At 40.8% G+C, this 57,671-nt stretch carries 43 protein-coding genes; 17 read left to right on the forward strand and 26 right to left on the reverse strand.

Annotation, left to right across the window (positions count from 1 at the left end; all coding sequences use genetic code 11):
- The first annotated feature begins 263 nt into the window (after positions 1–263).
- Positions 264–1,304, forward strand: a complete 1,041-nt coding sequence (locus EAG18_RS14070; RefSeq protein WP_125253014.1) for an IS481 family transposase — start codon at positions 264–266, stop codon at positions 1,302–1,304.
- Between the two features lie 80 nt (positions 1,305–1,384).
- Here the strand turns inward: EAG18_RS14070 and EAG18_RS14075 are convergent, their stop codons facing one another.
- Positions 1,385–1,777, reverse strand: a complete 393-nt coding sequence (locus EAG18_RS14075; protein ID WP_125253015.1) for a hypothetical protein — start codon at positions 1,775–1,777, stop codon at positions 1,385–1,387.
- A gap of 319 nt (positions 1,778–2,096) precedes the next feature.
- Between EAG18_RS14075 and EAG18_RS14080 the strand changes: the two genes are divergently transcribed.
- Both EAG18_RS14080 and EAG18_RS14085 read left to right on the forward strand, forming a co-directional pair.
- Entirely contained in the window at positions 2,097–2,504 is a 408-nt protein-coding gene (locus EAG18_RS14080; protein WP_125253016.1) for a hypothetical protein, read from the forward strand.
- Between the two features lie 86 nt (positions 2,505–2,590).
- On the forward strand, positions 2,591–3,517 hold the full coding sequence (locus tag EAG18_RS14085) for a M14 family metallocarboxypeptidase (protein WP_125253017.1): 927 nt from the start codon (positions 2,591–2,593) through the stop codon (positions 3,515–3,517).
- A gap of 120 nt (positions 3,518–3,637) precedes the next feature.
- Here EAG18_RS14085 and EAG18_RS14090 read toward each other — a convergent pair whose 3' ends face one another.
- Positions 3,638–4,225, reverse strand: coding sequence for a CBS domain-containing protein (locus EAG18_RS14090; RefSeq protein WP_125253018.1), 588 nt, complete (start codon positions 4,223–4,225; stop codon positions 3,638–3,640).
- A 591-nt stretch (positions 4,226–4,816) separates the two neighbouring features.
- Between EAG18_RS14090 and EAG18_RS14095 the strand changes: the two genes are divergently transcribed.
- Positions 4,817–5,773, forward strand: a complete 957-nt coding sequence (locus tag EAG18_RS14095) for an FHA domain-containing protein (protein ID WP_125253019.1) — start codon at positions 4,817–4,819, stop codon at positions 5,771–5,773.
- A gap of 217 nt (positions 5,774–5,990) precedes the next feature.
- Here the strand turns inward: EAG18_RS14095 and EAG18_RS14105 are convergent, their stop codons facing one another.
- The 8 genes from EAG18_RS14105 to norR form a co-directional block, all read right to left on the reverse strand.
- Positions 5,991–6,500, reverse strand: coding sequence for an Mpo1-like protein (locus EAG18_RS14105; protein WP_125253021.1), 510 nt, complete (start codon positions 6,498–6,500; stop codon positions 5,991–5,993).
- 87 nt (positions 6,501–6,587) lie between these two features.
- Entirely contained in the window at positions 6,588–6,962 is a 375-nt protein-coding gene (locus tag EAG18_RS14110) for a DUF1294 domain-containing protein (protein WP_125253022.1), read from the reverse strand.
- The gene (locus tag EAG18_RS14115; RefSeq protein WP_343327579.1) at positions 6,962–9,172 is read right to left on the reverse strand and encodes an exonuclease domain-containing protein; all 2,211 of its coding nucleotides are present in this window, start codon (positions 9,170–9,172) and stop codon (positions 6,962–6,964) included. Before EAG18_RS14115 ends, EAG18_RS14110 begins: the two co-directional genes overlap by 1 nt.
- Before the next feature lie 232 nt (positions 9,173–9,404).
- Positions 9,405–12,719, reverse strand: a complete 3,315-nt coding sequence (locus EAG18_RS14125; protein ID WP_125253023.1) for a hybrid sensor histidine kinase/response regulator — start codon at positions 12,717–12,719, stop codon at positions 9,405–9,407.
- Positions 12,716–13,945 (reverse strand): ABC transporter substrate-binding protein, encoded by a 1,230-nt coding sequence (locus EAG18_RS14130; protein WP_125253024.1) that lies wholly within the window; start codon positions 13,943–13,945, stop codon positions 12,716–12,718. The genes EAG18_RS14125 and EAG18_RS14130 overlap by 4 nt, the downstream gene beginning before the upstream one ends.
- Positions 13,946–14,263: 318 nt before the next feature.
- Complete coding sequence (gene bfr, locus EAG18_RS14135; protein WP_125253025.1) at positions 14,264–14,746, reverse strand: bacterioferritin; 483 nt, start codon at positions 14,744–14,746, stop codon at positions 14,264–14,266.
- 3 nt (positions 14,747–14,749) lie between these two features.
- Complete coding sequence (gene bfr / locus EAG18_RS14140) at positions 14,750–15,220, reverse strand: bacterioferritin (protein WP_125253026.1); 471 nt, start codon at positions 15,218–15,220, stop codon at positions 14,750–14,752.
- 186 nt (positions 15,221–15,406) lie between these two features.
- Positions 15,407–16,969 (reverse strand): nitric oxide reductase transcriptional regulator NorR, encoded by a 1,563-nt coding sequence (gene norR, locus EAG18_RS14145; protein ID WP_125253027.1) that lies wholly within the window; start codon positions 16,967–16,969, stop codon positions 15,407–15,409.
- A gap of 164 nt (positions 16,970–17,133) precedes the next feature.
- On the opposite strand from norR, the gene EAG18_RS14150 reads away from it, so the two are divergent.
- From EAG18_RS14150 to EAG18_RS14170, 5 genes are all read left to right on the forward strand, one after another.
- A complete protein-coding gene (locus EAG18_RS14150) occupies positions 17,134–17,349 on the forward strand; it encodes a hypothetical protein (protein WP_125253028.1) in 216 nt (71 codons plus the stop codon).
- Positions 17,350–18,567 carry an NnrS family protein gene (locus EAG18_RS14155; protein WP_125253029.1) on the forward strand — a complete coding sequence of 406 codons (1,218 nt, stop codon included), beginning with the start codon at positions 17,350–17,352 and terminating at the stop codon, positions 18,565–18,567.
- A 78-nt stretch (positions 18,568–18,645) separates the two neighbouring features.
- The gene (gene hmpA, locus EAG18_RS14160) at positions 18,646–19,818 is read left to right on the forward strand and encodes an NO-inducible flavohemoprotein (protein ID WP_125253030.1); all 1,173 of its coding nucleotides are present in this window, start codon (positions 18,646–18,648) and stop codon (positions 19,816–19,818) included.
- Between the two features lie 151 nt (positions 19,819–19,969).
- The gene (locus EAG18_RS14165) at positions 19,970–20,443 is read left to right on the forward strand and encodes a low molecular weight protein-tyrosine-phosphatase (protein WP_125253031.1); all 474 of its coding nucleotides are present in this window, start codon (positions 19,970–19,972) and stop codon (positions 20,441–20,443) included.
- Between the two features lie 70 nt (positions 20,444–20,513).
- Entirely contained in the window at positions 20,514–21,158 is a 645-nt protein-coding gene (locus EAG18_RS14170; RefSeq protein WP_125253032.1) for a 2OG-Fe(II) oxygenase, read from the forward strand.
- A 24-nt stretch (positions 21,159–21,182) separates the two neighbouring features.
- Here EAG18_RS14170 and EAG18_RS14175 read toward each other — a convergent pair whose 3' ends face one another.
- The 10 genes from EAG18_RS14175 to EAG18_RS14220 form a co-directional block, all read right to left on the reverse strand.
- The gene (locus EAG18_RS14175) at positions 21,183–22,616 is read right to left on the reverse strand and encodes an ATP-binding protein (RefSeq protein WP_275557300.1); all 1,434 of its coding nucleotides are present in this window, start codon (positions 22,614–22,616) and stop codon (positions 21,183–21,185) included.
- Positions 22,617–22,786: 170 nt separating this feature from the next.
- Positions 22,787–23,368: a thymidine kinase gene (locus tag EAG18_RS14180; protein ID WP_125253033.1), complete on the reverse strand. Its 582-nt coding sequence runs from the start codon at positions 23,366–23,368 to the stop codon at positions 22,787–22,789.
- 56 nt (positions 23,369–23,424) lie between these two features.
- Positions 23,425–24,198, reverse strand: a complete 774-nt coding sequence (locus EAG18_RS14185; protein WP_275557301.1) for a transporter substrate-binding domain-containing protein — start codon at positions 24,196–24,198, stop codon at positions 23,425–23,427.
- A 56-nt stretch (positions 24,199–24,254) separates the two neighbouring features.
- Entirely contained in the window at positions 24,255–24,716 is a 462-nt protein-coding gene (locus tag EAG18_RS14190; RefSeq protein ID WP_125253034.1) for a methylated-DNA--[protein]-cysteine S-methyltransferase, read from the reverse strand.
- On the reverse strand, positions 24,713–26,071 hold the full coding sequence (locus EAG18_RS14195) for an AlkA N-terminal domain-containing protein (protein ID WP_125253035.1): 1,359 nt from the start codon (positions 26,069–26,071) through the stop codon (positions 24,713–24,715). Before EAG18_RS14195 ends, EAG18_RS14190 begins: the two co-directional genes overlap by 4 nt.
- A 176-nt stretch (positions 26,072–26,247) precedes the next feature.
- On the reverse strand, positions 26,248–26,868 hold the full coding sequence (locus EAG18_RS14200) for a superoxide dismutase (protein WP_125253036.1): 621 nt from the start codon (positions 26,866–26,868) through the stop codon (positions 26,248–26,250).
- A gap of 14 nt (positions 26,869–26,882) precedes the next feature.
- Positions 26,883–27,401, reverse strand: coding sequence for a hypothetical protein (locus EAG18_RS14205; RefSeq protein ID WP_125253037.1), 519 nt, complete (start codon positions 27,399–27,401; stop codon positions 26,883–26,885).
- Positions 27,402–27,664: 263 nt separating this feature from the next.
- Entirely contained in the window at positions 27,665–30,793 is a 3,129-nt protein-coding gene (locus EAG18_RS14210; RefSeq protein WP_125253068.1) for a CusA/CzcA family heavy metal efflux RND transporter, read from the reverse strand.
- A gap of 12 nt (positions 30,794–30,805) precedes the next feature.
- Entirely contained in the window at positions 30,806–31,927 is a 1,122-nt protein-coding gene (locus tag EAG18_RS14215; protein WP_125253038.1) for an efflux RND transporter periplasmic adaptor subunit, read from the reverse strand.
- Between the two features lie 729 nt (positions 31,928–32,656).
- Positions 32,657–32,983 (reverse strand): hypothetical protein, encoded by a 327-nt coding sequence (locus EAG18_RS14220; RefSeq protein WP_125253039.1) that lies wholly within the window; start codon positions 32,981–32,983, stop codon positions 32,657–32,659.
- A 270-nt stretch (positions 32,984–33,253) separates the two neighbouring features.
- Here EAG18_RS14220 and bfr (EAG18_RS14225) point away from each other — a divergent pair, with 270 nt between their 5' ends.
- Together bfr (EAG18_RS14225) and bfr (EAG18_RS14230) are read left to right on the forward strand one after the other, a co-directional pair.
- Entirely contained in the window at positions 33,254–33,721 is a 468-nt protein-coding gene (gene bfr / locus EAG18_RS14225) for a bacterioferritin (RefSeq protein WP_125253040.1), read from the forward strand.
- Between the two features lie 14 nt (positions 33,722–33,735).
- Positions 33,736–34,200 (forward strand): bacterioferritin, encoded by a 465-nt coding sequence (bfr, locus tag EAG18_RS14230; protein WP_125253041.1) that lies wholly within the window; start codon positions 33,736–33,738, stop codon positions 34,198–34,200.
- A 33-nt stretch (positions 34,201–34,233) separates the two neighbouring features.
- Here the strand turns inward: bfr (EAG18_RS14230) and EAG18_RS14235 are convergent, their stop codons facing one another.
- Complete coding sequence (locus EAG18_RS14235; RefSeq protein ID WP_125253042.1) at positions 34,234–34,428, reverse strand: (2Fe-2S)-binding protein; 195 nt, start codon at positions 34,426–34,428, stop codon at positions 34,234–34,236.
- A 734-nt stretch (positions 34,429–35,162) separates the two neighbouring features.
- On the opposite strand from EAG18_RS14235, the gene EAG18_RS14240 reads away from it, so the two are divergent.
- On the forward strand, positions 35,163–39,650 hold the full coding sequence (locus EAG18_RS14240; RefSeq protein ID WP_125253043.1) for an EAL domain-containing protein: 4,488 nt from the start codon (positions 35,163–35,165) through the stop codon (positions 39,648–39,650).
- Positions 39,651–40,032: 382 nt separating this feature from the next.
- Here EAG18_RS14240 and EAG18_RS14245 read toward each other — a convergent pair whose 3' ends face one another.
- The 3 genes from EAG18_RS14245 to EAG18_RS14255 all read right to left on the reverse strand — a co-directional run bounded on the left by EAG18_RS14245 (position 40,033) and on the right by EAG18_RS14255 (position 44,738).
- Complete coding sequence (locus EAG18_RS14245; protein ID WP_125253044.1) at positions 40,033–42,795, reverse strand: response regulator; 2,763 nt, start codon at positions 42,793–42,795, stop codon at positions 40,033–40,035.
- Positions 42,796–42,897: 102 nt separating this feature from the next.
- Positions 42,898–43,788, reverse strand: coding sequence for a cation diffusion facilitator family transporter (locus EAG18_RS14250; RefSeq protein ID WP_125253045.1), 891 nt, complete (start codon positions 43,786–43,788; stop codon positions 42,898–42,900).
- 464 nt (positions 43,789–44,252) lie between these two features.
- The gene (locus EAG18_RS14255) at positions 44,253–44,738 is read right to left on the reverse strand and encodes a GAF domain-containing protein (protein WP_125253046.1); all 486 of its coding nucleotides are present in this window, start codon (positions 44,736–44,738) and stop codon (positions 44,253–44,255) included.
- A gap of 69 nt (positions 44,739–44,807) precedes the next feature.
- On the opposite strand from EAG18_RS14255, the gene EAG18_RS14260 reads away from it, so the two are divergent.
- The 5 genes from EAG18_RS14260 (at position 44,808) to EAG18_RS22385 (ending at position 53,321) form a co-directional block, all read left to right on the forward strand.
- Entirely contained in the window at positions 44,808–49,508 is a 4,701-nt protein-coding gene (locus tag EAG18_RS14260; RefSeq protein ID WP_125253047.1) for an ATP-binding protein, read from the forward strand.
- Positions 49,509–49,538: 30 nt separating this feature from the next.
- Complete coding sequence (locus EAG18_RS14265; protein ID WP_125253048.1) at positions 49,539–50,744, forward strand: EAL domain-containing response regulator; 1,206 nt, start codon at positions 49,539–49,541, stop codon at positions 50,742–50,744.
- A 45-nt stretch (positions 50,745–50,789) separates the two neighbouring features.
- The gene (locus EAG18_RS14270; RefSeq protein ID WP_125253049.1) at positions 50,790–52,001 is read left to right on the forward strand and encodes a response regulator; all 1,212 of its coding nucleotides are present in this window, start codon (positions 50,790–50,792) and stop codon (positions 51,999–52,001) included.
- A gap of 123 nt (positions 52,002–52,124) precedes the next feature.
- Positions 52,125–53,000: an AraC family transcriptional regulator gene (locus EAG18_RS14275; protein WP_125253050.1), complete on the forward strand. Its 876-nt coding sequence runs from the start codon at positions 52,125–52,127 to the stop codon at positions 52,998–53,000.
- A 129-nt stretch (positions 53,001–53,129) separates the two neighbouring features.
- Complete coding sequence (locus EAG18_RS22385) at positions 53,130–53,321, forward strand: hypothetical protein (RefSeq protein WP_275557303.1); 192 nt, start codon at positions 53,130–53,132, stop codon at positions 53,319–53,321.
- On the opposite strand, the gene EAG18_RS14285 is transcribed toward EAG18_RS22385, so the two are convergent.
- Both EAG18_RS14285 and EAG18_RS14290 read right to left on the reverse strand, forming a co-directional pair.
- A complete protein-coding gene (locus tag EAG18_RS14285; RefSeq protein WP_125253052.1) occupies positions 53,305–55,740 on the reverse strand; it encodes a TonB-dependent receptor in 2,436 nt (811 codons plus the stop codon). The two genes, EAG18_RS22385 and EAG18_RS14285, sit on opposite strands and share 17 nt — an antisense overlap.
- 926 nt (positions 55,741–56,666) lie before the next feature.
- Positions 56,667–57,569: a sulfite exporter TauE/SafE family protein gene (locus tag EAG18_RS14290; protein ID WP_125253053.1), complete on the reverse strand. Its 903-nt coding sequence runs from the start codon at positions 57,567–57,569 to the stop codon at positions 56,667–56,669.
- Between the last annotated feature and the right edge of the window lie 102 nt (positions 57,570–57,671).

Raw genomic sequence — 57,671 nt, forward strand, 5'->3', positions numbered from 1 at the left:
CAAAACAATCACCCTTAGCGCTCCTCAAATGCTTATACAAAACATTCAAAGAACACGGTTAAAGATAACCGTCAATTTCCCTTGGTAATTAGCGACTACGACAAAGTCGCGTGGTAATTAAAGTACGACAAAATCGCTTGGTGTTAACAGCTTAAATTGAATTAGTTCAGACAAGATCTGACATTTCGATTTGAAAAATTGAGAGTTACCCGTTTTGATAAAGGTGTCGAATCTTTGTTCAAAACAACTAAGGAGTAACTCTCATGTTACATACTAACAATCCAATCATTAAACACAAAGCTGGCTTACTTAATTTAGCGGAGGAATTAGGTAACGTTTCTAAAGCCTGTAAAGTCATGGGCGTCTCACGAGATACATTTTATCGCTATCAGGAATTAGTTGAAGATGGTGGTTTGGATGCTCTAGTAAATAAAAGCCGTAGAGCACCAAATATAAAAAATCGAGTTGATGATGAGACTGAAAAAGCCGTTGTTCAGTATGCTATCGAATATCCAGCTCATGGTCAGCACAGAACGAGTAATGAGCTTAGAAAACAAGGTGTCTTCGTATCAGGAAGCGGTGTGCGTTCAATATGGCTTCGTCATGATTTAGAAAACTTCAAAAAACGACTCAAGGCGCTAGAAGACAAGGTCTCTAAAGAAGGAATTATTTTAACTGATAGTCAAATAGCAGCCCTTGAGAAGAAGAAAAATGATGATGAAGCATGTGGTGAAATTGAAACGGCTCACCCAGGTTATCTCGGTTCGCAAGACACATTTTATGTTGGCAACCTCAAAGGCGTTGGCCGTATTTATCAGCAAACCTTTATCGATACCTACAGTAAAGTCGCATTTGCTAAGCTCTATACGACTAAAACACCAATCACAGCAGCAGACATACTCAACGATAGGGTTTTGCCCTATTTCGAGCAATATGAACTGCCAATGCTGCGCATTCTAACTGACCGAGGCACCGAATATTGCGGTAAGGTTGAGCAGCATGACTACCAGCTTTATCTAGCAATAAATGATATCGACCACACCAAAACTAAGGCGATGTCGCCTCAAACCAATGGTATCTGTGAGCGATTCCATAAAACGATACTAAACGAATTCTATCAGGTTACGTTCCGTAAAAAGCTTTACAGCTCACTTGACGAGCTTCAAAAAGATCTGGACGAATGGATGGCTTATTACAATAATAAGCGAACTCATCAGGGAAAAATGTGCTGTGGCAGAACGCCATTTGAAACATTGCTTGATGGAAAATCAATTTGGGCTGAGAAAAATTTAGCTCAAATCTAAACTGACAGCCACCGATTGAAAAACGGGTAACTGTCAGATCAAGTCTGAGCTAGTACACTTAAATGATGGCATATAAGCTATCATAGCTCAGCTTCAAGAATGGCTAATGCTTCTTTTTCAGCTTGCTTGACATTACCGTCAGCTTCAATCACGCGTATAGCGAGATCTTTTGCTAATTTTCTCATCGGCTCATCCACAATGTTATTCATACGATGTTGCACATAAGCCTCAATATCATTTTTTTTTATCGCAACGACAGATTTTGATAAGCTGTCCTCTATATAACTATCCAAATCTATCGCGGAATTCCATTGCAAACTTTTTGCCCACTTTCTGACAACATGTTTCTCGCTTTCGCATATCACTCCATCTACTCCAATGAACAATATTGCGATGTCGATAAGCGCCTCTTTTTGCATTTGATCAACACAAATACCAGTGTCAAAGTGATTTAGTAGTTGTTCAAATTTCATAATTCTTCCTTAACCTTTTTAATGCAAAATACCAAAATAGGTATTTCAAGACTAAAAGTAACCCACATAGACTTAAACAATATGCTAACTTTTAGTATTTRTCATATTAAAAAATCACATGTTAAATTACAAACGATGTGGCGACTATTAACCACATTACAACTCCTCGGAATGTTAACCATACTAATTAACCAAAAAGAACCGCACCTATCATAGTAAAGAATGAATTAGATAGAAAAGTTCCTAGCCTCCACAATTGATTCATCTTGTTGCAATAATTTGCACGCTCTTTGATTAATAGAAGTAAATAGGAACAATTGTGAAAGAGTTAAAACTAGGAATGAACCTCTCATTTTTTATTTCCCTGTCTGTTTTTGCCCTCGGCTTAGTTGCATTAGATGCGTTGCTCATATCTGACAGCATCTATATGGCTTCTTTTGCACAAATGGCACTATCAGCAGCCATCATCTTTTATATTATCGTCGGGGTTTGGGCTATTTTCAGTGGTCAAAGCAGAGTGATTGTTTGTAATCAAGGAGTAGCTTATCAAACCCTATTTGGTCAAAAATACTACATACCCGCTGAAGAAGTAGAAAGAATTTCGGTTGAACGCATACTTTGGTTTAGTTATACCAAGCTCCATATGGCTAACAGGACGCTAAGGCTTTGGTCGTTTAAACCGAGCCAAGCGCAACAGCGCAGTTTAAAAGTACTTGGCTACTTCTAATCTAAGACAGTTTCAAACGCTGGCAGTTGGGGTTGCGTTACAAACAAGCTATTGCGTATGATGATGCAAACTTTAAAGAGGTTAGCATGCAAAGACAATATCCGATAGGTACACCGGGTGTACCTTGGAGCAAAACAGAGAAACAGCAATGGCTTGAACGCCAGTCCGTAAAACGTTCCTATAATGATGAAGTAGTTTCTCAAATTGAGCAATTAAAACATGCTTTTGAAACAACAGAGTATGGTCAATTACATTACCAAACCCAAGATTACACTTTATACGCCCTTACCACTTCGCACTGGAACGAAAACAACCCAACTGTTTTGGTCACCGGTGGCGTACACGGATACGAGACAAGTGGAGTACATGGCGCGCTTGACTTTGCTAGCACTCAAGCTAAGAAGTATGAGGAACAATATAACTTTATTATCCTACCATGCCTTAGTCCTTGGGGTTACGAAACAATTAACCGCTGGAATCCTGACGCTATCGATCCCAATCGTTCATTTTATGATAATAGTCCAGCACAAGAGTCTGCATTAGCTACTCAATTTGTACTGCAAAAATCAAATAACATCTTATGCCATATTGATTTACATGAAACAACGGACTCTGATAATTCAGAATTTCGACCAGCTCTAGCAGCAAGAGATGGCAAAGAAAATCACAACTGGAACATTCCTGATGGTTTTTATTTAGTCGGTCACACTCAAAAACCAGCGGCAGAGTTTCAAAAGTGTGTCATCGAAGAGGTCAAAGCAATCACCCAAATAGCCCCTTCAGATATTAACAACCAGTTGATTGGTGTACCAATAGAGCAATTTGGTGTCATAAATTATGATGGGACAGCACTGGGGTTATGTATGGGGATGACAAATGCACCTTACGTCACGACAACCGAAGTGTACCCAGATGGTAAAAATGCGACGCCAGAAAGCTGCATAATCGGTCAAGTAGCCGCAATTTGTGGGGCGCTAAAATTCTTACAAAGCAACTCCCAACCCTCATATTAAGCTTTTGCTGGGGCTTTTTGCAGTACCTAATTACCTAACTCGCTTTTGTAAAACGAAAAGCCTGCAAACCTAGCCTTTGGATGATTAATGAGTTTCCTCACTAATCATCTATATTTTTGCTTAATTAGTAAAATCTTCACGTCCACTGATCACATCGAAAATTTCTTTAAATGAGGTTGGTTTTTGTAAAATACTAACAGGTATATGGAGTGCTCTTGCGATGTCGCTGGCAGAAATCATACCTCTCAACCCATCAGCTCCTGACAACAGCACGTGCTGTAAACCTAACTGTTGTAGCGTCTCTAGCACGTCACCGATTGTACTTTTAGCCACAACATCATAAGAAACAGCATGAAGATCATCCTTTGTTGTCATCACATCCTCGACGCAAACTTCTTCTCTTGGTATTTGCTTCCTTTGTGCTACGCTCAATACTTTACGCCCTGAAAGATCACGGCAATTAACCACACCAAGAAAGTTATCGTCATCATCAACAACCAACTTTGAACGTACGTGGCCGTTTTTCATCATGTATAACGCATGATCTATATCCACATCTTTTGATATTACTTGCGGTTGCCTTCGGGTAAAGTCGGTCACTACTTTTAGAGCAGTGCTGTCTAAACTTAGTGGCTCTGAATCAAAATGATCACAGAGTGGAAACTCTCCTTGTAATTTTATTGTTTTCAGCGCTTTGTATTGGCCCATGATATACTCCTAGCATGTCTGGAGACGCTACGATTAGTACGTATGTCATCATTCAAAAACGTGATAATAAAAAAGGAAGAGCCGACGCTAAAACCGAAGTTAGATCTCATTAGGTTTGGGGGAGGTATTGATACCTATCGCTCTACAAACATTACAAAATTTGTGCAACTGCTTTTATGTTGGTCTCTTCATTAACTATGGTTTATGTCAGAAATTAATTCAAGCTGATATGCCCAACAAGGCAGTAACTTAAGTGTAATGCTGTGTAATGGCTTAATTTTCATAAACCTCTTAGACTGTTAGTGTTGACTAGGATTTATCACCCTACAGACAAACGGCCTGACCTATTGGGTTTCGCATCAAACTAAAACAACTGTTATTCCAAGTTGGGCCAGTCCAGTATTAAAGTACTGGTTAAATCTTCCCTCAACGAGACCCACCTCGTGGGTCTTTATTATTGAGTAGAAGGGAATAAGATTGTATGCTGCTCGGCACTTATACCTCTTATAACCCAAATGCAGTCTCTGCTGAGTTAAATATGGTAAAATGCGACAAGCATGAAATTTTCATCAAAGTTATACGGAACTAACTATGGCTTATTTAATCGACGAACAGAAACTCGAAAGAGTCTATCTTAAAAGCTACCACACTATCGGTCGCTATAAATACAGTGTAGATACTCTGATAGACAAGCCTGGAGTTTCACGACACCATGCCATTATTGAACTCAATGAGAACAAATGGTTTATCAGAGATGTGAGCACCAACGGTATTTGGATCAATGATAAAAAGCTTGATAAAAATTTACCCTATCAACTCTTTGAAAATGACAAAATTGACTTTGCAGCGCCGGGTCAAAACTCTTTTGTGGCAGCAAATTTACAAACCGAATGCCAATACTTAGTCTCTCAGTCTAACAACCAAAAAGTGATAGAAGTCACTAATCAGTTACTTCTTCCAAGTGAAGATGAGCCAAAACATATCATTTACTATGATAAATTACTCAGTTATTGGTTCTTAGAAGATTTAAACACATCAGATCGTCAAGCGCTTATCGATGGTAGTATTATTTCGTTAATGAATGATCAGTGGATGTTTTTTTCCGCTACGACCATTGCAGTGACCAAACATTTGGAGTGCCAAAAAGCAGCTAAGCCCATGGCACTTGAGTTTAATGTTAGTCAAGATGAGGAAGACACACAGTTATCCTTAAACATAGACCACAAACATCTAGATCTGGGTGTAAGAAGTCATCACTACTTGTTGTTATTGCTCGCTAGAGCTAGAATTCAAGACAAAGATGCAGGTCTAGAATCGGATGTTCAAGGCTGGATGTATCGCGATGATTTAGCCAAAGCATTAGGCGTTCAGACTAATCATATGAATATCATGGTGCATCGTGCTCGAAAGCAGTTTGTTGATTCAGGCGGTGATGACTATCCTGAAGCCTCATTTTTACTAGAAACACGCTGTGGTCGCGTTAGGCTAAATTGCCAAGATATCACCATAATAAAAGGCTCTAAGCTAGAAACTCGGATGACGATATAATACCAATTTGACTTAATACTTGCTCAATTTTAAGGAGTAAATCTGACGCTAACAGCGTTAAAAATTTCTTATTTAGAACAACTAAATAGCAAAGTTTTTGCCTTACCCACACAGAGGTGGGTACCTTGGTGATAGCAGGACGCGGTAGCGGGGTTATCAACAAGATTTTCTCGCCTCAAAATAGACCACCTAATTAAGCAAATTGGTATAAGCTCATTTACTTGTACTCGCCCGCATTGTTAATAATGGTATTTTCCAATTCTTTGAATAGACCAAGTAAAAACAAAAATTCAACCAACACAAACAATGGCCCTATCGCTAAGCCAATCAGATCATCAACAAATGCAGGCTTCTTTCCTTCAAAGTAATGACCAATAAACTGTAAAACCCATCCAACAAAGAACATACCGGCCCAAAACAATGTTGTTGCTATCTCAGCTTCGATAAGCATTGGATTGACGATAAATACGGTGTAGTAAAATCCAGCAATAACAATACTCATCATTAGCGCAAATAAAGGGGATAGAAAAAGGTAGTATAGGCACAGCATTACGCCAAGAAGCGCAGAAAGTGTGATGGTGATCCCTGAAACTTGCCATAACGGTACAAAAGTGAGGCCGACAATGGCAAGCACAATTAAGGGTATACCAAAAAAATGGGTTAATATATTCTTTCTACTGCGATGGTACTTACCATACTGACTCAAAAGTATTTCAAGTTTACTCATTATTATTCTCTATTTAACACCTATTCAGTGTATTGATAATTAGCCATATACTAAAAATTTTCAATACAAAATGCTAAAAACCGCTATTTAGCGCAAGATAAATAGATTAACGAATAACACTCCAAAGACCAAAGATTGAAAAAACAGTACCGCTAGCAGTTTAAAATTGAAGCTTGGTTTAATCGTTTTATGTTTGAGAACAAACATGGCTATAGGTGTTGCGATATTTAAACCTAGTAACCCTGCCAACAGTAGATTTTTCTCTGCTACACGAGAATGTGCGAGTGTTGAAGAACGCTTGTCCCACCAGAATAAAATGAAAATACAAAGGTTATTAAACACAAGTATTGCTATCGTGAAAATTACATGCCAAGGAAGCTGACTGACACATAAAGCCCCAAGCCATACCGCTATTCCCCAAAATAATGCCAATTGATGGTGTACCAGCCGAGTTATCGACATTATCGTGCTAACCTAAGCTGATTGATATGTATAAAAATTTCTGCGGCCGCTAAAGCGTCAGCCATCGCTCTATGGTGGTCTTTTAGGCTTACACCTAATGACTTTGATAATGGGGCAAGTGCGTATGAATGTAAACCAGGTATTAGTTGCCTCGCAAGTGTTACAGTGCAAAGCTTAGCGCGGTAGAAATCAACATTCGCGCGCAAAAACTCGTGTTTTACAAAACCATAATCAAAGTTAACATTGTGCGCGACAAAAATAGCACCCAAACAAAATTGATCTACCTTATCAATCACTTCAGCGAACCTCGGAGACTCAGTTACCATCGACTGTGTAATACCTGTTAACTCCGTAATTCTTTGAGGAATACGTCTCATCGGATTGATAAGTGACTGCCATTTGTCAACTATCTCGCCATTAATGACTTTAACTAATGCTATCTCTGTAATTCGATCAAAATCTTTATTTCCGCCAGTCGTCTCAACATCGACAACCACATAGGGTTGATCTGGCGTGATTTGCCATTTCACTGTTTTGATTGCTGTTGGTATGCCACAGTTTAATAACTTGGAGATATTCACCAGCTGGCTACGACTCAAACTGTCACCCGGAGCCTTAATTTCCTCAAACCGCATGCGTGATTGTTGATCGATCACCATTAAATCAGGGAAGCCAGAGCGCATCGAATTAAAGTTTTTACACATCATTTTAAGGACTTTTTTTAAGCTACTAACCGGTATATGTTTTAATAACAATTCAATTGGTTCGAGTAGCTTTTCATGCCAGTGAAACAAACGATTAGGTTCTGCGTAATGCTCACTCATTTGTTTGAGCAGCCACATCCGCCAGACTTGAGCGTCGCTCAGCTTAGCAAGCCGCTCATCGATCTCGGCTTCAAGCACTTCATAAAAACGGTTTTCTTTTAATATCGAGGGCGTTTTTGAAAATTCATTCGCCATTATACTCTTGGGGTGATGGTATAACTCCTGCCAAAACGTTAGTCCAAACAAAGAGAGCCACAACTTATTTTCCACATGATACGCATTTATCCCTTGACGTTTGTAATACGCGATAACTCCTGCTTCAGTTTGCCCTTTATATGCCTCTTCAATCGAAATCGGTGGCGGGCTCGATCTGAGCATGTCGGTTAAAATAGAGGTGCGCTTTTTATTAAACTTTCGCTCGTAGAAGTCCTCAGCAAATATCATCAACGTTTCATCATGTTGACCTTCAATGACCTTTTCCAATCTCTGTCGCGCAAGTTCTTCATTACCAGATTTATACAAAAACCGGATCAGAACTTCTTCTGCTTTGGGGTGTCCACTTACCTCTAATAGCTCAGCATAAATAGGGCTTTCTACACCAAGCTTTTGAGCCAGTAACAAAACATATTTAGAAAATTCAGCTTCTGCGTATGAGCCAATCACTTCTGGTACTTGGTGTGAAGCTATTCTTTGGCTTTGTTGGATTAACTCTTCTGGTGTCTTATCTTCCAATGTACGACGCTCAGCTGCATAATAAAAAGCACTCGTGGCTTCACTGCGATGTTCAAAATGAGCATGATACACCTGAGTATCCGTACGAGTCTGCATTACGCCTAGGTCTCGCATCGAAAAATGTCCCAAGCTATAACCTAACTTACCAAAGTATAAAAATAGAAAATAATCAACATCATGCAAAAATGAAAGAGTTAGGAAGGCTGCTAAACTTGATTGCTGAATAAGCTTCTGAGGTTCCGCAGCACATAGCAAATGGTCAATCCAAGTTGCTTTCTTAGCAGATTTTGCTGGCTGCCCTTCAAGCTGCATTACCTCGGCTAGCAGTATCAACTGCGGTTTTGTTTGGCACGACAGCAGCGTTTTTATTTCTTCTCTATCTGCAGGTCGAAGCAACCCCATCTTTCGTAGATTGATCGAAACAGTCTCAATGTCAGCTATTTCTTTATAGTTCAACTCACGAATATCGATAAAAGGAGTTTTGCGCGACATAAAGCGAACCAACAAGCATAATTCATTTTCTGGTAATCGCTGTAATTGTTGTAATAGCGAGTGCTGTTTATCGCTCAACAAAGATTGGCAAGTTGACTGTAAATAACCTAATAACTCATTAAAATGACTTAGGTAGTATTTGTTGGGAAGTTCTTTTCTCAAAAGGCGGTGAAAACTGTTTATATATACAGTAAAAGTAACATGAAACAGTAAGACTGCCAAGATTGTAATACCAATTTTCTTAATTAAGTGGTCTATTTTGAGGCGAGAAAACCTTGTCGATAACTCCGCTACCGCGTCCTGCTTTCGCTAAGGTACCTACATCCATATAGGCAAGGAAAAATTTTGCTATTTAATTGTTCTAAATAAGAAATTTTTAACACTGTTAGCGTCAGAGTTACTCCTTAAAATTGAGCAAGTATTAAGTCAAATTGGTATAAAGTGTGCCTCTGTTTTATGCTCCCCCCCCACTATCATCATTGGCCACACTCGCGTTACCATACAGCCAATATTGCAGCTTTGCACTGAGTGACTCCTCAGAGATTGGCTTACTAAGGTAGTCATTCATTCCAGAGTTTAGGCACTTTTCTCGGTCTCCCGACATTGCGTTCGCGGTCATCGCTATCACTTTAATGTCCCTGTAAATATCTCCCGCTTCTCCTTCACGGATCAACTCAGTTGCTCTGTAGCCATCCATTTCTGGCATTTGACAATCCATTAAAACTAACTCAAATTGACATTGCTTTTGGTGACTTTTCAAATGTTCAATAGCCAACAAGCCATTTTCCGCCACTGTGATATGCTCTATTCCGAGTTTTTTTAACATACTCAAAGCAACTACTTGATTAACTTTGTTATCTTCAACAAGGAGGAGCCGACATGGCGTTGGCCACTCGACCTTTAATTCTTGTCCTTGCCTCACAAGTTTTAGATAATGACTAGTAACCAGAGGTCTCGCGTTCGCCAAAGCTTCCCCATCTTCGGCGACTATCGTTAACGCATCAAATAAATCTTTTGTTGTGGCGGGTTTCGGAAAATAACCAGAATACCCCTGCCCAGCATAAAACTGACCATCACCTTTCGCACCCATTTGCGTCATCATAATAAGTTTTATGGCTTGGAAGCGCTTATCAGCCTTTAGTGCTGCACCTAACTGTTCACCAGACATTCCTCTTAGCGTCATATCAAGTAACGCTATATCAAAAGCATGCCTATCTTTTTGATATTCAGCTTCGCATAGTGATAATGCTTGTATTCCAGAGCTTGCCTTGTAAACATTCGCGCCCCAATGTTTTAGTTGAGATTCAAGTGCCTCTAGAGTCGACAAGTTATCATCTACTAGCAATATTTTAACGCCTTCTAGATTAACTAAAGGAGCCTCAAAGAGCGTATTATCGCTGGGAGTGAGTCTCACAAAAAAAACAAAACGGCTTCCAGGCTTGTATGTGCTATCAATTTCGATATCCCCGCCCATTAATTCACATAACTGTTTAACAATGGCCAACCCAAGCCCTGTTCCACCATATTTTCTAGTTGTAGATGCGTCCACCTGAGAGAACTTTGTAAAAAGTCTGTCTACTTTATCTGATGGGATCCCTATTCCGGTATCCTCCACCGCACAATGAAAAACAAGTTGTGATTCTATTTCTGAAAACCAAGCTCGAATTACAATTTCGCCTTTTTCAGTAAACTTAATGGCGTTGCTTACCAAATTAGTGATAATTTGTCTCAACCGGCTTGGATCTCCTTTTACCAAGGGCTTCTCTAAGGAGGTTGTGTCTAGAATTAACTCTAGTCCCTTCTTCTGTGCTTGTAAGGCTACGGACTCAACTAACTCTCCAAGCAGTGCTCTGACGTCAAAGTCTAACCACTCAAGATCTAGCTTCCCAGCTTCAATTTTAGAAAAATCTAAAATATCATTGATAAGATTTAACAACGACTTAGCACTACCCATAGCTAAGCCAACTTTGTGTAATTGCGCATCGGTTAAGGCTTCATCCTCCAAAAGGCTGAGCATACCGATCACCCCATTCATTGGCGTTCTGATCTCGTGGCTCATCGACGCTAAGAATTCGCTCTTGGCTTGTGCTGCTTGTTCCGCTTGCAGCTTCGCTTGCTCTAGCTCTTTCTTTGCTGCAACCGCTGCGGAAATATTTTGTTGAATACCTACGAACGCGGTTAATTGCTTTTGGTCATTAAATACCGGTGAAATCTGAAGACTATTCCAAAACTGCTRACCCGATTTAGTGTAGTTAATCAAATCTACTTTTATAAGTTCTCGTTTTTGGATAGCGTTCCTTATCTTTCTAACCGCATCTTGTTGCGTATTTTTACCTTGAAGAAAGCGACAGTTTTCCCCCAACACCTCGTCACCATATCCCGTGATCTGTTTAAATGTTTCGTTGATAAACACGATGGGTAATTCAGACTTGCTGGCATCTGCTATCGTTATCCCAACGTTTGCACACTCAATTGCTTGTGCTAGTAAATCATTCTGCTCTTTTGCTTTTTTTAGTGCCTCTTGATGAAGCTTTTGTTGGGTAATGTCAGAAAGAGATCCAACAATGCGTTTTGCATGCCCATTTTTTAACGCTGCGGCTCCTTTGAGCCAATAGTAACGATAGTTATTTTGTCTCGTTTTGATGCGGCACTCTACGCCAAAAGGCTCCTCTTCTGTCATGTGATATTTAATCGAATTCTCAAGGTTAACTAGGTCTTCTGGATGTACGCGGTCAAACAAGCTTGAGATGTGTGCTCGGAATAACCCTTGCGTATCCACCGAAAACCCCAGCAAAGATTTAAATCTATCTGAGTAAAATACAAGTTCACGTTCTAAGTCCCAATCCCAAAGTCCATCATCACTTCCTATAATCGCGAGCTTAAACCTTTCTTCACTTCGTTGTAGTGTTTGTTTTGATTCTTCGAGTTTTTTAAATGGATTGAGTAGCAACTGCTTACCAAAAATAAATAGCAAAGCGAATGCCAAAAGCAGGCCAAACGCAATAGCGCCTATAAGATCCCAGACAAACCCTTTCACTTCGTTTGTGACAAGTTGCTTGCTTAACCTATAATCAAGCTGAAGCCCCGTACTTCCGATTGCCAGAGTACGAATACTAAAAAAATCATCGAGATTTTTTACATCAGAAAAGTCAACCCAACGACCTTGCAATGAAATGCTATGAAACTCATTATCCATTGACACTGATAACAAGGTTTCAAGACTTGTTGAAAACTCTCCAATCAGCGCCCCTTCAGCAAATCCGTTGTAGTAGATGGGCACAGCAATAGTAAAGTAGTGTTGATTTTGGACGGCGGTCAAATCAATTGCGCTTCCGATATCTGCGTTGATGATTTTTTCGAGCCATTGAGGTTGTTGATCTAGCACCTCATGATAATTAAAATTGGCGTATACAACTTCTCCCAATACATTAATCACCATTAATTTTTCTTCTTTACCAATAATTTGGAAATTACGTAAAAAGTCTTGCAGCTTAGCTCCGGATAATCCAGTGCCCATTGCGCCGTTAACGATAATTGGATTTGACGACAGATCTGTTAATACCTGCTTTCGACTCTCTAGATATTGCGTAAGATTATTTACCGCCAAGTGAGCTTGTGTTTCATTAGTCTCTCGAACAAGGTCYTCGACTATTACGTTTGCCCGTAAGCTCATGAATGACGCACTTAGCAAGAGTGACACCAGTACAGTCAGACTCAAAAAAGCATAGAATGCTCGGTTGCTCGTTAAAGCAAATTTACTACTATTCAATGCAGCTCCAGATCGCTTAGGAGCAATTTGATACTACCATCGCTCTGATATTGGCCCATGCAAAGATCATTTTCCGTCAGCGCTTCGTGTGCCGAATCGTTTTGTTCACTCCAACGAGTAAATGGTTGCCGATAAGATTTAACCAAACCTTGTACAGGTATATCTAGACTTTCAAATGCCCGTTTCAGCTGCTTGCGGTTATCAGCCATAGAATCCGTTAGGGTGACTTGCTTAGCAGCTGCTATCAATAGTTTGCCAAGATCATAGCCATGAGCAAAGCCAGGCGTTGCTTTTACATATCCATCTTGAGCAAAGGCTTTTGGAAAAAGAGCGCTTGCACGATTAAATACCTGCTTAGCATAAGTTGTGAGAGGTTTGTTTTCAAAAGAAAAACAGCTTTGTAATACCGCTAGAGATACATCAGAGGCAAGCAACTCTCCCGCGATATCAAAAAAGCTCCCCGCGGTGATCCCCCAATGACTTACGATAGGCAGCCTTAATGCTTTATCGATACTGGCCATCGCTTTAACAAACTCGCCCCCCTCTATCGCATTACCTACAAAAATTACACATTGCGGATCACTTTCAATAATATTTCTGATGATGATGCGCGCTTCATTTTCTTTGGTTGACCAATTAAACCATGAAACAGGCAACGCATTGTTAGGCTTGCGTCTTTTAAACTCTTCCAGAAGCGTATCGTAATTGGAGCGACCCCAAGCGGTGTCTTCTAGCAACAAATGCGGGGCTGTACAATTGTTATCCTTGGCATAGTTAATCAGAACTTTTCCTGCTTTTGTGTCATCGACTGACAACCTGAAAACCCAATTTTGTTCACTGGGATAGCGTGTAATAGGCCCTCCCGCAGCCCAGGGAACCAATAATAGTACTTCGTTTTGGTTAATGAAGTCTCTGAATTTAATATAAGGAGGAGAATGCACTCCCCCCAGCATAAGCAATGCCTGTTTATCTTTTAAAAACTGCTTAAAATGCAAAAGACTTCTGTTGCTATTTCCTCGATGATCTTTCTCGAACAGCTCGATGCGATAGCCCTGAATTTGATAATCAACGGCATCAAGCGCGGTTAAAAAGCCCATCCTTATCGCTTGTGCTGACTCACTGAGGTTAGAGTAATCAGCATCATGATAAATGCGCAGCACTTTTTCACCATTAGCAGCAATACACATTGAGCTTACAAAGTAAAAAAACAGGATTAATATCTTCATCAAAGCGCTTCTTACCTAATACATATTTAAATCTTAGTTCAAATCATTCTGATTGCTTATTTTTATTATAATCATAGTGATAAAATATACTCTCACATAATGACTATTGACGTGCTGTACAGCAGCGGAGTCGTGATATGGTAATTTTGTGAGTAACCTGAGTTGAACAATAGAGGGGAGCTCACTCTTTGCGTTGAAAGTCATAATTAGATCATCTTCTTATCAAGCCCAATTCAACGCAGTAAACGCTAAAAAACTACGATTAGCCTTAGCTCCAAGGCAGAAAACCGCATCAAATTTTTGATGCGGTGGCTGGGATCATTCAGAACTTTTAGATAACTGGCTCTGAATGTAATTGGGTAAGCCGATAAGTTTTATCAAATTAATGTGCTGTTCAAGCCAATATATATGATCCATTTCGGTGTCATCTAAGAGACTTTCTAGCATTACTCTAGTAACATAATCTTGCTCTTGCTCACATACCGCGATAACTTTTTTGAGATGTTCTTTGACCAAAACCTCAGCGGCGAGGTCATTCTCTAACATCTCTTTGACGTCACTTCCAATATGAATAGGAGCTCGAGATGCAGTATCTGGCGTCCCTTCAAGAAATAAAATTCTTTCAGTAATACGCTTTGCGTGATCCAACTCTTCCTCGTATTCATGAGCTAACTTTTGGTGTAACTTATCCAGTCCCCAATCCTCATACATTTTTGAATGGGCAAGATACTGATCCATCGAAGAAAGCTCTAATGTTAGCTGCTTGTTTAGCAAGTCAATGATAGTTAAATTACCTTGCATAACTTACCCCTCAATCTGCGACTGCAGATAGTTTTCGATGCCAGTATTTTTAATTAAGAAATGTTGTGTCTCGAGCCAATCAACATAGTCCTCTTCATATTCAAGAATTGCCTCAAGTAGCTCCCTACTAACATAATCTTGCTCATTTTCACAAAGCGCGATGGCTTCACGCAGCACTGGCAACTGGTCAAGTTCAAAAGCCAAATCGCAAGCCATCATTTCTTCGCAATGTTCACCGATCCGAAGCTTTTCTAGGTGCTGTAAATTTGGTAACCCTTCAAGGAACAAAATGCGTTCGATCAAATCATCCGCTTGCTTCATATCTTTGATAGACTTTTTATATGCTTTTTCATTGAGCTCTTCTAAGCCCCAGTTTTTGTACATTCTTGCATGTAAAAAAAACTGGTTAATCGACGTTAATTCTAGCGTCAGCACTTGATTTAGCGCTGTTAAAACTTGTTTGTTACCCTGCATAGGGCCCCCTAAAATGTCAGTTGACGCTTTATAACACTAGTTCAATATTTGTTCTTGGCAAGATTAAATAAAAATAACAATTTTCTTAATATACTCTTTTAAAATAAACAACTTATAAGAGTATTAATAACAATTTTCATTAAGCTTAGAGTTCCGTCCGAATAGTTAGAAATAATCAGCAGATGGTCAACCAAACTGCTTTTTCAAATCAACCCCAAGACGTTTTGCAAGTCTCACTAAATTCGCTCTATCAAGCTCCAGTTGACGGGCTGCCGCTGACCAGTTCATCTGATTCTGTTCCATCGCGTCAATAATGAGCTGCTTTTGCAACCCCTCGACAGCAGATTTCATGCTGACTTGGTGTTGTGAACGAGGAGTACCCGATATCAGTGATGCAGGCATTTCGGAGGTTGACTTAATAGGTATATCAATTTGCTGGATCTCTATGATGTCTGCCTGCCACTGTTGATGCTTGGCTTTGAGTGCCGCGCGACTAATACAATGCTCTAGCTCCCTGACATTTCCCGGCCAATCATGTTGCAACAGTTTAGTTAGCGTTAATTTGTCCATGACAACTTGTTTTACATTTAACGTCGTTCGTAACTGTTCAAGGAAAAAGCCTACCAAAAGCGGTATATCGTCTAGCCGCTCTGTCAATGTTGGCACATGTAAAGGATAAACACAGAGTCGATGGTATAAATCAGCCCTAAACTTGCCTTGCTTAATTTCGTGTTGTAAATCTCGATTAGTCGCGGCTACTACCCTTACATTTACCACGCGGATCTCGTCAGCACCAACTGCTTGAACTTCACCACTTTGTAAAGCTCGCAGTAGCTTGCTCTGGAGTAACAGGCTTAACTCACCCACTTCATCTAAAAACAAAGTACCGCCATCTGCCATCAAAAACTTACCTAAACGGTCTTTATCTGCTCCTGTAAATGCGCCTTTGACATGACCAAAAAGTTCACTTTCGGCAATCGTATCAGGTAACGCCGCGCAGTTAATTTGAACAAAGGGCTTATCCGCCCTTGCAGAAAGCTGATGTACGTGTTTTGCGACTAGCTCTTTTCCTGTGCCCGTATCACCTTGTATTAATACATTGAAGTCCGAGCTCGCCACCAGCTCTACTTCTGCTTTCAGTGTCTGCATGCTCACACTTTCACCCACCAACGCGTGTTTTTTTTCCATCTTTGGAGGTTGAATAGCCTTGTGCGCACGGGCTTGATTGTAAAATGTAATCGACTCTTGCACTCGTTGAGTTTGATATAACACTATATTGCTCAGCATATTCAAATAGGTATCTGAATATGATTGGAAGCTCTCTGGTCTGAGACTGTCGAACGTCACTACCAATATATTATTGGGTAACATCAACTTAAACCCCATGCAAGCATGTACGGGTAGCCTATTCTCTTGCGCCAATAGTAAGCCATCATAAGGATCTGGGTGAGTGCTATCATGAGCAAAGCTGACTATGCCGTCTGCCGCAACGATCGCGTTGAGGCGCGGCTGCTGCTTTAGTAAAAAGCGCCTCCCTATAGCATCTTCACTCAAGCCATTACTGGCTAGAATAGTCAGCGCTTGTTTATCGCCGGATAAAACCGCTATGGCGTCTGCGGTGACACATTGATTCAATGAAAAGATCAGCGTTTTTGAATATTGCTTGAGTGCAGCACTATCCTGACCAACTACGTGCTTCGATAAAGCCATACTCAGCTCAAGCAATTTTGAGAGTTCTAAAGCATTCATGTCAAAATGACTCTAATGGTTTTTATTAACACAGAGCAATAGTGGGTCAAAATGACTCAAATGACAACAATAAAAACATAAGACTTTGAATAATAATGGTTTTAAAAGTTGGCCTAATACATGCTGTAGCCACTCATACTTATCTTGTTAAATGAGTGCACCACATGAGCCATCTTTTAAAGTACAGCAATATTGTCATCTTGATATCATTTATTGCGTTTTTGCTATCGCTGCAAATTAGTTACATCAATGCCGAACACTTTAGTCTGAACTCGCAAATTACTGCACATATTAGTACGATTATTTTCGCAGCCATTATTAAAGTTGCCTATGTTGTACGCTGTGCTTGCCTTTATCACTTGGGTATGGAGGTAAGATAAATGCCACTGCTCCAGCCACAAGACCCAACAGCTATACAATTCAGATGGCATAAGTTAACAACTTGGCCATTACTCATGCTTGGCTTCAGACCCTTGTTTATGCTCGCTGGTCTAAGCGCCGTTTTGAGTATTTCAGTCTGGATATTCATATTGAACGGTCAACTAGAGTGGCACCATAAATATCCAGCCATTTACTGGCACGCTCATGAGATGTTGTTTGGCTTTGCAGGCGCTGTCGTTGCGGGTTTTTTATTAACGGCCGCTCAAAACTGGACACAAAAAGCCACACTCAATGGCGCAGCCTTACTGTCTCTCTGTGGCATTTGGCTCGCTGCAAGATTGAGTTTTTTTATTCCACAAAGCTCCGCTACCCTTACGCTATTATTGCAAGCTACATTTTGGCTGCTGTTACTGGTTAACTTAAGCTCAGTTATTATCACAGCAAGGTCAAAAAACAATCGAGTTTTTATATTTTCTGTCGGTGTGATTGGATGCTGCAATATCGCATTTTTAACCGCACTTAATAATGGTGATTTCTTACAAGTAGGCCTACTTAGTCAATCTTCTTTGATAGCATACATGTTGTTAATTGGTGTTGTTAGCGGCCGTGTGATCCCATTTTTTATTGCCAGAGGTCTACAGAAAGATCAAAAACCCGCTATCCGAACGGTAGACCGTGCCATTTTTTATCTGGCGATACTGTGCGTATGTATCTCACCGCTACAATCATCATTTCTTCATGCGCATTATTTGAATAGCTGCCTTTTGATATTAGGTTGTTTACACCTTGTCAGAGCTGTGTACTGGTTTGATATACGACTGGTCAAAGTTCCCTTGCTCTGGTCGCTCTACGTGTCTTACTTTGCAATCGCTGCTGGGCTGTTGCTATGTGCCTATAATCGCATCTACCATTTAGCATTCTGGCGTGACCACTTACATCTTGTCGCTATCAGCGGGATGAGCTTAATGATTTTAAGCATGATGGCTAGAGTTACCCTCGGACATACCGGTAGATCTTTAACTACTCATCTCAGCACAACGATTGCGTTTACCTGCATTGTAGCAGCAGGTATAAGCCGCGCGTTTCTCATTCACTTTACAAGCCCCCACAACGCTTGGCTGATCAGTGCATTAATGTGGGTGTTTGGTTTTTTTCTTTTTCTTATCACCTTTAGCCCAATGCTGTTAAAACAACGCCTCGATGGGCGACAGGGTTAATACTTCACCTGAGGTTTGGGTAAGGCATTCATTATTCAAACCTCAGGCTACTCACATTACATTGGAGACAAAACAATCATGCTTACAAATGAAACGATTAGATTGGTGAAGCAAAGCGCGCCGTTACTCGCAAAAGTTGGCCCAGAAATCACAGCGAAGTTTTACCACAACATGTTCACTGAGCACCCCGAACTGAGAGGCGTATTCAATCAATCTCATCAAACCTCAGGTAGCCAACCATTAGCTTTATTTTCAGCGCTGGCCGCTTACGCTACTTATATTGATCAGCCTGGCGTACTTAATGATGCAATTTTACGGATCAACCATAAGCATGTCAGTCTAGGAATATCGCCAGCGCAATACAACATCGTTGGTCATCATTTAATAAATACGCTTAAAACAGAATTAAAAGAACAATTTACCCATGAGGTAGAACAGGCCTGGATCTCTGCATACCAATTTTTAGCCGATCTATTTATTACCGCTGAACATGGGCTTTACCAACATGCCCTTCAGCAGGTAGGCGGTTGGCAGGGGACACGAGATTTTTATATTGATGAAGTTGTCAATCACACGCCAAACATTAAAAGCTTTTATTTAAGCCCATGTGATGGCAAAGCCATACCTAAATTTAAAGCAGGACAGTTTGTTTCAGTATTTGTGCCAGCAAGCGCTCAAACACCTTCACAAATACGTCAATACTCTCTGTCAGCGGCACCTAACAGCAAACATTTTAGAATTTCGGTAAAATCAGATGGTCTCGTTTCCCAATATTTACATACTTTGAAAGCAGGAGATACGGTAAAACTAACGCCACCAGCCGGAGATTTTACTGCTAAAGAGACAAACCGTCCAAAGATCTATATTAGTGCTGGTGTGGGAATTACACCGATGCTTAGTATGCTAGCAGTCCATAGTCAAACGATGCCCGACATTGAGGCATACTTTTTACATGCCAACAAAACGTTCGAAGATTTAGGATTTCTTGGTGAAATTAACGAGCTAGGTAAAGGAATTAAACAATTTTCTGTAACTAATTGGTTGGAGTCAAAAGAGCATAACGCATTACCTGGGTTTATGGATATCAGTGCAGTCGCAGCATCGTTACCCTGTGCACATGGAGAGTTTTACTTGTGTGGGCCACTTTCCTTTATGGCAGCAATTAAGGCTCAATTGTTAAGAGCAGGCGTAAGCCCTTCACGTATTTATTATGAAGTCTTTGGCCCACATGAAAACTTGCCCAGTTCATAGCACAGACACCCACTTATCTTAACGCTCAATTAATTTAACCTGAGCTTCGGATAATTTAGGCATAAAAAGCACCGTGATTGGTGCTTTTTGTTTTGCTCTTATCAAAAAATCGGTAAACTTTCGCCAAGGTGAAGTTAAAAAGGATAGACGCGTGAGCTCAATTTCAAATATTTTAGTCGTATGTATGGGAAACATCTGCCGCTCTCCAACTATGGAGGCCGTACTAAGACATCAACTAGCACAAACAGACTGTAGCATTGAGATTGGATCCGCAGGCACCATTGGTTATCACCAAGGGAGCTTGCCTGATCCCCGCAGCGTCATTGCTGGCGAGGCTCGAGGATATGACTTCTCAGGGATTTCAGCACAACAAGTAAAGCCCAGTGATTTTGAAGACTACGATTTAATACTATGTGCAGATAAGTCAAATCGTCGAGATTTACTCGCACTTTGCCCAAGTGGCTTAGAAGACAAAATAATGCTTTTTCTTGAATTTGGTGACCTCAATGAGCATGAGATACCCGATCCTTACTATGGAGGTACTCATGGTTTTGAGCTAGTACTTGATTTAATAGAAGCTGCGAGTAAAAACATCATTAACAAAATTTGTTTGTCGACAAGGTAAAATTAACTTGCTGGATTGCAGCACCACAACAAGGTAAAAAGGCGTCTTTGCGAATATAAGGACGCGGCTTTTGTTAGATTTAGACTTAACATTCCCATTCGAGAAAATAGCACAAGACTTACAATCAACTGGGATCAGCATATTACCCAACTTTATCGGCTCAGAGATTTTATCCAAATTAGAAATAAGGATCGCTGAACTGACGAGCTCAGATTTTAAGCAGGCAGGTATTGGCCGCCTTACCGAGCGTGAACAAAACCAGAAAATTCGCAGAGACAAAATACATTGGCTCGATGCTAACAACGAGCTAGAAGCTGCTTGGTTAGACAATATGGCAGAGCTGAAAACATACCTAAATAGACGCCTATTTATGGGGCTTTTTAGCTATGAAAGCCACTTTGCTGTCTACCCTCCGGGTGCTTTTTATAAAAAACATGTGGATGCTTTTAAAGGTAAAGCAAACCGAGTTTTGACGACGGTACTTTATTTAAACCAGTCTTGGTCAGCTAAAGATGGCGGCGAATTAGTGGTGTATAACCCTAACAACCACGAGCAAATTTTGACAACGGTAACGCCCAGTTACGGCACGTTGGTCACATTTCTAAGTGACGAATTTCCTCACGAGGTGCTCGTGGCCAACAAAAAGCGTTACTCAGTCGCGGGGTGGTTTAGAGTGAATACCAGCATTAACCATGCGATTGATCCCCCAAGGTAGCTATGTATGCTAACGAAAGCACAACTATTTACCGTCAGACGTATTTCTGTTCAAAGCTGGCTGAACTAAAGGGATGGTAATTGTAACATCAGTGCCTTTGCCTACCTGAGATTGAATGTGTAGCTGCCCACCATGAGACTTAATAATACTTGAGGCAACCGTGAGTCCTAGACCAACATGCTTGTCAGATAATTTAGTGGTGTAGAAGGGATCAAATACTCTATGGATCAGCTCAGTATCTATTCCTTCTCCAGTGTCAGACACTGTAAATTGGATATGCTCATCAATAAGTTTGACTTTTACTTTGATGGTTTGACTTAGCCTGCTAGAGCTCTCTAAGGCATTTCTAATGATACAGTATAAGCTGTGTTCTAACAGCGCAGGAGCACAAAAGAGCTCAAATCCGTCTCCTTTATCAAACTCAATCAATTGTAAACTTACGCCATCGAGTTCTAAATTAATCACTACAGGGTCTAAAATCTGCGTATAAAAGTCAACTAATTGAAATTGAGTCTGATTGCTCTCGAAAAAAATGCTCAACTCTTTAACAATTAACTGGATCCTATCTAACCCTGAATGCATATCAGCTATTACATCGTCACTTTCACTTAGTGTCCAGTTAAGTTGGTACTCTGTCTCTATATTATTGAGAACTTCATTACAAAGCTGAGATTGAGAAGCGACCGTCTGCCAAGCTTTATAAAGTTTAACTAACGTGCTTTGTACAAACTCTAAATTACTTTTGAGGTAAGCTAATGGATTATTAATTTCGTGGGCAACGCCAGCAGCCAATTGACCAACTGACGCTAGCTTTTCAGATTGAACGAGTGCTTGTTGCTGCTTGGCTATCCGATCATATGCTTGTCGTAATGCTTTATTAGAGGCTTCTATTTCATGTGTTCGCTGTTTTACCTTGTCTTCTAAGCCCTCATTTAATGCCGTTAACTCTTCGGTAAGTAACGCTAAACGTTGAAGATCTTGGTAGGATCGCAGTGAGCTGGTTAATGTCGTAAACAGTCTGGATTTAGTAAGATCAGTTTTATTTTTATAATCATTAATATCATAGCGTAACATTAGCTCATGCTCAGGTATGGCAGCGGGCTGACCAGTTCTGAGTACGATACGTACTTGATGATAACCTAGTACTTCTCGGATATATTGCACACACTCCAAGCCCGCTTCTTCACTTTCCATTATCACGTCAAGTAGAACAAGTGCGACATCTGTTCTTGAGTTAAGTATGTTTATCGCTTCTTTTTTACTGTAGGCGTGAACGAGCTCAAGTGGTTGTTGTTCGAAGCGGTATGAAGACAGTACAAGTTGAGTGACTTGATGCACTTCTGGCTCATCATCCACGATCAAAACAACCCAAGGTTTTACTAGGTTTGCAGATATAGGTTTAGCCGGTTCCGACTGGCTTAAAAATGATAACGCCCGCTGCTTGTCCATCGTGCTCATACTCTTTCGTTTTTTTAAAGCATGGTACAAGCTACGTGTTTTTCCAAATCATACGGATAAAACAGAAATTGTTTTGTGCGGTTTATCTAACCCAAAAAGCCTCTTGAGGATGCTGTTATTATCTCCTCAAGAGGCTCAATCACGAGAAATTTAGCGGTCAGTCTTGATGATTAGTTACTGCTTAATGCCTCTTTATAATGTTTACGACAAAGCGACACATACCTATCATTGCCACCGATAACGACTTGATCGCCATCCGCAATCGCTTTTCCATGTTCATCCGTTCGTAATACACGGTTCGCTTTGCGACCACAATGACAGATAGTTTTGAGTTCAATTAACTTGTCAGCCCAAGCGAGTAAGTATTGAGAGCCCTCAAAAAGCTCCCCGCGAAAGTCGGTCCTAAGTCCATAACACAGCACAGGGATACGCAACTCGTCAACGATATCTGTAAGCTCAGCCACCTGAGATTTAGTCAAAAACTGACATTCATCTACCAAAACACAGTCAATTTTATTATTACCATGGGCATCACTGAGGAGTGCTTTAACATCGGTATGGTTTTCAAAAACATGTGCCTCGGCCTCTAAACCAATACGAGAAGCAACCTTGCCGACTCCTGCGCGGTTATCTATGGCCGCCGTGATAATAAAAGGGCGCATGCCCCGCTCTCTATAATTAAATGCCGATTGTAGTAAAGTCGTTGATTTACCAGCATTCATTGCCGAGTAATAAAAATAAAGCTGAGCCATAATGGTTATTTGTAGATAAAAATTCGTGGTAGTTTACTGACTAAGCGGACAAAGGTCTATTGCTTATCTGAGTCTTCAGACTGGGCATCCAAGTACAGCTGGTACATTTTATCTAGATCAATCCGCTGACTTTCACGCCACAACAGCCAGCTGGCGTCTGGATATAGCTGATAGAATTGTTTAGAAAAAGCCATAAAGCCAAAGGTGGTCTCTAGTGGCGGGAACACTGGCTTAAGACGATTAAATGGAGGTGAAAGCGTAATCGGCATATTACCGATCTGGCACAACCCTATTGTCGCATCTAGTAGATCATTTTCAACTAACGTAATTGCATTTTCTAAGGAATCGGTTTCGAATACTGAAAAATTGGCTGGCATACTCTCTTTAATTGCGTATCCTCTTGGCACAGCAAGTTCAACCGCGTCTTGGAGTGTAATTTTGGTGTCGTTAGCGATACTTTGTAATAAACACACACCAATCTTATTTATAGCGTAGCGGTTGTCAATTTTACCATCTGCTCGCTTGGGATATGCCATGTGTTTATCTCTTGATTGACGATAGCTCGCTACCACTGCATCTACCTTGCCCTGCTCTAACTCGTGTAAGCAACGGCTCCAAGGTTTTCTCACATAATTAATGCGAATGGTCGATAGCTGAGCGTCTAGTTGCTTTACAATCTCTATCGTCACCCCCGGATTTTCAGCAGGTACTACTTGCCCTGCTCCATGTATAAACGGTGGTGCATGTTTATCCTCGTAACAAAAACGTACCTCTGTAGCTGCAATCAGAGGCATACTAGCAAAAAAACAGAGGACTAAAAAAAATCTCAACCGTATCTCCAAGTGTACTTTGCAAACGAATTATACGCCTTGTTTAACAGTATATGCTATTTTTCGCAGATAACCCCTTCATGTTGTAAAAGCCAACGTTTAGCCTCAATTCCACCTGCATACCCTGTCAGTTTGCCATTTGCGCCAATAATGCGATGACAGGGTACAATAATACTTATGGGATTTTTACCATTTGCAGCACCAACCGCCCTTACCGCGTTGGGGTTAGCTAATTGCTTGGCTATCCAACCATAGGAGTAAGTCGTGCCAAAGGGAACTTTCGCCAATACATGCCAAACCTGCTTTTGAAAGTCTGTACCTGCTACATCCAAAGACACATCAAACTGCTTACGCTTGCCTGCAAAGTACTCGCGTAATTGGCACTTCGCCATGGTTGAATGTTGATTCTCCCCGTACTCGTATCGCGTTTTTGGGAAGAAACCGACATAACTTAACCCCTTATCGGATGCTTGAATTATCCACTCGCCAACAGGTGACGCCAATGTAGTTTCTATCATAATAGTTGCCAAAGTTGAAAAGTTAAATAAGAACGAAACGGCGCACATTTGTCGACATTTATTGCTTGCTGCGACTTTTCTAGGGCTTTTTTTACCCCTAAGTCGCCGCCTAAATAAATATCAGGGTGACTCAATCCTCGCATTTTTGCATAATTCACAGTCCACGGACCAATCCCTTTTATATTTTGCCAACTATCAATGTCAACTTGTGGTTGTTCAACATATTGCTGCGCAAACGCGCGAACAGCAGCTTTACGACTTGCTGGCATATTAAAAAATACTAATTCGCTATCAAACACCGCCTGCGCTGATGGAAAATATTGCATGCCATCTTCGGTCTTCTCCCCAAGTTCACTCACCAGTAAGGTCAATAGGTTCTTTGCTGCCTGAACACTGATTTGTTGACCCAAAATGGCTCTGATCCCTGCTTCAAATTCGTCCCAAATTCCAGGCAATCTTAGCCCTTCTTGTAAACGTAAATCAGGCGCTGCTTTGCGAAGATGTGATTCGATAAAGTGTGTATCTGCATCTAAGTCTAGCACTCGCCTGATCTGTGCAATCATCGGCACTAATAATGATAAATCAGACAAGGTAACATCAACTTTAAAACGATGTTTGTGTGGTTCTATGGTTGCGCAAAAACGCCCTGTTATCCCCTGAACAGTGACAGTGCGACCATAACTTTGTTCATTCAACCATTCTAGATTTGAGACAATTCGTTTAGCCAAAAATTGCTGCATGCTTTGCCAATTATATGGAGGGCGGTAAGATAAATAAATTGAGATCAAAGCATCGCGGTTTGTTCCCTTTCTAAACCGGCTTGGTGATAACTGATATAACTTCTGAAACGCATCGTTAAATCGCCTCAATGACTTAAACCCTGCGGCAAAAGCAACTTGCGTTACAGGAAGGTCGGTTTGTTGCAACAGCTGTTTAGCCAAGTCACACTGCTTGTACAACGCATATTGTTTAGGGCTGGTACCGAAATAATGACTAAATATCTTATTGAGGTATCTGACGGATATACCTAGTCGCTCTGCTAAACATGAGGTTGAGCTGCGCAACAAAGCTCCCTCATCTATTAGCTTTTTAGCTCTGACAGCTGTCGTTTCTGTTCCAAGCCACGCATAACTTCCAGGCGCACTATCGGGGCGGCACCGAATACAAGGCCTAAAACCTGCTTGAGCAGCATTATGGGCAAACTGAAAGTATTCCACATTACTTTCTTTGGCAGCAGGTGCTGGACAAATTGGCCGACAATAAATACCGGTGCTTTTAACAGCAACAAAAAATAAGCCATCAAACCTAGCATCGCGGCTATTTCTGGCTTCAGAACAAACCTCTGGTGTATACATGACCGTAGCTCATACATCGTTTTGTATCAGTCTACTGGCTATGGAAGTCGCAAACTAGCCATTTTTGGCACTCAATCACATAAGTTATGATATTAATAAGTACAAAAGCAGGGGTTAGCATTGAGTTACGACCAGTACTAACTCCTGCGCTAAAAATGCAGCTCTATTTTTTAAAGTTAGGCCAGTTTACCGACGGCTTCGTTATATCTTCTTTCTACTTCTGACCAGTTTATAACATGATAAAAAGCGGCGATATATTCTGGGCGGCGGTTTTGATATTTAAGATAATAAGCGTGCTCCCACACGTCTAAGCCAAGGATAGGTGTTTGTTGAGCCATAAACGGACTGTCTTGATTAAGGCTACTTGTTATCAATAACTTGCCATCTTCATCAACCACTAACCATGCCCACCCACTACCAAAGCGGCTCACCGCGGCGTTGGTAAACTCTGTTTTAAATTGCTCATATCCACCGAGTTCCTGCTCTATCGCTTGTTTCAGCGCACCATCACCTAACGGGAGAAAATTAGGCGTCATTATTTGCCAAAATAAGCTGTGATTATCATGACCTCCAACGTGTTCTTGTACTGCTTTTTGCAAATTTTCTGGGAGGGCTTTTATGTTTCGCAGCAGACTTTCAGTGCTGTCATCAGCAAATTTTGTACCCTCGAGTGCCGCATTCGCTTTATTTATATATGTTTGATGATGCAAAGTATGATGGATCTCCATTGTCTTTGCGTCGATATGTGGTTCTAACGCGTCATAAGCATAAGGTAAATTAGGTAATGTAAAAGCCATTCGACCTCCAAGTTTTAGTGTAAAGCGCGCCCTCGTATATGCGTATTCAGCATCGCTTCGTTAATATGATGAATGAGCTCAGGTAGGTGTGGGTAACGTTTGGCAAAATGTATGAGTTCTTGACGCGTTTTATGCAAATGGTGAAGGGCAATAGCCGCGACTTCACTCTCCAACTGACTAAAAACTTCGTGCACTTTAAAATGAACAGAAGTGAGCTGTGCACAGGCACGATTAGGTTGTTCAAGCGCAATGAATGTGTCTGCAAGATTATGCGCCGATACCACTACTGCTGGCAAACTGTGCTCAATGGCACCAATCACGATATTATCTTTTTGGTACAATAAGAACTCGTCCAAAATCCGAGTAGCCAGTACCAATGCGGACTGATATTCATCGCGGGCACGCAAGAATGTTTGTGCTTTATATGCTTGATTACCCGACATTATTTTAGCTTGCCAAGGAGACAGCACAGCAGAAAACTCGCAAGTATCAGAGATTGTGTAGTTCGCATCGCCAACCATAGAACCTTTCATATTTAACCCTTATTTAACCTTAAGCTTTACCAGAAGCTAACCCGAGCTTAGACACACTATATGATCACAATAACACTAATGCAAACCATTTTTATTTACGTTAGCACAACTCAGAAAGTGAGAATAATTCCCGGGTAAGCTCCGCCGTATAGTGGTGTAGTGCTAACTTTTGAGTAAGACCATCGTTAAGATCTGGTGAGGTTTTTTGATAACATGGTCATCAATGACACTCTTTGAATGCGGGTGAGAACCACCCGCTTCATTTATTTATGATTGCTCCGTTTGGAGAATAGAGGATAGAACGCAGGCAATACAAACAGCGTCAGTAAAGTTGACGTGAATAATCCACCAACAATAACACTAGCAAGTGGCCTTTGAATTTCCGCCCCAACACCGGACGAAAACAACATTGGTATAAGCCCTAAAGCTGAGGTAATAGCGGTCATCAGTACGGGTCGTAAGCGAGAAGTAGCACCTTCAAATACACTATGATGTATAGCTTCACCTCTGGCGATACGTGCATTGATACTATCAACCATCACCACTCCATTGAGCACCGCAACACCGAATAAAGTAATAAACCCGACCGAACTTGGCACCGATAGGTACTGACCTGAAAGGTATAACGAAAATACCCCGCCAATCACCGCGAGGGGCACATTGACTAAAATGAGCAGAGCCTGTGCAATTGAGCCAAATGCTAAATAAAGTAGCAATGTGATCAATAATAAAGACATAGGGATAACCAAAGCCAGCCGTTGCTGAGCACGTTGCTGGTTTTCGAACTGGCCACCAATTTCAATCCCATAACCGCTAGGTAAATCAACTTTACTATCAATAGCTTTGCGAATATCGTTTACAACGCTCCCCATATCTCGACCTTGCACATTGGCTTGTATGACCACTCTACGCTGAACATCATCCCGCCTCACTTGGGGTGAACCAGATTGATACTCAACATGCGCCACATCAGACAGCCGGATCCAAGCGCCGGAACTTGATTGTATACGTATCTGTTCAATCGCCTCTTTAGTTTGGCGGTACTCAGGTGCTAAACGCACATATATGTCATAGCGCTCATTGCCATTGATAACTTGCCCAGCCTGCTTCCCCCCGATCCCATCTTGTACCAAGGTCATTACATCACTCACAGCCAGTCCATAGCGGGACAGAACTTGGCGCTTAGGTGTAACAACTAGCTGCGCTTCCCCTGTAACCTGTTCCAATTGTACGCTCTGTGTGCCTTCAACTTGTGACACTACGGCTTCTATTTCTTGGCCCTTTGTTGCTAATACTGCCAACTCTGGGCCAAACAGCTTTATGGCCAGCTGTGCCTTTACTCCTGAGAGTAATTCATCTACACGAGTGGCGATTGGCTGCGAGAAATTGAAAAGTAAGCCGGGATGCGCTTGCAGCTTTTCTTCCATCAGTGTTTGTAGCTCGTCTCGGCTGTGTGCACTTTGCCACAGTGCTACAGGTTGTAGTCCAACATAAATTTCAATATTATTTACAGGTTCAGGGTCGCCGCCAATCTCTGCGCGACCAATCCGGCTTAAGGCATAAGTTACTTCTGGAAATGTTAGTAATATTCTTTCTAGTTTAGGTGCAACATCAAGAGCAGTCTCTAGGCTTGCAGAGGGGGCTAAGGTAACCCTAAGGTTAATCGTTCCCTCCTCTAGCTCAGGCACAAACTCAGTGCCTATTTGAGTAAATGTGAAACCCGCCATCGCCGTGAGTGATAGAACAACCATAAGTAACGACTTTCGCCAGTACATTACTCGGCTTAAGCTCAGGCGATATGCTTTTTCTAATCGCGTCAGTACATAACTTTCTCTCTGTTCGACGCCAAATTTAAAAACATAAACAGCCAAAGCCGGTACAATCACTAATGCAACAAATACCGCAGCCACCACCGCCAAAATGATACTAATTGCCATAGGGTGAAATAACTTTGCCTCAACCCCTTCAAAGCTAAAAAGTGGCGTAAAAACAACTAAAATAATACTGGCAGCAAAAAAAATCGGCCTTGCAACTTCCTTTGAGGCAAGTTTTACGACTTGAATAATAGCGTTATCGCCCTTGGGATCGTTTTGTATGATACGTCTAAAGATGTTTTCTACCATTACAACCGAGCCATCGACTAACATCCCAATTGCCACTGCAATTCCCCCAAGCGACATCAAGTTAGCTGACACTCCATACCAAGCCATTACAAAAAGTGCCATCGCAATAGAGGTTGGGATAGATATAAGTACAAGAAAGGTCGCTCGAAGATTCATAAGAAATAGTGCCAGTACGACGACAATAAAAACAAAAGCCAATATTAGCGCTTTCACAACAGTGTGTACGGCTTTACTGATCAAATCTGATTGATCATAGAATGGCTCAAATATTACCCCTTCCGGTAATGCTTGATTTATCAGTGCAATACGACTTTGGATACTATCTATCGTGGTTTTAGTGTTGGCTCCCATTCTCTTAAGTACAATACCTGTAACAATTTCACCCAATTGTTCCACCTCGCCGGACTCTCGTTTTTTTGACATTGTTACAGCACCTTGGCGGATCTCAGCTCCGACAGAAACCGTCGCGACTTGTGCCACTTTCACAACAGTGCCATCTATGGTTTTGATTGGCGCATTAGCAATCTCTTCAACTCCCCGCTCACCACTTTTAAACCAACCTGTGCCCCTGAMCACTAACTGCGTTTGACCATGTTGCAGATACCAGCCCCCAACATTTTGGTTATTACGCTCTATCGCATTGATAACATCCTGCTGAGATAGCGCATAAGCTAGCAGCTTATTTGGATCGATATGAACTTGGTACTGGCGCACATCACCACCAAATGACAATACCTCTGTCACACCATCAATTGGCATTATTAATAGCTTTACGACCCAATCATTGAGGCTACGTAGCGCCATCGCATCATACTCAGCTCCCTCTTTAGTCCTAAGCATATACTGAAATATTTGCCCAAGTCCTGATGTATTAGGACCCATTTCAGGCGTGCCAACGCCATCGGGAATAAGTGCTTTTGCAGCTTCTAATCGTTCGAATACCAGCTGCCTTGCAAAATAGATATCAGTGCCTTCTTTAAATACAACTGTTACACCAGATAACCCTGTTTTGGAAATAGAACGTACTTGCTCCACATCTGGCAGGGCATACATAGTTGCCTCAATTGGATATGTGATCAATTGTTCAACTTCTTCTGCTGCAAGCCCAGGAGCTTCTGTGTTAACCGCGACCTGTACATTGGTGACATCAGGAAACGCATCCAAATTAAGTTTGGGAGTACTGGCAGCGGATACCGCAACAATCACTATTAAGAACAGCACGCTGAGTAGCCGGTTATTTACTGACAAGTCGATTATTCTATTAAACATCATGAAGCTTCCTCAGTGATTATGTGGATCAAAGCCTGCCTTCGCCTGCTCTGATGCAATAAAAAACGCACCGTTGATTGCAATACGTTGACCTGGACTTAATCCAATAATTTCAACCTGTTCACCAAAACGTTCGCCCAGTTGCACTTCTTTGGGATAAAACGTACCTGGCGAGGCTTCAACATAGACCACCCAATCACCATCAGTGCTGCGATTTAGCGCATCATCAGGTACAGCTATAGCTTGTGCTGTTGAAGGGATACGGAAATAAACATTAACAAACATACCGGCATGCAGTTTGTGTTCTGAGTTTTTTACCAACAGGCGTACCCGTCGAGTTCGAGTGATTGGATCTAGTGTGTGGGCTTCTTGAATAACTTGGGCTTCGTGATCTTTGCCTTCAACATTAACCCATGCTTTTATATCGGACGTTAATTTAAGTTGTGAACTCGGTTGTATCTGCGCATCTACCCATAACTCGTTTTCATCGGAGATCGCCATTAAGGTTTTGCCTGCTGTGACATGCTGCCCTTGAGTGAATGAGTCTTGAGTCACAATCCCTGCACGCTGGGCAACTAAGGTATAGTGCCCAAACTCACTTGCTGGTTTATGTTTAATTGCATCGATCGCTGTACCTTCGACTCCCAGTGCTACTAACCTCGAATAAGCGGCACTAAAGTCAGCATTCGCTTGAACACGTGCTCGCTCACTAATGGCTGTTGAACTCAAGCGTTTAACTCTATCCCACTGCGTTGACGCAATTAGATATTGTGACTGTGCTTGCGCCATCGCTTCGGAAAACAAAGTGATCAAAGGCTCATTAACCTCGACCATTGAACCTAATGTGGTATGGCGCTCCAGTACAATAGAGTCCACTCGAGGTGCAACAAGATAGCTGGTATAACCATTAGCTTTCACTTCACCTGGCGCAAAATAGAGTCGCTCATGGTGTTGCAATTGTAGCGTTTCGATTTTAACTCCAGCAAAATCTAGTTGTTGTTGGGTGAGAACGATTTGATTGTCATTTTCATGCACAGCGTGGTCACCATCATCATGACTTTCACCTGCATATACAGATGAGCTAGACATCGCCGTGAACATTAAACAGAAAGTGCAATTTTTTAAGATTTGCATTTGACACTCTTATATTGTGAAACGCGCTTACCCTGCGGTTTGAATGAGGCATAAATTTAATGTGAGCTTAATACCGCTAAGTGAGCTCATTCCTTATTCAAAATTTGGGTGCTACCAATTCGCTTAATTGATATTTACCACACGTTTAAAATGGTTCTGTTGTAATACGAGGAGCGATGTAATACCCGCACAACAGCTCAAACTCGTAAACAAGCTTCGACTTTATACCAATTTGCTTAATTAAGTGGTTTATTTTTAGGCGAACCACTGTTGGCGATAACACCGCTTGCACGTGTTGTAATCGCCAAATTTGCTCATTTAATTGAGCCGCTTTGGGACAAAATGGTATTGAAAAAAGTGGGCGCTATATCAGAAAAGTGATACCAATTTGCTTAATTAAGTGATCTATTTTGAGGCGAAAAAATCTTGTCGATAACTAGGCAAAAATTYTGCTATTTAGTTGTTCTAAATGAGAAATTTTTAACGTGGTTAGCGTCAGATTTACTCCTTCAAATTGAGCAAGTATTAAGTCAAATTGGTATGAAACCAAAGCCAAGTCGATAAATTAATGCAATTGACATGAATGCGACTGAGGCTGACCTTTTGGTATAGCGCTTTATTGGGCAGTATCATCAAAGAACACAAAAGACATTAGCTTTATAAAAAATCAAAAAATAGGATCAGTAAAAAGCTAATATCAACGACACAATGTTCGTTGATTGCTACTGCTTAAACGATTGGGGGGCGGTGAGTTTGCTCAACAAAAGTACGAACTTTGGCAGGAGCCTGACTATAGGCTTCGCTGTGAGTATACACAGAAAGCGCTATTGGAGATTTCACAATGACTATCGTTAAATGTGTGCCACTGCAATGGCCACAGTGGTGGCAATCCTGAGTATGGTGTTCTTTATTCTCCATGCTAGCGTCTTCAGCATGGTCATGAGGTTGCTGCAAGTGAGCTATTTCTATTTGGTGGAGGCTAGCTTCAGACGCAAAAAGGTTGACGGACTGAACCGATACCAGTAGCACCAATATCAACATAATCAGTTTTGCCAAACCTGCCCTGCACCTAATTTAGAAATTTCCTTAAATTTACCACTTACTTATAGCGTGTCAATAGCAGCTTAATATTTAATCTTTAATAAATTTGGCATTACTCACTTTTTATTCAAAGTGAAATAACAATAATTTGTATTGGCAGGCCATAACATCAACTTAAATGCGAATTATAATCAATATATAACACCCTGTTTTATAAAGATTTTTTATTGACACTCAAAATTAATTCGTTAGACTAGCGACATATTCATAGTTTGAGGTAACAGCATGCAAGGTAAACAAAAAGTCATTGACGCATTTAATAAGCTATTAGCCAACGAGCTTGCAGCTATCGATCAGTATTTCATTCATTCACGCATGTATGAAGACTGGGGTCTAGATAAACTTTATCAGCGCCTCGAACATGAACGTGAAGAGGAAACTACCCACGCAGATTGGCTAATCAAGCGTATTCTATTCTTAGAAGGCGTTCCAGACATGACTAAGCGTCGTGATCTACTGATAGGTAAAGACGTAAAGTCCATGATGCAGAATGATTTAAAATTAGAGCTAGAGGTGGTTGAGTGTGTCAAAGACGCAATAAAAATCTGTGAAGAGGAACAAGATTATCAATCGCGTGAAACCCTCGAAAAGTTATTATTCGATACCGAAGAAGATCATGTTTACTGGCTTGAACAGCAGATCCGACTGATTGATCTTATTGGTGCGCCTAATTATATCCAATCTCAGCTTTAAAGAAGGAACCGACTATGAAAGGTGATAAAGACGTCATCATAGCGCTGAACAAAGTGCTCGCCAATGAGTTAGTTGGTATCAACCAATACTTTCTGCATGCACGCATGTTTAAAGATTTTGGTTTTTCACAGCTTGATAAGGCAGACTATAAAGTATCAATTCAAAAAATGAAGAACGCCGATCGCTTGATTGAACGTATTTTATTTCTAGAAGGATTGCCAAATCTACAAGATTTAGGTCGATTACAAATAGGTGAAAATAGTGCTGAAATGATCGACTGTAATATGACGTTTGAGCAAACGTCTTTGGTAGATTTACAAGCAGCAATTAAGCTCTGTGAAGAGAAGCAAGATTATATCAGCCGCGAGGCGCTCGACAAAATTCAAAATGAGCAAGAAGAACAAATAGATTGGCTGGAGACTCAGCAGCACCTGATCAAAGTGATGGGTATTGAGAACTACCTTCAGTCTCAACTGTAGATTGAAACACAACGATGGTTGCGTATAGTTTAGTTACGCAACCTGTTCGGTAACATCAACGATTGCAATTAGCTTTTCATTTAATATCTTCTTTGCACAGTTACAACACTTACCACACTGCGTTCCTACTGATAATGTCTGGCTAAGATCGCGCATCGAGCGAGCACCCTCGTCGATAGTTTCTGCAATCTTTTTATCTGTCACTCCATGGCAAATACATACGTACATAAATAAAAACCAATCTCAAACTCATTAACTGGAATCAGTTTAATCTAAACGATAACAATTATCAACAGTATCATTATCGATAAATAAGAATAATTTTCTTTTCACTAAAAGAGGTAGGGGCTATCCCCTGCAATCATAGCTGTAAACAAAGATGATCCGTTACTTCCGACTACACATTGCATCTATCAATTTGCTGTTGAGGTTAGCAGGACTTAATATCAATTAGACTTGATACTTGCTCAATTTGAGGGAGTAAATCTGACGCTAACCGCGTTAAAAATTGCTCATTTAGAACAACGAAATAGCAAAACTTTTGCCTTGCCTATATGGATGTAGGTACCTTAGCGAAAGCAGGACGCGGTAGCGGAGTTATCGACAAAATTTTCTCGCCTCAAAATAAGCCACGTAATAAAGATAATTGGTATAAGCAGATAGAAAAAAAGCTGCTAACCTCTAGGGCATCAGCAAAGCAACGTATAATTGAACCACGCACAACAACAAAGCTTTTGAACAATAGTCCTATGACAAAATGATGTCGCACTATGTCAGCACAAACAAGGTATATAAAATGTTAAGGTTATTGTGAAGTAGTGATATTTCTTGTTGATCTTTCGATAATAATTCCGCTAGACTTCGCGTCTCAGCTGAAGCGTTATAAAAGTAGATCATAACAGCTTGTTTTTATGATTTCGGATTAAAGGACTAAGCCAGATTGGATATAGAAAGGTCTTTTAATGAAACAAACGCTATTGTGTTTTTTAATATTATTTTTTTATTGCTGCATAATTCCCCCCAGCCATGCCCACAATGTTAGCCTGCACACCTCTAGGCTGTCCGTCGAAGAGGGCCTGAGTCAGTCAGCCATTACCGCTATCACTCAAGACAAATATGGCTTTATTTGGATTGGCACTTTGCAGGGCTTAAACAGATATGACGGCAATACAGTAACCAATATTAACACCAGCGCTAATTTGAATGAGCAAGAAATCGTCGGCCTTTTTCCCCTATCAGAAAATAACATCTTAGTTTCTACGCGAATGAATGGTGCTTTTTTACTTGATATTAATAGCTATAAAACCAAACATATTTACAAAGGCAAACACATAGATAGCAATGGCTTCCCTATACCAATCACGACCGCTATCCCTCATAAAAATAATATCCTGTTTGCAATAAACAGTGTTCTTTACAGCTTAAATCTCGATACGCTTCGCTCTAGAGCGCTCGTTCACCTCGATGCTGATAAGCATATCCGCGCAATTACGCTCGTAGACAACTTTGTTGCAGTTGGAACAACTGAAGGGCTTTTTACCTACTCACTCGCAAGTGGACAACTAACTGAAATTAAATATAACCAATCTAATTCCGAACTATCGCGCAATGTTAAATTGTTAAAAAAAGACTCCGCTTTGGGTCTTTTGGTTGGGACTGTCGAAGGGCTATTCGTAGTTCCGTTAAGCAAGGAAGGCTTAGTCGTATCCAAAAGTTATAAATTGGTTTCTGATAAAAATATATGGGGACACCAAATCACGCCATACGGAGAGTTTATTGCAACTGAACATGGCTTGTATTCAATAGATAGAACAGGCAAAAGTAGCGAGAAAGTGCTGTCTTTAACTGAAAGTAAGTATCATATAGCAGATCCGAGTATCACTCAGCTTTACGCTGATAAACACCACAATTTGTGGCTGGGTACTCATAACAGTGGCGTGTACTTTTGGCCGTCTAACTCATTACGATTTCGCCCTATCGCTGCAGTGCAGGATAAATTCACCAATAACAATATCTGGTCAATTGCCACCACTGACAATCGTACAATACTACTTGGCACAGAAAATGGCATCAATGAGTTTGACGCTCGTAGCCATCAGTTCATCACCACTTATCTACAAAATAGAGAACCCAAAGCTGTATATGGTAGCAATGCAGTTTTCACGGTCATGAAGTCTCAGCATTTACCGACACAGACTTACCTGATCCAGAGCGCATCAAAGACCTCATTATTCAACACTAAAACAAGAAAGATTCAGCATATTCCAACACCAGATGGCACGCTCTTTTCTCGCTATGGCTGGGGGATGGCAAAATATTCAGAACGTTACTTTCCTTTTATCAGTAGCGATGGTTATTACGAATATGATGCTAAAGATAACATTGTACGCAAGCTCATTGGCTTGTCGAAGCAGCTACCGACATCTGAAAACTTTTTAATGCTACCACCAATATTTGGTGATAATTCAAACTATTGGATTAGCACAGATCAAGGTCTATTAAGATATAACAAAGCAACCAATACGCTTAATACTGTGTATCAACCACCGAGTGACTCACCATCTTTTGCAATCACCAGCTGGCGTAGCACCTCCTCGGGTCAACTATGGCTCGCGACATCAACACAAGGGTTGATACAGCTGAATCAAACAACCTTTGAAACAGAGCTGCATCTAACCACTAAACAGGGGCTACCAAGTAACACCCTATACACTGTCTTAATCGATACAAATGGCATCGTGTGGTCGAGTAGTCAAAGAGGGCTTATCAGGTTTGATCCTACAAGTAAAAATTTACAAATCTTTGCAATGCCTCAAGGATTACCCAGCTCCGAGTTTAACGGTGGTGCAGCTGCAACATCTCACACTGGCGAACTATTATTTGGCACTGTAAACGGCGCCGTGCAATTTAATCCAGATCAGTTTCTAGACAGCCCTAATCCCACGAGAAACCTACGACTAACCCAAATAGATGTGCTGAGCCAGCAACGACGCTATATAGCACCGAACGAAATAGCAAACGCATTAGATTTTAGATTCGACGATATGGGCATTGAGTTACAATTTTCAGATTTTAATTTTAATGCCTACCATCAGCCACAATATCAAGCGCAGTTAAACGGCAAAAGTCATTCATCACTTTCAAATTTAAAAGGAAACAAGCTATTTTTAAATCAAGTGGCACCAGGTAATTACACTCTGGCCATATCTGCACACTCAATGGTTAATGATAACTCACAAGCGAGTGTAGATTTGGAGTTCAGCGTTGCTTATTCACCATGGCGTTCACCTCTCTCTATTGCTTTATATTGCCTTGCTGCTGCTCTACTATTGGTCTTTTTTGTGATTAAACATAAACAAAAGCAACGGCAACTAAAAACCGCTTTAAAGGCCGTTACTCAAGCAAGTGAACAAACAAAACTGGCTCTGCGCTCAACTCAAAGCGGCGTATGGTCAGCTAACATATCAACAAGAAAAATTACTCAACAACGTGCGCTAGCATTGGGGTTTGAGGCTGAGGCGATGACACTTCAAGATCACTACAATGCTATTCACCCTGATGACCGGGAGTTAGTTGAGCGTGCTTGGAGGAAATTCATTGCGAACCCGACAAAAGAGCAGCTCTCCCTATCTTATCGGCTACGTTGTAATGACGATAACTGGCATTGGTTTCACGACTTTGGCCAAGTAGCTGAGTTTGACGCATCGGGAAAGGCGGTAGAGCTACATGGCATATACACGAATGTAACCACGCAAAAAGCACATCAAATGCGTGCAAATATGCTTGGTGAAGCATTCAGCCAAGTAAATGACTGGATTTTAATTCTCGACCCTCGCTTACAGCCAATTTCTGTAAATAGTAGCTTTTGCAAAGCCTTCCAATTGCAAGAAGATGAAGCATTAAGTACCTTAACTGCAGAGCGTTTTATTAACGCAATAGGAGAAACGCGCTTTCAAGGGCTCATTGGCAAGCTCAAATCGCTCGGCCCAAACCAATATTTACGACAAGAGGTTCAAGTAACTGATAGCTGGGATAACCTTCATCCAGTCCAACTTAGTATCAGTGCTGTTTCAAAAGACAATATCACGCTTGAGTACTTTGTCGTCGTGGTGACAGATCTCACTGAGCAGAAAAAAGCCGAAAATGAATTAAGGTATCTGGCAAATTATGACGCACTAACACAATTACCTAATCGCAGCTTAATGTTACAACACATTGAATTTGCGATTTTCAATGCGAGCAACAACCATCAAAGTTGCGTCCTGCTCTTTCTCGATTTAGATAGATTTAAACCAATAAATGATGCTTATGGTCATCGGATTGGAGATAAATTATTGATTGCAATCACCAATAGAATTCAAGAGCAGCTCAATGATGACTGTATCCTCGCACGTCAAAGTGGTGATGAGTTTCTGGTTCTCATCAAGTCCTTTGCAAGCATTGAGATTGTGAGTGATGTTGTCAAACGATTGGTACAGCGGATCCCTGAACGCATAGAGATTGATGGAATTACTATGAGTGTTTCTGCAAGTATCGGGATCGCTGTTTATCCATTCGATGCACCAGATTCAGATACCCTAATTAGAAATGCAGACATTGCGATGATCCATGCAAAACAGTCTGGACGTAATGCTTTTAAGTTCTTTACTGAGTCCATGAATGCAGAAATCAGCAAAAAGCTGAAGCTTGAAACCGCAATGAAAACAGCAGTAAAGGGCAATGCGTTTTTTAATCACTATCAGCCTATAATCAACACCACAACGGGACACCTTGCAGGCGTTGAGTTACTTCTGCGTTGGGATCATGATGGTGAGAGGATCCCTCCGAGTGACTTTATCCCTATCGCAGAAGAAAATGGACTGATAGAAGTACTAACTGAACAAGCCCTTCTCAGAGCTTTATCCGAGTTGAGACCTTTATTTGAACAGTCGCCGAATTTCTATTTATCAATCAATTTAAGCGCAGTGCATATTCTACGATCAGATATTGCCTACCAATTCAGTGAAGTACTTCAGGCACATGGCCTGACCAGCAACAATTTAAGACTAGAAATAACAGAGTCAATATTTATGTCTGATTTAGTTAAAGCGCGCGCTACAATAAATGAAATGAAACGTGCTAATTTTGTTTTGTTATTAGATGACTTTGGTACCGGCTTTTCGTCTCTTACCTACCTTAATGAGTTTCCCTTGGACTTTATTAAAATCGATCAAGGATTCGTTAGAAATATGACTGAAAAGCCAGCAAATAAATCAATTATTAGAACTATCCATTTACTCGCGCAAAGCTTGAATATGAAATGTATAGCCGAGGGTGTTGAAAACGAACATCAACTGAGCTATTTACGCGATGTGGGGTGTGAGTATATGCAAGGCTATTTCTTTGCCAAACCCATGGCCATCAAGGCACTTCTCGAGTTTTATACCCAACATGAAAGCGCTCGGGAATAATACCAATTAGACTTAACACTTAATCAATTTGAAGGAGTAAATCTGACGCTAACAGCGTTAAAAATCTCTTTTTAGAACAACTAAATAGCAAAGTCTTTACCTTGCCTACACAGAGGTAGGTACCTTGGCGATAGCCGGACGCGGTAGCGGGGTTATCGACAAGATTTTCTCACCTCTAAATAGACCACTTAATTAAGATAATTGGTGTAATAACCACGACATTAGCTAGCGCAGCTAGTTGCAATAGGCTCTAGCTGTGCTGTCCATGTATTTGTGTAGACAGAGAAAGAACGTATTATTTTATTCTAGATGAAAGTATAAACTATACTTTCAAAGGCGTTCACTTGTTAAGCTTTATCTCTGCAAGCGGCAAAAATCGGTTTTATACCTTCATTTCAGTTTGCTGCCACTGTGCTAGCTTCTGATAAAGTTCATTTACATCTATAGGTTTAGATAAAAAATCATCCATCCCGGCTTGCAAGCATTTGTGCTTATCTTCCTCATAGGCATTTGCAGTGATAGCTATGATATAAGGTTCACCAAACACTTCGGGCTCATTTCGAATTGCTTTTGTGCAGCTAAAACCATCCATATTCGGCATTTGGCAATCCATCAATACTAACGTATAGCTTTTTGCCTTGATGGCAGATAATGCTTCTATCCCATCATTTACCTTGTCTAGCTTACACTGTGTCTTCTCTAGAAGCTTACCTACCACAACTTGGTTAATCATGTTGTCTTCAACGAGTAATATCGAGACCCCATTTAGCCTAGGTACCTCCACGCTTTGCTGCTCAACTTCGACTTTTTCTCCCGTTTCTGCAGGAATATTGACAACAAACTCGCTTCCCACCCCAAGTTCACTACGCAACGTAATCTCACCATCCATTGCTTCTATCAACTTTTTGGTTATTGCAAGTCCAAGCCCCGTTCCACCAAATTTACGGGTTGTTGAAAGATCTGCTTGAGTAAACTCCTGAAAAAGCACTTCCTGCTGGGCTTGTGAAATGCCAATACCAGAGTCAGAAATACTTAGATTTAATCGGCTTTGTCGATATTCTACCGCAAGTATTATATGACCTTGATGTGTAAACTTACCCGCGTTATTTAACAGGTTATTGATTATCTGAGTCACTCTCAACTCGTCAAGTAAGAGGTATCGGGGCAGCCTAGGATCTTTTTCATAGCGAAACGCTACACCAAGCTTCACATTGGCGAGCTTAAATACCCCGACTAAACTATCTAGCATTTTGTGCACGTCAATGGCGCGGCGCTCAATTTTTAATGCACCTGCCTCTATCTTTGAATAATCTAATATATCGTTGAGTATTAACATCAGGTTTTTGGCTGATTGGGCTATTATCGTTAGCTGCTCGCGCGTATCGACTGTTAGCGACTCTTCTCGGAGCAGATTGTCAGCCATACCTATAATGCCGTTTAAAGGGGTTCTAATTTCATGGCTCATGTTAGCCAAAAAGCGGCTTTTAGATTTACTTGCTGCATTGGCATCCTCTAATGCCTTGGTAAGCTCAACCGTTTTTTCAGTAACTTGTTGCTCTAGTTCACGATTGAAGTCGGTTAGTTTGCTATTAAGGCGCTCGTTTTCAATTCGTGCTTGATTTTGTTTGGTAAAACTTAACGTAAGTTTAAAAGCAAGTTGGTTGAACTGCTGCTGCAACTCTACTATCTCAAGGAAGCTGCTGTCTGACGTTGCTGAGTTTTCGATTAAAGCAGATGGTTCATACGCTCGAATATCTCGGCTTAATGTAACTATTGGACGAACGAGAAGGCGTGTTAGTTGACGAACAAAAACAGAGCTGAACAAAATAATAACTAACGCAAGTCCTGCAGCATACAACCAAGCTTCAGCCGCGACAAAATTGAGATATTTGCGATCGAGTAATGTTATCACCGACCACTCGTATTGCGTTGATACAGCTGCTTGCTTGAACAATAGCTGCCCAGTTGAGCCTGAATAGACGGCCGCCTGAGTATCAAATAATGCACTTAAGACATCGCCACTTGGCATATCTAGTGTTTTAAATTCTGTCATTAATGAGCTAAAAACGACGCGTTTATTCTTATCTATAACCACCAAATTGGCATCTTGCGCAAGAATTTTGGGAATAAACCGCTCAAAAGAGCCAAATATCAACGAGCCTTCGACTATTCCGTTAAATACACCCTCTTTGTAGATCGGCGCAGAGATGGCAACAATTGGCGCTTCATCAAACCCTCTCCCTTGAAATATTCCAGATACATAGCCGCTTGGGTTATCAATAGCGTATGTAAAATAGTCTCTGTCACTCACATTCGCTTTAACGCCTTGCATCATATCAGCAAAGTGTCGGGGGTAAAAATGGGTAACGTTAGCTTCAGCATCAGTAACAATTGCTGTTCTAAAATTGCTGTACGTATTAAGTAGTCGTTCAATAACGTACGCTTTATCAATACCAAGAGCCACATCACTGGCAGATATAACCATAGCACGTCGGTAAGCATCTAAATAATCATCTATTTGCGCTGTGATGGACTGTGAAGCCGCCTCTAGCTGTGTGTTAATCTCCTTTTCAATTCGCTGATAATAATTGTTTGTTAGCACTATCGTTGTTGTTAATACCACTAAAACGATAACGAGATTAACCGTAGAGTTTAAAATTTGATTAAGTGGCATGCCTTGCCACTTACTACGAGTAAAGAAAAAGCTCAGCAAATCAACGACAGCAAGACAAATACCAGCGTTAATTAAGTACTTAGCAAGCGCGGTGAAAATGACTAAAAGTGGTAGCTCTAGCGTAAAATAGCCAAAAATAAAAAGTATCGGCAAGCCGAATAAGAACCAAAAAGCCAAACCTCGTACAAAAAATGGCTTTCCAAAACGAGCGCAAACAAACTGTAGCCATAGCACTTCCAGCAGAAATACCAGAGATGGCCAACAATGACCCCAGCGATAAAACAGAAAACTTGCACCAACCGCGACGGCAATCACGGCATACCGCCAGCCACACAGTAGCAACACAAACAAGACAAATAACTGACCGAATAAAAACTCTGAGCTGTCCAAAAACCAAATGGGTAGCAAGTTTGCCAAGCCACCCAAAACACCGAGGGCAATTGTTAAAATTAGCGCTTGTTTTTGATTCAAATGTCGCACCAGTTATTTATCTCGTAATATAGGTATAACAATAATACCGAATGAGTGAATTATCTAACCTATACTTCGGATAATCTATTTTAACCACACCATTTAATGGTGAGGGCAATCATGGCTTTCAATCTGAAGTACACTGTCATCTACTTTGAGTAACTTTTTAAGCGCCTCTTCCACTTCTAAACGACATGCTGAGTCATGAGATTCCAAAGTACAATGGTGCTTTAATACAATATGAGCTCCCACAACTAAGGCGCCATCTACCTTACTGATAGTTATATTATGCGCACTCTCAACATGCTCTGTATTTACAATCGTACTCTCAACATCCTTAACCGTAGGTAAAACCTCTGCTGGGGTCGCAAGCCCTTTGATACATGACCAAATCACCTTGATACCAGTAAATAAAACAAACAATGAAATCAGCATACTTGAGAGGATATCAACCACTTCCCAGCCAGTTAAGTGAATTACCACTCCAGCGATAAAAGTTGAAACTGTGGACAACAAGTCAAAGAATGAATGCAGGAACACCGCGTATACATTGATACTATCTTTACGTCCTTTATACAGTACCCAAGCCGAGGCACCATGGAAAAGAAAACCGATAGCAGCGATAATTGACATTAGGTAGCTGTTAACTTCCAGCTCGTGACCACCAGCATGGTGAGAGAGCCGTTCTCCGCCTTCAAGCAAAATAATTACCGCAATAGAAAGGTACAAAATACCGTTAATTAAGCCGCCGGTGTATTCAGCTCGCTTGTAGCCATCGTTGTATGTATTTGCAAGATAAACAGCAACACTGGAGGCGATTAAAGCAATAAATAAAGAGCTGTTATGAACGAACAAATGTCCTGCATCAGCGAGTACAGCAAGAGAATTAGCATAATATGCACCAACAACTTGGATAACCATAAACGAGCATGTAATTGCAAGCGCAATCAACAGCCTGCGACGAGAAGCTTGGTGCGTTGTGATATCTGTCATGAAAGGAGTCGAGTACCTGTATAATATTGAGCGTTACATGTGCTGTATGTGTCATTTTAATTGACATTATACTCAAAACCCAACTTTACCTTATATTACTTATATCAAAAGCCCGTTGCTCGAATTAAGTACAAGTAAAGTGTGATAAAATAGATATGTAACGGTAGTCTAGTTTTTGCTCTAAATAGCAATGATATACAGTCGCAATTGTAACCTCTTAGCCATACAATTGCACCAACAATTGAACGGCTCAATGAATAATTAAGACATCTCATTTATTTCTTTAACCCTACATAGCAGCTCAAATAACCTTAGCCCTATCCTACAATCTATTTAACCGAAGTTTTTGTTTGATACCAATTGCTCTAGATACTTGTTCAGTTTACAGGAAAAAGAGGGTACTGAATATATTAGAGAAGACTGCTAAGCCCATGTTATTCATACAAAGAAATCATTTTCATGGCTTACTTATTTTGTATAGCAGTAACAATATCTTGTGCAAGTTGCTGTAAAATACCACAGTCGGCTTGAGTAAACTCTCTGGGCTCGACATCAATGATGCAGATAGTACCAATGGTAAATCCAGATGATAATTTTAAAGGCGCTCCGGCGTAAAACCTAATATGGGGGTCACCTTGAACCAAAGGGTTGTCGCAAAATCTAGGGTCTTCTAGCGCATTGTGTACGACAAATACGGTATCTTCCAAAATAGCATGTCCGCAAAAAGATATATCCCGCTCAGTCTCTCGTGCATCTAACCCAAACCTTGACTTAAACCACTGCCTGTCCGTATCAACTAGGCTAATAAGTGCGATTGGTACATCGAAAATATGTGCTGTGAACCGGGTTACTCTATCTAGGCTTTCTTCTGGCTCTGTATCTAAAATTATTAAATCTTTGAGTGCTGCTACTCTTTCTTGCTCATTATCCGGTTTTTGAGGAGTCTTCATATTTATCGCATTAGACACTGTTTGTTTTTCTACTATAGTTGGATTTATGAAAAAACGCAGGTAGTTACTGTGAACAAATACCTAAAAATAACGGCACTGGTACTCCTGTCTCTGATCTGCTTAGGTGGATTTTATTTCGAGATTAATGAGTTCAACAAAAATCGCGTAGCACATAAAGGCCAGGTTCAATATCACGATAATCTCGTCGCGCTAAGCAGCGTGGTTGAATTAATATTTAGCCTGCAACGTGAACGAGGTATGTCAACAGGATTTGAGTCAGAGGCTGAACACAGTATTAGACTCAAGACTTATCACCAAGAAACGGACGCACAAGTAACCGCATTACTTTCAGAAACGTCCGCTAATTTGCCAAGTTTTAATCTACTCAAATCAAGGATTGAAAATGATATTAAAAACCTGCGAGATACTCGCCAAAACACAACCACCGATAGAGAACAGTTGTTTCTGAGATATACCATCTTAATCACCAAATTAATTGATATTGTCAGGATGATCCAGACCGAGCAAACCTTTATACGTGGCCTGAGTGACACTGGGAATGTTGAATATCAAAATATCTATGGTCTAGTTCGCGCCATCGAGCTTGGTGGTAAATTAAGGGCTAAAGTCAGCCGATTTTTAACCGCAGCGGAGCAGGATACTAGACTACTTGCAATGCGTAGCGCGTTGCAGTTTTATTCCACACATTTGTCACTATTAGAGAGCCTAAAAGGCAATTTAAGTACGAAAACTCTCTACTCAAACGCCTCTACATCTAGTGAATTTAATTACTTACGTAACCAGATGACTAACTTTAACCAAGGAGTAGATAATGATGTGCCACAGTATGTTTGGTGGGACAACAGCACAGCTTACTTAAATTTATTGGCTGACGAGAGTAAAGTGTTACTCAGTGAAATGCAGCTATTAGCTGCTGCAGCTGTGTCCCAAACCAACAATAGCGCCCAAGTTTCACTGGTTTTATCCTGCATGATTGCCCTGTTCTACATTATATTAACTGGTTTACTAATCAGAGCATTTTCTGCGCTAACACTCTATCAAGCTACTCCAATAAAAATGCAAACGGCGCAGCTCGTTGTCATATTCTCATCCGTACTTTCTGTATTGTTCGTCGAGCACTTCGCCAGCCAAAAGCAATTACTTTATTTATCTGAGTTACAAACACAAAAGCAGTTGAACCAAGATGTGTTACAGCGGATCAACAGTTTAAAAATCTTTTGGTATAAACCAACAACCACCGCAATCAGACAAGCGAGTGTTGATGCAGCTCCCCTACCCCAGCAGCTAAATTCGTTAAACATAATTCAACTTAATATACCAAGTGATACCTATTACCTCTCAAAAGAACAAGTCATGGTGCTCTATGCTGAGCATCAAAAGCAACTTGAACAGGGCGGTATAATAATTAACGTAACGACCAATAAAAGTGGCCAAAGAATAGTGTTCATCACCGGTCTTGGATTATCCACGCAAGGGTTGACCAATAAGCTCTATTGGTACGAGGTACCTCTAGATTTACTTTTAGGAAATATAGGACAGAGCCTTGTACTAAACCAAACACGCAATTCTGGCTTCTATACACAACAAGACATAAAAAGTGCAGCGCAATTGAGTAATGCAAGCGCCATATTTCATCCGTTTGATGATAAATCAGCGACAAGAAATCTATTGAGAACGAGTGTTTGGGATCAAGAATTACAAATTGGTAGTTTTGCCTACTCTAGCGAAACTTTTAATCAAGATATGGTCTTTACGATTGAAAACAAGTTCATTTGGCAAGTTCTCGCGCTTTTCGTTTTTTGCTTACTAGGCCTAGGTGTGAGCTATCGTGCTCAGAAAAAGGCGAGRGAAGAAAAACAAGCTGCCCATGATGCTATTCAAAAGCGACAAACTTTGCTCAACGCTTCTGAAAAGCTTGCTGCCATTGGCAGTTTTGAGCTCCCTGCACATAAAAGCTATGCTCACGCTTCCGAAGGATTCAGAGCGCTATTTAACCTCCCTCCAGAGATTGAATATCATAACTTAAAAATAATCATCAAGCGGCTAGACCAACACAATAAAGATATATTGTTTACAAATCTTCGGGCGTTAACTACAAGGGAGTCTCGTGAATTTCAGCTTACCCTTAATCAAAACAATGATCGCTGTTACTTAAATGTGGTGCTCAATATAAAGTACTACCCAAGCGAACAAGCACATTTTATTGTTGGTGTTGTTAAAGATATAACTAGTCAAGTAAATGAGGCCAATCGTCAACAGAGGATCCAAAAAGAGTTAGTTGCAGCAAGAAAAGAAGCATTGGAAAAAATGCACGAAGCCGAACTTGAGCGTACTTCGGCTCAAAAGCTATTAAGAATCCAAAAATCTATTGAGAAGCTTTTACAAGAGGCTATTGATGCTTTCCCTGCTTTTATTTTATTGTTAGACGAGCAGCAACACATTGCGATGATCAATCAATTTAATGACCACATCAAAAGAACCAATCATAACGAATATCAGTTCATGGGGACTTACCTGAATAAAGGCTCAGATATTACCGCATTTATCAAGCAACTCCCCCTAAAAGATAACGCAGAAATGCTTGAAATGCTTGAAATGCTCACCGAGTCAAAAACAAATGAACAGTATCAAGCGCAACGCATTTGTAAATATAACTACAATGATGAAATTTACTGGTTCAATGTATTAGTTAAAAACATTTCTACCGACTCTGGAAAATATACTCTTATTTATCAGACAGATATAACTAAAAATGTCAGTTTTTCTACAGAGCTTGACGAGGCTCGAATACGCGCGGAACAAGCCAATGAAGCTAAATCTCGCTTTCTCGCCACCATGAGTCATGAGATCCGTACCCCGATGAATGGAGTTGTCGGCATGCTGGATATTCTCTCACAATCAAATTTAGATATAGAGCAAGCACACCTAACAAAAGTCGCTAAAAGCTCAGCACTGGTTTTGCTTAGAATAATTAATGACATTCTTGACTTCTCCAAGATAGAAGCAGGAAAAATGCAGCTAGAGTCTGTACCATTTAGCTGGCAAGAGCTGATAAAAGAACTTGCCGAACTACTTGCATATCAAGCCGACTCTAAAAAGTTAAAGCTTGCATTTTATCTATCACCGCAGCTACCAAACTGGCAACAGGGCGATGCAGTCCGTTTGCGGCAAATCCTTCTAAATTTAATCGGTAATGCCTTAAAATTTACCAAAACAACTGCCACATCAGCAGGCTTTGTTGAAGTGACAGTTAGCCGTTCTGACCTTAATAATCATATGGAGATAAGTGTAAAAGACAATGGAAAAGGTATGTCTGAAGCCCAAATCGAGAATCTTTTTAGGCCCTTTGAACAAGCAGATAGCAGTATACAACGACAATATGGCGGCACGGGCTTAGGCCTTTCTATTACTCATAAACTGGTATCAATGATGAAGGGTAATATTGATTGTAGGAGCTTGGAGGGGTTCGGTAGCAACTTTATCGTGACCTTACCCTACCATGAAGTACCTAAACAAATTGATGCCGCTGATATCACACTAGATAGGGTTAAGGTGGCGATCGTGGGTGATGAAGATAAGTTTGAGACTGATCTTCAAAATCAGCTTCGTATTCACGAAGCGCAATGCGAGATATTCCCAAGAGAGCTTTTTAACGCACAGCTCATTACAAGCCAGCAATTTGATTATCTCGTGATCACGGCCGAAGCATTCCAGCAACTTACCACCGAAGGAAAAGAAGTCTTCATTGCAACAAGCAGGTGCAAATACATTCTATTAGATAACAGCCAAGCAGTATTACCTAGCCCTACTAATATTAGTGTTTCCCATCTATCGTTGTATCCTTACTACGCATATAAAGTAGTATCTCATATCGCCGCCTTGGAGGGTTTAATTGAGCTCGAATCAACAAACGAAGTAACTTCACACCCAAGTAACATCTCAATGCCAAGCATTGAAGAAGCACAAGCTCAAAACCAGCTTATCTTGGTCGTTGAAGATAACCTCTACAACCAAGACTTATTTAAACGTCAACTCGCCATGCTTGGCTACCAATGTATCATTGCTGATAATGGTAAAGTAGCATTACAGCTTATCGAGCAGTATAGTTTTGCACTTATTATCACTGATTGTCATATGCCGATAATGGATGGCTACGAATTTGCAAAAACGCGCAGGACACAAGAACAAACACAAGGTCTGCACTACCTTCCGATCATTGCAGCCACGGCAAATGCGTTAAGCGGAGAACGCCAAGTTTGTATTGATGCAGGTATGGATGACTATATTGCCAAGCCTATTGTGCTGCAAAAGCTAAACGCAAAACTCAAGAAGTGGATTACTACAGATATTCACCATAATGCCGACACCGCTATCTCAATTTCAGCGCCTGCTGTAGATAATCGACAAGAACTGCACCATATTGACCTAGCCATCTTGAGTGAATATGTGGGTACGGATAAAGAAATTCAGAGTATATTTCTAAAGAGCTTTGTCAGCGATACAAAAAAACTATTTGATCAAGTTGACTTATCCCTTCCCGAGCGTATACGAGATATGGCTCATCAAGGGAAAACATCAGCCAAAGCAGTTGGTGCAACACAACTTGCTGGAAAGTTAGCAGAGCTTGAGGAGTCGATCAAAGATGGTAAACCAGAAAAAGTAGAAGCCTTATTAAATTATTGTTTAGCGTTATTTGATAATGCACAAGCTGAAATAGCTTCTATACTTAGCGTAGAGGATCTTCCATGATCATTTGTTCAGTATCTAGGTCGAACATCTATGGCAAATAACAACCCCCTAATCATTGCAATTGACGATAGTGAGCTGATGCTCACCCAACTACAACTACTCGTCGCCAACCAAACTCCTTGCAAATTTATGGGGTACAACAGCGGCAATAAAGCACTCCAAAGTAACCTGCTCAGTAAAGCTGCGCTTATTCTACTGGACATTAACATGCCTGAGATAGATGGCGTCGAAATGCTAAGAAATTTCGCTGAACTAAATATCAAGGCACCTATCGCATTATTAAGCGGTGAAAAAGATATATTTATCAAGAACACCGCTGCACTCGCGGAACTTCACGGCCTTACCATTATCTCTAGTGTAGAAAAACCTTTATCTGCGACAAAGCTTCGAGAGCTATATAATCTCTTATCCGCATCAAAAACAAACGAAAGTAATAGTGGTACTCAACTCATTTACGGTAAAGAGGAGATACAAGAGGGTTTGCTGCGAGAAGAGTTTTGCGCTTATTTCCAGCCTAAAGTTGCCACCGGCACTGGCGCGATTATTGGCGCAGAAGTCTTAGCAAGATGGCATCACAACAAAGATGGCACTGTTCTACCCTCACAATTTATTGCTGTTATGGAGGAGCATGACCTTATTCATCTTCTCTCTTATAATTTGCTTAAACAAACATTGTCTTTACTCGAACACAATCATGATGTCATTGGTCATCTGCAATTCAGTATTAACCTCAGTGTAAAAGAATTGGAAGACATTAAGTTACCTGAAAAGCTAAAGTCTATTTGTGACACTCACCATATTCCAACATCACAGATCACCTTAGAGTTAACAGAAAGCCACCTACTCGAAAATATTAAACGTGCATTGGATGTATTACTGCGCCTGAAATTAAAAGGATTTAAACTCTCTATTGACGATTTTGGTACCGGCTACTCTTCTATCAAACAACTCAATGAACTTCCTTTTGACGAGCTAAAAATTGATCGCTGCTTTGTTGATGGCTGTGCGGCTCAATCGAATAAACGAGTGATTATCTCAAGCACCTGTGAGATGGCACATCAATTAGGCCTAGAAGTGGTTGCCGAAGGAGTAGAAAAGGCTGATGACTTAGTTGTGGTGCAAAGTTACGAGGTGGAGTATGTCCAAGGCTATTACTATTACCCACCTTGCACGCCATCAAAGTTTTTAGAAGCAGTTTTACAGTCTGCATCTCAACAATCACAATCCAGCAAATAATACTTTAGCTTCAAAAATAGGGAACAATATCAAGCGGGGTCAATTATGCACAAAAGAGATGTAGAACACGCTCAGAGGCATCCTAAAGTTATCATTATATGTGATGACCCTGCGGAGCTTACCGGTGTTGTGGATATTGTGGCATCTCAGGTAAAAGAATATCGGACTTTTACCAGCCACAAAGAAGTTGCGGAATTACTCAGTGAGGCGCCTCCTGGTGTCATTGTAATTGCAAGAAAAACCGTAGCAAAAAGCGTAGAAATATACAGCCTATTAGCCAAACATGGGTTGCTTAACTACGCCCACGAGAATATTTTACTGTGCGAAAATAAAGAGTCAGGCATCGCCTTTAGATGCTGTATGAAAGGGATCTTCACAGATTACTTTGTTTACAAACCCATGTATGAAAACTATCGTTTTCGTATGATCCTGCACAACGCGTTAGTACGAACAGAAGGTAAATCTGAGGTTGCAAAGATTCGAGAAGAGCATTTTGGCCGCATTGATGACAACTTGAAACAGTTAATCGATGATGCCGCTGCTTATCATCAAAAAGCAGATGAAACACTACAAAATGCTCGCCGTAGTTTAGACAACGAAAAAGGTATAAACAAAGTACAAGATGACCTGTTAGAAGAATTAAAGCAAAAGCATTTATCTCCGCTATTGGATGAGCTTGAGCAACAGTTGTCGGAAAGTGTTCACGAATTAACAAGGCGACTAAAAGACAAACAGTTTTCTATTGCTGAGCTTACTGCGCTGTTGACTGAAAAAGACAACTCTACTCATGCACAAACCGCTCAACATGTATCCCCTGTCGGTAATAACGGAGAATTGGATATAACCGAGCCTAAATCCATTGCAGCTAAACAAGAAGAAATAAAGATCATGGTTGTCGAAGATAACGAGATTTACCGTGAAATGATCGCCAAAATTTTACGAGATGAAGGCTACAAAGTAGAAAGTGTAACCAGTGGCCTCAGTGCCATCAAGACGTTAAGAAAGCATAAGTTTTCTATGGTTTTTATGGACTTATTTATGCCGGAGCTAGACGGTTACAACACCACCAAAAATATTCGTAATATCTCTCATTGCAAAAAGCTTCCTATCATTGCACTTACCAGTAATAAGAATAAGGAAATCATAAGAAAGTGGGCGTCTTTAGGTTTGACCGGTTATATTACCAAGCCCTCAACGAAGTCTTCCATTCTAAAGGCTGTAGATAAAGCACTGGCGGAAAATAATGAGTTAAACTAAACAACCTGAGCAAATACGCAAACATTATCAAATCAACCTCTGTCATTATCATTCATAGCTTCTCAACCTATGTGAGAGGGGGAAGCTTTCACTGGCTGAAATAAACATATGAAGAAGTATCTTATGACAACTAAGGCATCAACGTTATCCCATTACATCCATCGCTTAAATCAGGTTATTGATTACATCTATAACAATATTGATAGCGAGTTGGACGTAATAACACTGGCCGAACAATGCCATATGTCTAGCTACCACTTCCATCGTGTTTATCGCTCAATCGCTGGGGAAACGATTAACGTTACAGTAAGAAGAATGCGTCTGCAATTTGCAGCTGGTATGTTAATTCGAACTCAATATCCGATTGCAAAAGTGGCGAAACTCACCGGCTATGCCAGCATAGAAGCATTTAGCCGCGCGTTTTCTCAACGATATAAGCAATCTCCCAGCCAATTTCGCCAGCAAGAACAAGCCAAAGCACGTTACTGTGCTGCGGATTTTTATATTATGAATGTTGAAGAGGACTCCAATATGTTTACTGTAGAAATTGATAACACTGAGGCAATGTCTCTAATTGGCCTGGACCATAGTGGTGATTATATGCAAATAGGTCAAGCGTTTGAAAAGTTAAACATGCTCGCTCAGCAGCATGGACTTTTAAGTGAAAATACACGCTTTTTTGGGATATATTTTGACGATCCACAAACAATAGAGACACAACAATTAAGAGCGTTGGCAACTATTTTAGTACCTGAACTTCCCACGCCACTACCGCCGGAGTTTAGCATATTTTCACTTCCTAAAGGGAGAACGGCAACCTTATTGCATCAAGGGGATTATGCTTCTCTAGAAACTCCGTATGAGTATCTATTTGGCCAATGGTTACCAAACAGTCACTTTGAAGCGGCAGACATACCTGTAATTGAGGAATATTTAAATGATGTTCGAGATACGCAGCCCTGCGAGCTGTTAACACGTATTAGCTGTTATCTAAACTAAACGTCGTTTGTTATACCAATTAGAGCCAGTTAACCTTCCAAGTATGTTTTTACAGCAGTTTAGTTGGTATTTATATAAGACAGAGCCTTTGTAGCATGGTTATTCTATGTGAGCCAGGCGATAAAGACTTTGCGTTCCTGCAAAGTCACCTTAACCCACAGCCCTTCGGGTTCACCCGAGTGCGCTTTATTCATTGTTGCTCGACTTGTGCTTAGATTACTAGGCGGCAAGTCGAGCGACGCGAGCAGTTATTATGAACACCCGAAAAAAAGAGGAAGCACGCTTCCTCTTTTTAAAAGTAAGCTTAGAACTTGTAGTTAAAGCTCAATTTAGCATTTCTCTCGTTCCCTGGCATACCGCCGAGGAACATAGCTTTGCTGTAATAACGTTCATCCGTTAAGTTTTCTAGGTTTAGTTGAACATTAAAGTGTTCAGCATCAAATTTGACCGCAGCGTCCCAACGAGTATAACCATCTATCGTTGCTGTTGGTAAACCAAATGAAACTGAGTTTATGGTTCTCTCACTTTCGTAGTTGACACCCACACTGTATTCAAAAGCACCGTTAAGCAATCCAACAGGTTGCGTATACTTTATCCAAGTACTCGCAAACTTTTTCGGGATCCCTTTCTTCTGACCTGAACGCGTGTCAGAACGAATTTCAACCGCATCTTGATAAGTCGCGTTAACATTCACACTAATTCGTTCATTTAGTGCTAAATTCAAATCAAGCTCGACACCTTGTGACTCATCTTCATCATCGAAGAAATACCGAGGAACACTGACATTATAATCATCACCCGGTGTATCATTATACTCAGGATTCGCGTACATCAGGTTAGTACGTTTTGTTTCAAACCATACAAGTGAGCCAAGTAAGTCTTCATCAAACGCTGTAAAACGCATACCAATATCAAGTGTTTCAGACTCTGAGTCAGGTCTATTCTTACGGTTTGCATCTGCTTCGTCCTGAAGGCTGCCCAATACGCTGTATGCAGTACGACCTTTCGCCACATTTATAAACGTAGAAAGTTGCGGCATTACCTGATAGTTGAGGCCAACATTGTATGTCATTCCAGCATCATCAGTATCCAACTCTTTACCTTCTTCAGGTGAGCGATCAGTACCTAAATGTTGATACTTCTGCTCAACTGAAGTATAGGCAAGACCCGCTCGAGCAGTTAGCGCAGAAGTAATATAAACCACTTCTTGTGCACTAATCCCGTATGCTGTAAGGGTTTTGTCATAGTTACTACGAAGCGATGGCGCGTAATCCTCAAAAGTACCTGTTGGCCAGTTTGGATTGCGAATATCTAAAATGTAAGGAACAGAGCCTTTGCCATCAGCGTCATAGGCAGACCAGCTTTGTAATCGCATATCACGATTTTCATAGTTGACACTCACTAAGTGCTCACCACTAATCGAGTCCATATCCCATGTTAATTGCAAATCAGCAAAATATTGCCACGTTTTCTCACTTGCAACCTGACGACGATACTCTTGTCGACGAGCGGCATACGGATACAGCTCACCATCAACAACTAAAGGTGCTCTTGGTGTTGCATTGATAATATCGTAGTACTCATCGTTATACTTGGCTCTGCGTTCCCAGTAAACATAGTTATAAGCACCTGTTTGACGTACAAAATCTGAATCATAGCTACGCCATAATACTTGTTGAGTCAGTTTTGAGTTGCGATTTAAATACCAGTCATGGCGTAATTTAACACGTAACTCTTCACCTTCATTTGGACGAGAGAGTGGTGAAATCAGATTGCCATCACCAAGGTCGAACGGCTTTAGGCCATCAGATGCTAAAATAGATGCTGCTAACTGAGCTCGCTGCTCATCAGTGAGTTGCTGACCAAGCCACTTTTCAGCATCGACAATATAATTGCTGTCATTGGGTAACTGATCAGCAGTTACTAGGCCTGGCGCACCATCGATACTATCCCAGTTAATAATACGAACTGGGTCGCCTATCGAGTCAACCTGCTGTGTATCATCAATAAATGCTGTAGACAGTAATAAAGAGTGATCACTGTTTGGATCAAACCTTAAACTCGCGTACACCTCATCACGACCAGACTCAAGATCTCTATACCCATCACTACGCTCGTGATTGGCAACTACGCGAAATGCTAACTTATCTGTAATTGCATCGGTAAAATCTACACCGATGCCATACGTATTCCACGCACCAACTTTACCGCTGATCTCAAGCGCTCGCTCAAACTGTGGTTTTTTCTCGACTAAGTTAACCACACCTCCAGCAGCACCAATACCATACAAACCAGTTGCAGGGCCTTTCAATACTTCAATGCTTTCGATGTTAGTCAGTGAACGTGTTGGGTTGAAGCTATTACCCAAGTCTGCACCACCGTACATACCATCATAAGTATAGTTTACGCCCAAACCACGAACCGTTAGCGAGTCACCGATACCATAGTTATTACCGGCTTGTGATAAACCACTGACATTACGTAATGCTTCTTGAAGCGTAGCTGCACTTTGTGAATCCAATAGCTCTTTATCCACAACCACAACAGCTGCGGGAGTTTGCATTAGATCCATGTTTGATTTAGTCGCAGTACCTGACTGTAGAATTATTTTGTTATGTTTGCCATAAACACTAATTCGTTCAATGTCATCAGCAGCAAGTGCTGATGAACTGGCGCCGATAAGTGCCAACTTAACTGCAATACAAGATGCAGATAGCGCTGATGAGCGAGAGATTTGCATATTAGAACTCCAAACTACGCAATTGGGTCTGATACTATGTTGACTTAATACTTAAATAACTTCAGCGCGTGATTCTGCCACCAATCGAGTTAAACTTTACCTGTTTAGAAAACTAAACAGGAATTTTTCAACTAGTTATCGATAAAGTTTCATCACCTAAAAAGAGGTTACGTATTAAGCAAATTAGTATTAGAGAAATAGAAAACTATTTCCATTTCATAAATTATTTATTCTGAGGGAGTGGAGTTTATCAAAACAATCGCAATGATAACAACTATCATTTACATTTTATATTTGTAATGTTTTTTGCAACAAATAGAATTGAGTAAACAAATAGATATCCATGTAATTAATCTGTATCTATTTCATAATAGAGATGGAGCAAGTAAGTCACTCGTATGGTTTATTTAACCTGAGGTTTGGATAACAAATGTTCTAACTTATTGTTGCTAGAGCACAACTTGGTTTTTCCTTGTCTAGCCATAGAGTTTTAGGGGAAACACCGCTCACGCGTCCTGCTCTCGCTAAGGTACCTAAATCCAGTAGTAGGCAAGGCGAATTTACGCGCCAATCGCAGGCAATCGGGAGTGAATTCACGCAATTAGCACTAAAACTGGTTGCCAAAAAGACATGAATAATCCGCAGTTCAGGGGATTTACATTCAACGCCTTCACTTAAAATTGAAATACAGGATGAATTTGGCTCTCGTTTTCACCCCTCTTTGACAACCACAGTGTATGGTGAAAAGTTTAGGTATCACGTAATTGAGCTTTTCCTCTCAAATTACGTCAATATAAGTAACATGTTGCGCAGGTATCGCCATTCATCGGCTGATGGCACGAAATCAGCCACCTGTGCTTTGCTCTCCCAAGTGTTTTTTGGTCGTCGCGCTTAGCTCGCATACTAGTATTCTGGGAAAAAGTTTTTTAATACCAATTACGTAACGTTGGATATAACTCATAGCAGGTAAAGCTCACTTCCAAAGCAATTAAGATAAGCAAAAAGCTCACCAAATGCCCAACCTTAACTTTAGAACATACATAAGCACCTAACGGCGCCCCAACTACGACAATCGGGATAGCTGCAAGCAAGTAGCTGTTTATCTCTGCGGTAATGGTATTGAGATGCCAGGCATTGATACTGCTTCCTACAAGGGAGGTAAAAGTCATGACAACGACAGATGTTGCCGTCGCTTTTTTAACGTCGGCGTTGTAAGCAATTACTAACAATGCAAAAAGAGCGATATCTGCACCTGAGCCAACAAGGCCACTGGCAACTCCACCGATGAAGGCCACTATCATAAACCTTACCATCTTTGGCTGAATAAATTCACTGCTTGGTTGATGGTGGGCTTTACGCCACCACCTAAGCACCAGAGTCAACGCAAAGCAGAGTAATAAAAAGCTAAAAATAGATTTCACAAGGAGCCGTGGCGCAAACGGCGCAATAAAAAACAAACTTAGCGTTACACCTATGCCAGCCATAGGTAAGGCCATGATGATCACGTTCTTATAGACTGGGATGCGACGGCAAAAAATAGTGATTGTCGCCGCGGTCATACCGAAGCTTTGGATAGCGAGAGAAAATACTTTGGCAGTTGCAGGGTCGATATTTAATAGTTTTGTCATCACAGGAAATGCCACAGCTCCACCACCCAGTGCCGTGCCACCCGCAACAAAAGAACCTAATGCCATGGTTAACGCGATGCTCGATTCGCTAACGATTTGCCCCAAGGCTTGATAAAAGCCCTGGATCCAAATGAGCGTGGCATATACTCCCAAGGTAAAAAACAGCGGCCACATTGTTGGTCTTGCTATTCGTTGAAGCATGATATTTCCGTCTATAAATAAGAGGTTAATTCCTTACCAAAAGGTGATTTTAAAAAATACCTATTAAGTGAACGCAATTAAACACGATGAAAACATATTTTT

The organism is Pseudoalteromonas sp. J010 (assembly GCF_003934235.1).
In the GTDB taxonomy this organism is placed as follows: domain Bacteria; phylum Pseudomonadota; class Gammaproteobacteria; order Enterobacterales; family Alteromonadaceae; genus Pseudoalteromonas; species Pseudoalteromonas peptidolytica.

Bases quoted from the DNA above. Each gene is read 5' to 3' on its own strand.
- EAG18_RS14070 (WP_125253014.1), top strand. From the start codon at position 264: ATGTTACATACTAACAATCCAATCATTAAACACAAAGCTGGCTTACTT.
- EAG18_RS14075 (WP_125253015.1), bottom strand. From the start codon at position 1,777: ATGAAATTTGAACAACTACTAAATCACTTTGACACTGGTATTTGTGTT.
- EAG18_RS14085 (WP_125253017.1), top strand. From the start codon at position 2,591: ATGCAAAGACAATATCCGATAGGTACACCGGGTGTACCTTGGAGCAAA.
- EAG18_RS14090 (WP_125253018.1), bottom strand. From the start codon at position 4,225: ATGGGCCAATACAAAGCGCTGAAAACAATAAAATTACAAGGAGAGTTT.
- EAG18_RS14095 (WP_125253019.1), top strand. From the start codon at position 4,817: ATGGCTTATTTAATCGACGAACAGAAACTCGAAAGAGTCTATCTTAAA.
- EAG18_RS14105 (WP_125253021.1), bottom strand. From the start codon at position 6,500: ATGAGTAAACTTGAAATACTTTTGAGTCAGTATGGTAAGTACCATCGC.
- EAG18_RS14110 (WP_125253022.1), bottom strand. From the start codon at position 6,962: ATGTCGATAACTCGGCTGGTACACCATCAATTGGCATTATTTTGGGGA.
- EAG18_RS14130 (WP_125253024.1), bottom strand. From the start codon at position 13,945: ATGAAGATATTAATCCTGTTTTTTTACTTTGTAAGCTCAATGTGTATT.
- bfr (WP_125253025.1), bottom strand. From the start codon at position 14,746: ATGCAAGGTAATTTAACTATCATTGACTTGCTAAACAAGCAGCTAACA.
- bfr (WP_125253026.1), bottom strand. From the start codon at position 15,220: ATGCAGGGTAACAAACAAGTTTTAACAGCGCTAAATCAAGTGCTGACG.
- norR (WP_125253027.1), bottom strand. From the start codon at position 16,969: ATGAATGCTTTAGAACTCTCAAAATTGCTTGAGCTGAGTATGGCTTTA.
- EAG18_RS14150 (WP_125253028.1), top strand. From the start codon at position 17,134: ATGAGCCATCTTTTAAAGTACAGCAATATTGTCATCTTGATATCATTT.
- EAG18_RS14155 (WP_125253029.1), top strand. From the start codon at position 17,350: ATGCCACTGCTCCAGCCACAAGACCCAACAGCTATACAATTCAGATGG.
- hmpA (WP_125253030.1), top strand. From the start codon at position 18,646: ATGCTTACAAATGAAACGATTAGATTGGTGAAGCAAAGCGCGCCGTTA.
- EAG18_RS14175 (WP_275557300.1), bottom strand. From the start codon at position 22,616: ATGAGCACGATGGACAAGCAGCGGGCGTTATCATTTTTAAGCCAGTCG.
- EAG18_RS14180 (WP_125253033.1), bottom strand. From the start codon at position 23,368: ATGGCTCAGCTTTATTTTTATTACTCGGCAATGAATGCTGGTAAATCA.
- EAG18_RS14190 (WP_125253034.1), bottom strand. From the start codon at position 24,716: ATGATAGAAACTACATTGGCGTCACCTGTTGGCGAGTGGATAATTCAA.
- EAG18_RS14195 (WP_125253035.1), bottom strand. From the start codon at position 26,071: ATGTATACACCAGAGGTTTGTTCTGAAGCCAGAAATAGCCGCGATGCT.
- EAG18_RS14200 (WP_125253036.1), bottom strand. From the start codon at position 26,868: ATGGCTTTTACATTACCTAATTTACCTTATGCTTATGACGCGTTAGAA.
- EAG18_RS14205 (WP_125253037.1), bottom strand. From the start codon at position 27,401: ATGAAAGGTTCTATGGTTGGCGATGCGAACTACACAATCTCTGATACT.
- EAG18_RS14215 (WP_125253038.1), bottom strand. From the start codon at position 31,927: ATGCAAATCTTAAAAAATTGCACTTTCTGTTTAATGTTCACGGCGATG.
- bfr (WP_125253040.1), top strand. From the start codon at position 33,254: ATGCAAGGTAAACAAAAAGTCATTGACGCATTTAATAAGCTATTAGCC.
- bfr (WP_125253041.1), top strand. From the start codon at position 33,736: ATGAAAGGTGATAAAGACGTCATCATAGCGCTGAACAAAGTGCTCGCC.
- EAG18_RS14235 (WP_125253042.1), bottom strand. From the start codon at position 34,428: ATGTACGTATGTATTTGCCATGGAGTGACAGATAAAAAGATTGCAGAA.
- EAG18_RS14240 (WP_125253043.1), top strand. From the start codon at position 35,163: ATGAAACAAACGCTATTGTGTTTTTTAATATTATTTTTTTATTGCTGC.
- EAG18_RS14250 (WP_125253045.1), bottom strand. From the start codon at position 43,788: ATGACAGATATCACAACGCACCAAGCTTCTCGTCGCAGGCTGTTGATT.
- EAG18_RS14255 (WP_125253046.1), bottom strand. From the start codon at position 44,738: ATGAAGACTCCTCAAAAACCGGATAATGAGCAAGAAAGAGTAGCAGCA.
- EAG18_RS14265 (WP_125253048.1), top strand. From the start codon at position 49,539: ATGGCAAATAACAACCCCCTAATCATTGCAATTGACGATAGTGAGCTG.
- EAG18_RS14270 (WP_125253049.1), top strand. From the start codon at position 50,790: ATGCACAAAAGAGATGTAGAACACGCTCAGAGGCATCCTAAAGTTATC.
- EAG18_RS14275 (WP_125253050.1), top strand. From the start codon at position 52,125: ATGACAACTAAGGCATCAACGTTATCCCATTACATCCATCGCTTAAAT.
- EAG18_RS14285 (WP_125253052.1), bottom strand. From the start codon at position 55,740: ATGCAAATCTCTCGCTCATCAGCGCTATCTGCATCTTGTATTGCAGTT.
- EAG18_RS14290 (WP_125253053.1), bottom strand. From the start codon at position 57,569: ATGCTTCAACGAATAGCAAGACCAACAATGTGGCCGCTGTTTTTTACC.